Consider the following 57671-nt stretch of genomic DNA (forward strand, 5'->3'; position numbering starts at 1 on the left):
GTCGCAAGCCGCTGAAGCCGTTTCAGCGAAGCCTTCGATTATGCACCGTTTTTTCAAACTGCGTCAACTTTCGAAGACTTTCTTCACCGCCAACAATCAACGCCCCAGAAGAAGCATCAACTGCCTCGAACACCAGTGGCATTCATCAGCGAAGCCCACGAGTATATGACAGATCTGGGGCCGTGCAAGACCAGCCCAAAGAAACTTGAAAAGGGGCCTCTTCGAGCCCCTCCATACAGAGCCCATCTCCCTGCCGTCAAGCCCTGACATTGGCTCCTCCGATAATCCGCGCCACATGGCACTCATCACACTCCTCGACGCCCAACTGGCGTTCGGTCACGTCCCGCTGCTGGATCATGCGGACTTTTCTCTTCTCGAATCAGAGCGCATCGGCCTGATCGGCCGCAACGGCGCGGGCAAGTCTTCCCTGCTCAAGATACTGGGCGGCCTGGAGAAGACCGACGACGGCACCCTCCAGTTGCAGCAGAACCTCCGGGTGGCCTATGTGGCCCAGGAACCTCTTCTAGATATGGATGCGGATGTCTTCACCGCAGCCAGCCAGGGCCTAGCCCCCGTCATTGCCATTCGCGATCTCTATCTCTCCGGTGCGGACGGCCTTGACCTGGATGCCCTCCAGTCTCAAATCGAAGCCTTCGACGCCTGGAACTGGGAGCAGCGCGTGGAAGAAACGCTACACCGCCTGCACCTCGATCGCAACGCCCGCGTCGGCTCTCTCTCCGGCGGCACCCGCAAGCGCGTCGCCCTGGCGCAGGCCCTGGTGGCCGCGCCAGACGTCCTTCTGCTCGACGAGCCCACCAACCACCTGGACCTCGACTCCATCGAATGGCTTGAACAGCTGCTGATTGACTTCAAGGGCAGCGTCGTTACCGTCACCCATGACCGCAGCTTCCTGAACCGCGTCGCCACCCGCATCGTGGAGCTGGACCGAGGCAAGCTGGGCTCCTACCCCGGCAACTTCGAGCAATACCTGCTGCAGAAGGAAGAGCAGCTCGCCCAGGAGGCCGTCATCAGCGCCAAGGCCGACAAGCTCCTGGCCCAGGAAGAAATCTGGATCCGCAAGGGCGTGGAAGCCCGCCGCACCCGCAGCCAGAGCCGCATCACCCGCCTGCAGGAACTGCGCGCCAGCCGCGTCGCCCGCCGGGAAGTGCAAGGCAGCGTCAACATGGACGTCGCCTCCGGCCAGTCCAGCGGCAAGATCGTGGCCGAGCTCACCGAGGCCACCAAATCCTTCGGCGAAAAGACCGTCATCCGCAAGTTCAGCGGCACCATCCTGCGCGGCGACAAGGTCGGGCTGCTCGGCCCCAACGGCGCGGGCAAGACGACCCTGCTGAAGCTGATCCTGGGCGAGCTCGAGCCCGACAGCGGCAAGATCCGCCGCGGCACCAACCTGCAGGTGGCGTACTTCGACCAGATGCGCGACAAGCTCGACCTCGACGCCACCCTGGAAGACTTCATCAGCCCCGGCAGCGAGTGGATTGAGATCGGCTCGCAGAAGAAGCACGTCAAGAGCTACCTCTCGGACTTCCTCTTCTCCCCCGCGCGTGCCAACTCCCCCGTGCGTTCGCTCAGCGGCGGGGAGCGCAACCGCCTGCTGCTGGCGCGCCTGTTCGCGCGCCCGGCCAACGTGCTGGTGCTCGACGAGCCGACCAACGACCTCGACATCGACACCCTGGAGTTGCTCGAGAACCTGCTGCAGGACTACGACGGCACCGTGTTCCTCGTGAGCCACGACCGGACCTTCCTCGACAACGTGGTCACCAGCACCATCGCCTACGAAGGCGACGGCAACTGGCGCGAGTACGAAGGCAGCGTGCAGGACTGGCTGATCCAGTCCAAGCGCGCCCGCGAGATCGCCGAGCAGCGCGCGGCCGCGGCACCCGCCCCGGCACCAGCCCCCCCACCCGCCCCGGCTGCGGAAGCCACCGCCCCCAAGGCATCAGGCGCCCGCAAGAAACTCTCCTATAAAGAGCAGCGCGAACTCGACACCCTCCCCGCCCAGATCGCAGCCCTCGAAGCCGAGCAGACGCGCATCACCGAAATGCTCGAACTCGACGGCGGCGCCATCTACGCCAGCGACGCGTCGCGCGCCGCCGAACTGGCCGAGCGCCACGCCAGGATCGACGACGAACTGCTCTCCGCCCTGGAGCGCCAGGAAGAGCTCACCGCCGGACGCTGACACCCGTCGGCGCCGATCGTCCGCCCGTCCGACGCCGGGCGGGCGCCGACTAGGCTATATATGCGGCTCACCCTTCCAAGCCCCGGGAAAGCCGCATGCCTTCTTCCTTCCAGACGTTCTTGCGCCGATCCACTGCGCTTCTCGCGCTGCTGATCCTCGGTGCCTGCGCACAGCTGCCCCAGAACGTCGACCGGCCCGTCTCGACCGCTCTCGCCTCACCAGCCGCCGGCACCGCGATGGCCGACCTGGTGCAGCAGCGCCGGCAGACCGACAAGGCCCGCTACGAATCCGGCTTCCTGCTCCTGGGCGGTCCGCAGGCCGCCTACGGCAGCCGGCTCGCGCTGATCGAGGGTGCCCAGAAGACGCTGGACCTGCAGTACTACGCGATCCACGCCGATGCCAGCACCGGCCGCCTGCTGCGCGGCCTGCGCTCGGCGGCCGAGCGCGGCGTGCGGGTGCGCGTGCTGCTCGACGACTTCCACACCACCGGCCGCGACGCATTGGTGCTGGGCCTGGCCTTCATCCCGAACATCGAGATGCGCCTGTTCAACCCGCTGGCCGGCTCGCGCGACTCCACCTTCAGCCGCCTGCTCAATTCGATCGACGACGCCTCGCGCATCCAGCAGCGCATGCACAACAAGCTGTTCCTGGCCGACAACGTGCTCGGCGTCACGGGCGGGCGCAACCTCGGCGATGCGTATTTCGGCAACGCGACAAACGGCAACTTCGTCGATGTCGACGTGCTGGCGGCCGGACCCATCGTGCAAGACCTCTCGCGCAGCTTCGACAGCTACTGGAACAACGAGCGCGCCTATCCGGTGCAATCGCTGGTCACGCGCGAGGAACTGCAGGCCATGCGCGACCGCGCGCGCAAGGCCGACCAGGAGCTGGCCGAAGAATCTGCCAGCCAGCAGAAAGCCTCGGACAACGCCCCTCCCACCGCCGAACAGCGCGCCCGCGCATGGGACGAGAAGCCGCTGGACCTGCGCACCGCCACCTTCGTCTGGGCGCCAGCCGCGATGCTGGCGGACAAGCCCGGCAAGATCCCCGCCGATTCAGGCCCCGAAAGCGCGAAAGCACCGGGCCTCCTGGTCAGCCGGCCCGGCGACAAGGCCGGCACCTCGCCCGGTGCGGCCTCGCTGGAAGCCGCGTCCGATCTGGCCGCCAGCGGCGACACCGTGGTCGAAGGCCTGCTGCAGCTGATCGGCCAGGCGCGCGCCGACCTGCTCATCATCTCGCCCTACTTCGTGCCCGGAAAAGACATGCTGCAAGCCTTTTCCGCAGCCCGCACCCGGGGCGTGCGCATCCGCGTGCTGACCAACTCGCTGGCCTCGAACGACGCGCCAGTGGCGCACGTGGGCTACGCGCGCCACCGCGAGGAGTTGCTCGGAATGGGCATCGAGCTCTACGAACTGCGCAGCGAACAGGCGGGCTTCGGCAACGTCTTCGGCTCCTCGGGCGGCAGCAGCGCCACCGGCGAATCGCGCGCCATGCTGCACTCCAAGGTGCTGGTGATGGACGGCCGTCTGCTGGTGGTCGGCTCGATGAACCTCGACCTGCGATCGCAACTGCAGAACACCGAGATCGCGCTGCTGATCCGCAGCAACGAACTCTCGCGCGCCGCGTCCGAGCAGATCGAACGCGGCATGCGCGAGCGCTCGTGGCATGTCGAGCTGGTCGACGGCTCCCTGCTGTGGCGCGCGCCCGAGGGCAGCGGCCTGAAGGACACCACCACCGAGCCCGATGCCAGCGCCACGCTGCGGCTGCTGCTCAAGCTATTCGGGCCGCTGGCGCCCGACCAGCTTCTGTAGACGCCGTCAGTGCTTGTGCTGGTGCGCCGAACCGCCTGCATCGGCACCTTCGGGCGCCCCCACCGGCAGCGTCACGTCCAGCGCGGTCTTCACGCCCTTGGCGTCCTCGAACTTCAGCGTCATCGGCACGGTCGCGCCCTTGGCCAGCGCGCCCTTCAGGTCCATCATCATCACGTGATAGCCGCCGGGCTTGAGCTCGACGGTCTGGCCCGCGGGCAGGTCGAGGCCGCCGGTCAGTTCGCGCATCTTCATGGTGTCGCCTTCCATCTTCATCTCGTGCACTTCGGCAATGCCGGCGGCCGGGGTGGAGATGCTCACCAGCTTCGTGCCGGTGGGCGCAGTGAGCTTCATGAAGGCACCGGTGCCGCTCTGGCCCGGCACCGACTGGCGCACCCAGCCGTCGCGTACGTCGACCGTGGCCACGCCCTGCGCCACCACGTTCAACTTGGCGGCCGGGCTCTTCAGGCCGGCGGTCGAGTTGCCCGAGGCCGGCACCTCGGCCCAGTCGGCCACGCCGGTGTCGCAGGTCTGCAGCACCTTGAACCACAGCGTGCCGGGCGTCGCTGGCACCTTGCCGCGCAGCACGAACTCGGCGCGTTCGCTGCCGGGCAGCGCGTTCTCGGGCTTTTCTGCCGTCCAGCGCACTTCGCCATCACCGCTCTTCTGCACATCGAGCTTCCAGCCCTTGCGCTCCTGCGCATCGCTCAGCACGAAGCCCTTGGGCAGGCGCACGGCGAGGCCGGTGGTGGCCTTGGCGCCTTCGCAGGCGTGGCCGACACGGAAAGCGGCGTTGTAGTCGCTACCGACGGTGGCACCGCCCGGCGGCAGGGTGACGTGCGCCACGGCGGCGCCCATGCCCGCCAGCATGGCGCAGGCAGCAGCGGTCTTGAGGGCGGTCATCGAAGTCTTGTTCATATCGTGTCCTTGCAGTTGGAGTGAAAGAGTCAAAGGTCGAACTTGAGTTCGGCCACGTAGGTGCGCTGCGGGTACGGGTGGAAGGCCCAGTACTTGTTGTTGTTCAGGTTGTCGATGCCGAAGGACGCGCTCCATTGCTTGTCGATCCGGTAGCGTATGCGCGCGTCGACCACGAAGAACTTCGAGAAGCCCATGTACGCGAAGCCGTTGGGGTCGCTGTTGTCGAGCGTGCCGTACTGCTTGCCGCTGTAGCGCGCGCCGACGGTGTAGCTCCAGTTGGCGTCCGGCCGGTAGGTGGCGAGCAGCGTGGCGCGCACCTTCGGCACGCGCGGCTGGTCGTGGCCGACGCTGGCGGGAAAGCCGCTGTTGGCGGTGATCTTCGAGCGGGTCAGCGTGAGGCTGCCGCCGAGGTCGAGCCCCCGCACGCCCACGTCGACTGCATTCATCGCCACCTCGAGCCCGCGCGTGCGGATGGCGTCGACGTTCTGCACCGTGCTCACGAGGTTGGTGAGGGCCTGCGTGTAGAGCGCGTCCTTCGTGTTCTCGAAGAACAGCGTGGTGCGCAGCACGCCGTCGAGCCCCCAGCCCTTCAGGTCGCGCTCGGCGCTGAGCTCGGTGGTCCACGAGCGTTCGGGGCGCAGGTTCGGATTGGTGTTGATGATCTGGTTTCCGCTGATCGAGCCCTGGTAGAGCTCGCTCACCGTCGGCATGCGCACCGCGCGGCCGGTCGAGGCCTTGAGGAGCCAGTCGGACGTGGCCTGCCAGGCGATGGCGGCCTTGGGCGAGTCGTAGCTGTTCTTGCGCGGCGCAAAGTTCAGCAGCGTGGCCGCGCTGCCGAGCTGGCCGCCGTAGGCTTCCCAGCGCTCGTGGCGCAGGCCGAGCGTGGTCTTCCAGTCCTTCGCGAAGCGCCAGGTGTCCTGCACGTAGAGCGACTGCAGCCGGGTGTTGCCGTTGAAGGCCGAGAACGGCGTGACGGGCAATCCGCTGATCCAGTCGAGCGTGTTGCCGACGCTGGTGCGCAGGCGCGCCGTGTCCTGCTGGAAGCCGAAGTCGACCACGTGCGCGCCCACGCCCTCGGCCGAGCCGGTAGGCCGCCAGGTGCCGGCCGCCTTGAAGGTGTTCCAGCCGGAGCCGCCCATGTCGGTGGTGCGGCCCGGCCCGCCGCTGAAGGCGCCCGGCAGCGGTGTGGTGGGCGTGCGCGAGGTGTCGCTCGAATAGTCGAACAGGCTCGCCGCCACCTCCCAGTCGAACACGCCGCCGGTGTGGCTCTTCACCGAGAGGCCGTGCATGTAGTGCGTGAGCGCGGTCTCAGTCGGTGCGAGCGCGGCGCTCGGTGAATCGAGGTTGTAGGTGCGCCCGCCGATGTTCACGCTGCCGCCGTACACCGGCCGCCCGAGCGCATCGCGCAGCCAGGTGTCGACGCCGCCGTGCGTGGTGTTGTTCCACGCGCCCAGCGTGTAGGTGGCGCGCACGGTGGGCGAGAAGTCGTACGCCACCTTGAGCTTGGCCTGCTCCTGCGTGGTGTCGTAGATGGTGGAGCCGCCCACCAGCCACCAGGGCTGGTTCGACGGGCTCAGCCCCAGCACCGCGCCGGTCACGGGCGTGCCTGCGCTGCCGACCGTGCCCGCGCTCACCAGCCGGTTGCCGAACACCAGCGCCTGCCCCTTGCTGTGGGTGCGTGAGGCGCTGAGCCACCACGACCAGTCGCCGCTGCGGCTGCCCAGCGACAGGTCGAGCTGCTGGCCGGCCGGGGAGGAATGGCTGTTGTACAGATCGAAGTTCGACACGAAGCCGCTGAGCTTGACGTGCGCCTCCAGCTGCGTGGGCATGCGCGTCACGTAGTCGACCACCGCGCCCACCGAGTTGCCGGGGTAGGCAGCAGAGAACGGTCCGTAGAGCACGTCGACCCGCTCGATTTCTTCGGGCGACACCATGCCCCAGCGCGGCGCGTAGGTGGCGCCGTTGCCCAGCGGGTTCGACAGCATGATGCCGTCGGCGTAGACCAGCGAGCGCGCGCTGTTGCCCGTGCCCGAGGCGCGGGTGGCGAGCACGGCATGGTTGAAGTCGCCGATGTAGCGCTTGCGCACGACCAGGCTCGGCAGGTACTTGAGCGCGTCTTCGCTGTCGGTGGCGTTGACGGTTTCGACGATCTGGTCGTGCGTCACGCCTTCGATGGTGGTGGGGATCTGCGCCGGCAGCGAGGTCGGCCGGCCGCCGCTCACGGTGACGGTGCTGAGCGAACGGCCACCGGTGCCGCTTTCAGGCGCTTCGGCGGGCTGCTGCTGCGCCAGCGCAGGCGCGCCAAGAGGAAATGCCATGGCGATCGCCAGGGCGCGGGAATGCTTTTTCAAGAGGAACCTTCTCCACGAAACTTCAAGCCAGACAGGCCGCACACGCACTCGGTCGTGCGTATGCAGCTATGGTTTTGAGAGCGTCAGGAGAAAGTCGGGGGCCCGCGCGCCGGCAGCGGTGCCGCGGTGGCCGCGGCCAGGCGCGCGGCGGGAATGGACTGGACCACGCGGCCCAGCGGCAAGGGAAGATCGAAAACCGGAACCGCCATGGCCGGCGGCGGCGCGCCGGTCAGCACGCACAGCGGGCAGTCCATGTGCGAGGCGCCCATTTCCTGCGCGCCGTCTTCGGTGTGGACTACCACCTTGATCGAGCCGGCGCTGGAGCACACAAGCTCCATCGACTGCGGATTCACCAGCGGCGACGCCACCGCCACGCCCAGCGACATCACGAACCACAGCAGCACCCAGCGGCCGACGAGGCCGAGGAAGCGGGTGTGGGTTCGCAACGCGTGCATGGCGGGCAATTATCTGCGCACTTTGCCCTTGGCGGCAGGGGCCGCGGCCTTGGCTGGCGCTTTGGCGGGGGCCTTGGCGCCGCTGGCAGCGGGTGCCGCCTTCGTCGATTTGCCACCCTTCTGCACCGCCTGCCCGCGCTGGCCCTTCACGGCCTTGCCGCCGCGCACGGCCCTTGGCGCGGGCGATGGCGCCGCGAGCGCGGGCATCGGCTGCGCCGTCTGCGCCTGTGCGTTGGTCAGCACCGGCGTCACGGTGAAGCCACGCGCAGCCATCAGCGTGGGCAACCCCTGCGGGCCGATCATGTGCAACGCCCCGACCGCCGCGAAGACGCCCTTGCCGCCGGCGTGCAGGCGCTCGATGCCATCGGCCAGGTTCGGGTTGCGGTCGTCGAGCAGGCGCTTCATCAGACGCTGCTCGGCAGGCGTCTTGAGGCAGTCGCACCACTCGGGATAGCTAGCCAGTTTGGCCGCGTCGCTGCGCGCCCAGACATCGGCCAGTTCCTTGAGCTGGCCGCGCAGCTTGCCGGACTCCAGCTCGTCGAGTGCCGCATCGACCTGCTCGGCTTCTTCGGCTTCGGACTCGCCCGTCAGCACCTTGATCTGTTCAGCCGCGTTTTCGAGCGCGACGATCGGCTTGCTGCTGTTGCGGGCGGAGACCGCCAGCGTCTCGTCCACGCCGAATTCCGGGTACAGCCCATCGGCACGCCCCGCCAGGCCGGCCAGCGCCGTGACCTGCAGGATCGGCTGCAGCTTCGACAGCGTTCCCGGCGGCACGCAGGCTTCAGAGTTCTGGCGCTCCAGCCGGCGGGCGCGCTCGCCGCTGAGCATGCGCGCCAGCAGCTCCGGGTCGGCCGGCCGGGCCATGGCGCGGGCGGTGGCCTCGTCGCGCAGGTCGAGCTCCAGCGCGAGGGTGTCGCTCTGCGCCAGCGCCTTCTGGATGGTCGGGCCGGGCCGCACCCAGTCGCCGCGGCCGACGTGGATGGTGCCGTAGAGCCACGAAGTGCGTCCGTCGCGCTCGATGCGCCAGAGCACCCCGCGGTCGACGCCGTTGCGCACGCCCATGCCCGGCTTCTCGAGGCTGGCGATGGCCGATGGCGGGCAGGCGGCATGCGCCGCCGCGAAGCTGAACACACAGCACGCGCCAGTCAGGATCTGGCGTGGCATGCGCCGGAAATCCGGCGCGGAAGGAAGAAGAGAGAGGATGTCGCGCATCCGCGCGATGACATGCATGCCGCGCATCCGCGCGGCGAGGACCCGGAGTATCCGCAAGGCTTGCTCCACGATGAAAGAAAGTCCGGCATTCTCACAGCACCGCTGCCCATAATCCGAAACCATGCAGAGCATCTTCCACCTTGCCTTCAACGTTCGCGACCTCGACGGCGCCCGCCGCTTCTATGGCAGCGTGCTCGGCTGCGCCGAAGGCCGCAGCACCGACACCTGGGTCGACTTCGACTTCTTCGGCCACCAGATTTCCCTTCACCTCGGCGAGCCCTTCGCCACCGCCCGCACCGGCCGCGTCGGCGACGTGATGGTGCCGATGCCGCATTTCGGCCTCGCGCTGGCCCTGCCCGACTGGCAGGCGATGGCCGCGCGGCTCGAAGCCGCCGGCACCGAGTTCGTGCTGAAGCCGCAGGTGCGCTTCAAGGGCCAGCCGGGCGAGCAATGGACGATGTTCTTCTTCGACCCGTTCGGCAATCCGATCGAGATCAAGGGCTTGCGCTCCCTCGAAACGCTGTACGACAAGTGAAATGACCCCGCGCCGGATCGCCCCTCGCGGCGCCGCCGCACTCTTCGCACTCCTCTGTGCCACGGCGGCGCACGCGCAGCTCGACTGCGAGCTCAACGGCCGCAGCGTGAACCCGGCCAACGGCAGCAGCACAGCCGGCAAGACCGGCCTGCTGCGCTGCAAGGACCACGCAACCGGCGAGCTGCAGCGCGAAGAGCAGATCCAGAACGGCGTGTCGATGGGCCTGGTGCGCATCTACGAGAAGGGCAAGCTCGCCAAGGAGCACAGCCTCAACGCCAAGGGCAACCTGCACGGCCGCGCCCGCGAGTTCTCGCCCACGGGCCGCGTGCTGCGCGACGCCACCTACGACGACGGCCAGGAGCGCGGGCTGGTGCGCAACTTCTACCCCGACGGCAAGCTGCGGCGCGCCATCTTCTATCCCGACACCGGCAGCGGCAGCGAACGCGCGTCGGTCGAATTCACCGAGAACGGCCAGCTTTCGGCCCTGCGCTGCGCGGACGCGCCCACGCTCGCGCCGGTGGCGGACGACGCCAAGCTCTGCGGCTTCACAGGCACCGGCCCGTCGCAGGTCGACCTGTTCGACGCGCGCGGCAGCCTGCGTTCGCGGCTTTCTTTCGTGTCGGGCAAGCGGGTGCGCTCGCAGAGCTTCTACGACAACGGCAAGACCGCATCGCTGGACGAAACCGTGGGCAACCAGCGCACCGAGCAGAACTACTCGTCCGAAGGCGTGAAGCGCCGCGAGACGGTGTACCTGCTGGTCGAGCGCGCGAGCATCCGCGTGCGCGAGCAGGCCTTCTCCGAAAAGGGCGCGCTGGTGCGCGACCAGCGCTGGAACAGCGCGGGCGAGCCGATCGTCGACGACGGCTACTACCTCAACGGCCAGCCGCGCAGCAAGTCGGCATACAGCGGCAGCGGCGACGCGCGCGCGGTCGAGATCACCGAGTTCTACGACAGCGGCCAGCGCGCCGCGCAGGGCCGCTACGAGATCGCGGGCCGCAACCGGCAGATTCCGGTCGGCACCCACCAGCGCTTCAGCGAGAAGGGCACGCTGCTGGCCGAGTCGAGCTTCGACGCCAAGGGCCGCGTGACGCGCGAGCGCACCTGGGACGAAAGCGGCGAATTGCAGCGGGACGACGAAGTCTTCGAAGACGGCTCGCGAAAGGCGTTCACCCGCTAGGGGCAAACGCCCGCTGCCGGCATCAGTCCAGCTTGATGCCAGCCTGCTTGATGATCGGGCCCCAGCGCTTCGACTCCGCGCGCGACAGCGCCACGAACTGCGCCGGCGAGCCCGGCATCGCCTCCATGCCGAAGTCTTCGAAACGCTTCTGCACGGCGGGCGTGCCGAATGCCTTGTTCAGGTCGCCGTTGAGCTTGTTCACCACCGCGGGCGGCAGGCCGGCCGGGCCGAGGATGCCCTGGAACGCGAACACTTCGGTGTTGGGCACGCCCACTTCGGCCAGCGTCGGCACGTTGGGCAGCAGCTTGCTGCGCGCGCCCGAGCCGATGGCCAGCACCCGCACCTTGTTGCTCTGCATGATCGACAGGCCCGAGGCCAGGTCGAGGAACATGCAGGGCACCTGCCCGCCCATCACGTCGGCCATGGCCGGCGCCGCGCCGCGGTACGGAATGTGGGTGATGAAGGTGCCGGTGCGCACCTTGAACATTTCCATTGCCAGGTGGTGCGGCGAGCCGTTGCCGGGCGAGGCGTAGTTGACCTTGCCGGGATTGGCCTTCACGTAGGCCAGGAACTCCTTGAAGTTCTTCGCCGGGAAGTCCGGATGCACCACCAGCGCGAGCGGAAACTTGCCGATCGCACCGATGTAGGTGAAGTCTCTTTCGGGGTTGAACGGCAGCTTGCTGAACAGGTGCTCGTTGAAGGCCAGCACGGCGTTGTCGGCCGAGAGGATCGTGTAGCCGTCGGGCTTGCTCTTGGCGACGAGGTCGGCGCCGATGTTGGTCGAGGCACCAGGGCGGTTGTCGACCACGATCTGCTGGCCCAGCGTCTGGCGCATCGATTCGGCCAGCACGCGCGCGATCACGTCGGTGCCGCCGCCCGCCGGATAGGGCACGACCCACTTGATGAGCTGCGCGGGGTATTCCTGCGCATGGGCGAAAGGCGTGGCGGCCACTGCGGCGCCGGAAGCGAGCGTGGCGAGAAGGGTGCGGCGATCCATGGATCAGTCTCCAGTCGTTTGTAATTGGTTTGGAAATCAGGAAGCGGACAGCGATGGTACGGGCAGCGCGCGCAGCGCATCGGCCAGCGCGGCGCGGCACCGCGCCTCGTCTCCGACCTGCTCGAACAGCAGCAGCGCAAGCCGCGCCAGGAACAGCGATTCGCGCTCGGCGCCCGCCTCGGTGATGGCGCGTGCGCACTCGGCATAGAGGCGGTCGCGGGCGTCGGGGTTCAGCGGTGTCGTGGTCATGCGAGGGGCTCCTGGGCCGCGCGGGCCAGTGCAGGTTGCAGGGCACCGGGCGGCAGGCGATGCCAGCGCGCGGCCACGTGGCCATCGGGACGCAGCAGGTAGACCGCGCCGTCTTGCGCGCCGAGCGCTTCGAAGACGGCGGGAGATGCATGCGCGTCGGCGCCGTCGACGCCGTCGATGCCCGGGGCCGCGATGCTGCGCACGACGAAGGGCAGCGCGCCCTGCAGTGCCTGCGCAATGTCGGCTGCAGGCAGCGGGGCCACATCGGGCCGCAGCACCAGCAGCGTGAAGGTCGGCGCGATCCAGTCGGTGAGGTGGTCTTGCGCGAGTTGTTGCTCGGGCATCACCTCGCCCGGCAGCGGACCCCTCGGCAGTTCGTCACCCTCGCTAGACAGTGGCGAATCGGCATAGCGCACGGCCTGCGTCTGGCGCGGATTGATGAGCTGCGCAATGCCGCGATGCGCTTCCGACAGCGACAGCGCCGCCTCGCGCAGCAGGTCGAAGCCCCGCGACGGCGGCGACATGAACTCGGTGCTGCGCATCGCGTTCTCGGCGTTCACGTGGAAGGCCGCGATGCGCTCCTGCGAGTACGAGTCGAGCAGCGCCGCATCTGACAAGCCCCTTGCCACGAACGCCAGCTTCCACGCGAGGTTGTCCGCATCGTCGAAGCCCGAGTTGAGCCCGCGCACGCCGAAGATCGGCATTGCATGCGCCGCGTTGCCCGCGAACACGACGCGGCCGTGGCGATAGCTGTCGAGCGTCATCGCGCCGGCGCGGTAGACCGAGGTCCACACCGTCTTCCACGGCAGGTGGCCTTCGCCGATGGCGTCGAGGTGGCGCTGCACGAACTCGGCCACGGCCGGCGGCTGCAGCGCTTCTTCGGTGCTCTGGCCGGGGCGCAGCTGGTAGTCGATGCGCCAGATGTCGTCGGGCTGGCGATGCATCAGCACGGTCGAGCCGGGGTTCCACGGCGGGTCGAACCACGCGCGACGCTCGGTGGGGTGGCCGCTGTGCAGCTCGATGTCGATGATCACGTAGCGGCCTTCGTAGCCCGTGCCCTCGAGCGTGAGCCCCATCGCCTTGCGCACGAAGCTCTGGCCGCCGTCGCAGGCTGCGAGCCACTGTCCGTGCAGCCGGTAGGCGCCTTCGGCGTTGCGCACGTCGAGCGTCACGCCCTCATCGCTTTGCGCGAGACCGGTGAGCTCGGTGCCCCAGCGGATGTCGATGAGCCCCGGGGTCTGCTCGTTGCGGCGGAAGATTTCTTCCAGCAGATAGTGCTCGGCGTAGTACTGCTCGAGGTTGATCATCGGCGGCAGCTTTTGCTGCGCGTCGTGCGGCATCTCGAAGCGGAACACTTCGGCCGTCTTGTAGAAGCTGCGACCGCCAGTCCACGGCAGGCCCTTGGTCATGAAGCCGGGCAGTACGCCGAGCCGCTCCATGATTTCAAGGCTGCGCCGCGAGATGCAGGCCGCGCGGCTGCCCACGCACACCGTGTCGTCGGCTTCGAGGATCACGCTGCGCACGCCGTGGTTCGCGAGCCCCAGCGCGAGCGCCATGCCGACCGGCCCACCGCCCGCGATCACCACCGGATGGCGGCCGGGTTCGATACCGCCTTCTTCGAGCGGCGGCGTCCAGGGCTTGTAGCGCGTGTAGTGGAAGGCGCCGACCGACGGCGGCAGTTCAGTGGCGCTGGCCGGCGGAGGCACGGGGCCGCTGGCGGCATCGGGAGAGTTCGTCATCCGACGGGATTGTCCCGATGCGCGGGGGCCGTCAATGTCATAACTTCGTACGAGGTACTTACCCGAACTGCTCTTCTTTTTCTTCACGCATGAGACGCTGGCGCATCCACCCGACCGACACCGCGCTGGCCGCAGCCGTCGTCGGCGACGTGCTCTCCGGCGTGGGCACGCCGCACCTGGCGACCAGCTATCTCAAGGCGATGCAGCGCGTGATGCCGGTGACTTTCTGCACCGTGTTCGTGGTCGATGCCACCGGCCGCATCGAGGCGGTGTCTGCCGCCAGCAGCTACGGCAGCACGGCAGAGCGCACCACCGAACGCTATGTGGCGCAGCGCTTCGACCTGCTCGACCCGAACATGGCCTGGCTCGCTGCTCGCAAGCTGCCGAAGCGCGCGCAGCTATGGCTGGGCCACCAGCACGCCGACGAAGTGGCCGACCCGGCCTACCGCGCCGCCTGCTATGGCGACGTCGGCATCCGCGAGCGCGCGTCGGTGCTGTTGCTGCTGCCCACGGGGCAGCGCGTGGCGGTGAGCTTCTACCGCAGCCTCGCGCAGCCGGAGTTCGATGCATCGGACTTCGCGCGCATCGAGGCGCACGCCACGCTGCTGGCCGACGCCACCGCGGCGCATGGCCGCAGCGCTGTGGCCGTAAGGGAGGCGGTGGAGCCCACGCTGGCCTCGCGGCTGCTGAGGCTGAGCCTGCGCGAACGCGAGGTCATCGGCCACCTGATGGCTGGGAAGACGGCGAAAGAAGCGGCGCGCGAGATCGGCGTGGAGCTGACGACTGTGCGCACGCATCAGTACCGGGCGTTCCGGCGGTTGGGGATACGGTCGCAGAAAGAACTGCTGCGCGGTGCCGGTCCGGGCTGAAACGCGGCTTCAGTCTTCCGCGGTCTCTTCCTGCGCCGGGGCGGGCTTCACCAGCGACACCGGCGCCTCCTTCGGCCGCCCGGCCGTCGACACGATCTCCTGGTCGATCGCGCCGAACAGCGAACGCCCGTCCAGCCCCTTCATCTCGATGCGGATCGTGTCGCCGAACTTCATGAAGTCGGTATAGGGCTGGCCGGTCTGGATGGTCTCGATGCAGCGCTTCTCGGCGATGCACGAATAGCCCTTGGGCCAGTCCATGTGGCCGTTCTTCTCCACGCCCTTGTTGCTCACGGTACCGCTGCCCACGATGCTGCCGGCGCGCACGTTGCGTGTCTTGGCGATGTGGGCGATGAGCTGGCCGAAGTGGAAGGTCATCTCCGGGCCGGCGTCGCACATGCCGACCTTGCGGCCGTTCCAGCTGCTTTGCAGCGCCAGGTGCACGCGGCCGTCCTGCCAGGCCTCGCCGATCTCGTCGAGCGTCACGGCCACGGGGCTGAAGGCGGTGGCGGGCTTGCTCTGGAAGAAGCCGAAGCCCTTGGCCAGCTCGGCCGGAATCAGGTTGCGCAGGCTCACGTCGTTGGCCAGCATCACGAGGCGGATGCCGTCGAGTGCCTGGTCGGGCGTGGAGCCCATGCGCACGTCGCCGGTGATGACCGCAATCTCGGCCTCGAAGTCGATGCCCATGGCTTCGCTGGGCACGATCACGTCGTCGGTCGGGCCGAGGAAGTCGTCGCTGCCGCCCTGGTACATCAGCGGGTCGGAGTAGAAGCTCTCGGGCACTTCGGCGTTGCGCGCCTTGCGCACCAGCTCGACGTGGTTGATGTAGGCCGAGCCATCCGCCCACTGGTAGGCGCGCGGCAGCGGGGCCATGCACATCGACGGATCGAAGGGGAAGGCGTGGCGCGCGCGACCGGTGTTGAGGGAGTCGTACAGGTCCTGCAGCTGCGGGCTCATGAAGCCCCAGTCGTCCAGCACCTGCTGCAGCCGGCTCGCGATGCCGGTGGCGTAGTGGGCGAGCGTGAGGTCGCGCGAGACAACGACGAGCTGGCCGTCGCGCGAGCCGTCCTTCAGGGTGGCGAGTTTCATGATGCGGTGCGTGCGTGATGGCGCGGGACACGGCGCGTGCACGAGGCCGGGCGCCGCTCCCACTTAAACTGGTTGAACGGGCGGCAGTGTACCGAGGTGGTCTTCGTGAACCTCCGGGCCGGCGCCTCACTCCACACACTGATGTCGACGCTCGTCGCCCCTCCTTCTTCCTTGCTGCCTCCCGGCCTGCCCGGGCGTCCGTCGTGGCGGGTGCTGATCGGTCTGACGCTGCTGGTGGCGCTGATCCACCTGCTGGTGCTCGGGCTGGCGCCGGTGGCCATCGGGCCGGAACCCTCGCCACTGGCGAGCAAGTTCAGCACGCGGACGATCGTGATCGCGCCGCCGGCTTCTGAAAAGCCCGCTGCTCCGGCTGCCGCCCCGGCGGAAGCCAAGCCAGCACCGCCGCCCAAGCCGCGCCGGCCCCGCGAGCCGTCGGCGCCCCGTCCGAAGCCGGCTCCTGCGGCCGTTACGCCAGCGCCGGAGCCAGACACTTCCGTGCCCCCTGCTCCGGAAACACCCGACCTGACGGCCCAGGCTGCTCCCGATTCAGGAGCAGCACCGCCCGAAGCAGCCGCCAGCGCCCCGGCTGGTGCGTCTTCCCCTGCCGGTGGCACGGGCAGCGGCACCAAGACGGCCGGCGGCAGCGAAGCCTCGGGAACCATCGCCGGCACCCAGGCGCTGAGGATCCCCGGTTCGGTCACGCTCGATTTCGAAGCCACGGGCCAGGTGGGGGCCTCCCCGCAGCGGGGCGTGTTCGGTGAGCTCGTCTGGCTGCAGGATGGCTCCCGCTACGACGGGCGGCTGACGCTCAAGGCAGTGTTCTTCACCCTGCTCAACTGGCACAGCACCGGCCGCATCGGCCCCTCCGGCCTAGAGCCCGAGCGGTACTCCGAAAGCCGCAAGGCCGAGGTGGCGTCGCATTTCGTGCGCGATCAGGGGCAGATCGTGTTCAGCAACAACACGCCCCCCGTGCCCCTGCTGGCCGGCGCGCAGGACCGCATGAGCGTCATGATGCAGCTCGGCGGCCTGCTGGCGGCCAGCCCGGATCGCTATCCGGCGGGCACCCGGATCTCGGTCCAGACCGTGGGGCCGCGCGATGCCGACGTCTGGGTCTTCGTGGTCGGCGAAGAGGAAAAGATAGCCCTCCCGGCCGGCGAATACACCGCGCGCAAGCTCACCCGCAACCCGCGCCGGGATTTCGATAGAAAACTGGAGCTCTGGCTTGCGCCAGCGTACGGTTATCTGCCCGTGCGCATCAGGCAGACGGAAGCAAACGGCGACTTCGCTGACGCCCAATTGCGCAAACCCCTACCCGCAGGCCCCTCGAATTGAGGAGAAAGTCACACTATCGAAGCAAAAGGTCCTGGAGATATGCCGATTAGCCTGTTGGTTTTACAAATAGACAACCTATCTTGAAACTGGCGCGTTGATTGCTATCTAAACCCCATGAACGCCATCGACATACTCACAGGGCCCGCCATGAACATGCTTTATGACTCGGAGTCTTTCGTCGTCGTACACGTGCAGCCCAATGAAGGCGAGGAGCCCGCGCAGCCGAATGTGCCGGTTCTGGAGCGCCATGGCTTCGAGATCGTGGACAAGCGTTCGGGCAAGGAGGTGTACCTCGACGGCTCCTGGGCCGAACTGTTCCAGCAGCAGATCGCCGCCTGGCAGCTCAACACTCCCACCCAGGAAGAGGTCGAAGACACGCTCGAAGGCTACGCCGAGCTGGCCCACACCCCCGTGTTGGTGCACTGAGCCGAAAACCCCGGAAACAACAACTCAGTAGGTCACGGTCACCGTGATGGTGTCGGTATAGCTGCCCGGCGCAGCCGTGTACTGGCCGGCAGGCAGGCGACCGTAGACGGTGTGCGTGGTGCTTGCCGTCCTGGTCCCGAACCCACCTGAGGCGGACGCGCTGCCCGACACCGTGCTGGTCGCCCAGACCGTCCCGTAGGTCGAACTGGTGTACAGGTTGTAGTTCAGGGTGTAGCTGCCATAGCTCATGTAGCGGCTCGTGGTCGTTCCCGAATTCCCCGCACTAAGGCTGACCGTATAGCTCAAGGTGCTGGTTCCGAAGACACTTCCTGAAAACGTGGCCGCCACCGTGATGGTGCCGGTACTTGTGGTGGCACTCGTCGTGGACGCGCTGTAGTTTCCGAAGCTCAGGGCCGTCGCGCTGATGGTGGCAGAGCAGGTCGGCGTCCCGAGCCCCGTCGACGTGCATGACGCATGTGCCGACGTGGCAGCCAGCGCGCCAATCAGACCGGCAACCCAGATCAGCGCGCTGTAGTTGGAAGCATCGTTTCGCATGTGTAGGGCCCGATTTGTGGCAGCGTGCCGGTGGTCGGAATGGGGCCGACCGTGAAACTGCAATGGCCAGTGCGCCAATTCGCCTCGAAGCGTTCGCCCGCACGGGGGCGATCGAGCTGCAGCGTGCCGCCGTAGCCGGTGATCAATGGAAACGGACGGCCTTCGCCGACAACGTCGATGCCAGCCGGCAGCGGCGACCCGTCGGGCAGCCGGATCTGCATGGTGGCGCTCAGGTCGCGCGAGATGTCGAAGGTGGCCGCCGCAACGCCCTTGTACGACGGCACGACCTGCAGCACGTCGGAGTGCACCTGCGCCGAAATCGGCAGATCGCCGTTGTCCACGCTGATCTTGTTCAGCTCATAGGCACGCAGCCCGGTCACGAGGGCATGCCCCTCGCCGTCGGTCGTCGTCGCCAGGTTGTTCTCCCGGTAGATCTTGATGCCGGCCGTGCCAGGCACCGTCACCAGCGCAAAGCCGTCGCTGGACGATTGCGCCGCGAAGAACATGCCCGACGTATAGCCCAGTGAGCCCTCGGCAAGCACCCTGGCGCTGGTCTCCTTGTTGAGGTCGACGACCTGCGCGTTGAAGCTCGCATAGGGGGTCCGCCAGGTTGCCTCGGCCTGGGCGCGCTTTGTCTCGCCATTCGAGGCAACGACGCGCCAGCCCAGCCCCTCATCGCTCGGAGTCGCCTGGCTGACGTCGACCGTGGTGGTGGTCTTTCCGTTCTGCCGGTTGGTCGTGGCCGATGCGGTCTGCCGGTCGCCCAGCGGAAGGGTCAGGCTCAAGCCGACCGATGCGACGCGCTGGCGATTCGCCGTGGCGCCCGAGTCGGTGCGCGCCACATAGGTGTTCAGGAACACCGCGCCGAGCTGAATGGAATGGTTGAGCGAAAGCACCTTGGCCTCGTCGCCGCCGCTATAGCGCAATGCCGTGTAGGCCAGGCCCAGGCTGCCATAGCGGCGGCCAAGGGAGCGCCCCAGGAACAGTTGAGTCTGCCCGGTCGTGTGCGTCTGGCTGTCCAGCCATGCAACCTGCATGAAGCCTGCGCTGGCGGATTGCCGGCTTGCCGAGAAGCTCCACTCAGAAGCGATGTGCGCGAACGAGACGCGCCCGAGCGTTCCGCTGCCCGAGTCCTGCGAGCGACTGGCCGCGCCGTGCAGTCCGAACTCCCCCAGCGGCGCCCACACCCAGGTCAGGCCGGCGCCGGCAACCTGAACCTGCGCGCCGGCCTCGCCATGCAGCTCCATGGTGGCCGTCTCGCTGAGTCCGCGGCGCCAGTTGCCGGCAGCGAACGGGCTGCCGTAGTCATTGCTCTGAAGGCCATAGTTGAGGCGGCTCCACCCCACGTTGACCGAGTAGTCCGACAAGCCCGCGCGCAGCAGATTCGTGCTCACGTAGTAAGGCGTCGTGACGGTGCGCCGCACGCCCAGCGCGTCGGACACCGAGAAGCTCATCTCACCCGCGCCGCTGAGCACCGGCACGTTGCTCAACGAGAACGGGCCCGAATCGACCTGCCCCTGATAGTGCAGCGTGTTGTTCACATAGGCTTCGAGCGTCGACGCGACGGCCGATCCGCCCGTGAGCGACGGCACCGGATAGCTGATGTACCCGGGGCTCAGGCCGAACTGCGTGCCGAACTGCACCCCGGCAAAGCGCGACGGCGTGGACCACGCGGCGTTCTGCGTGATGGCGTCGCCGACTGTCAGCCGCGTCAGGCGATCCGGGTCGTCGTAGCGGTAGTAGCTGTCGAGCCGGACCATCTTGCTCAGCGACGAAAGGCCCGTCGCATTCTGATAGGCCGACTGGCCGACGAGCACGCTGTTCGCCAGCAATCCCCATTGGCCCGAAACCGTGCTGTCGAGCAGTCCCGATGCGGCAGTGCCGTTGCTGTCGTGCTGCAACGCCATGCTGTAGTTGACGAAGGCGGCATTGACGGAAGGCGTGAGCGACGGCCGGTTCGCGGCCTTGCCGGTGAGTGCACTGGCCACGAATGCCGTCACGGGCAAGCGCACTTGCGCCGTCTGCGTGCTTTCTTCCAGCGCCACGCTGCCATTGGGCAACGCGGCGGGGTCGTAGTAGTCGGCCCCCTCGACCACGGCCGTCGCCTGGGCGGGAACGATGACGCGCCACGCCTGCAAATCGGCACGGCTGAACAGGAGCTTGCCCCCGTGCCGGAGCGCAGAGCGTGCAGGCCCCTCTGCCGTGCCATTGACTTCGACGTCGATGATTACCGGGGTGAACGCTCGGTCGTCTGCAATCACTTGGGCCTGCGCCATGTGTGCCACCGGCAGCCAGCAAGCGAAAGCGACCAGGCTACTGAGCTGCTGCAGCCGTCGCACCGGGAACTTGCAGGAAAACGGGAGAGAGCGGCACTTCGGAGTCCGCCTGCGCCTCGAGCTGAAGTCTGGCGCCCGGCGGCAGCGAAGGCAGTGCGACCGGCAGCCTTGCGCTTTGCTGCGGCAGCACGTAGACCGACATCCGTTGACGCAGCAGCTCGCTGCCATCCGCATGGCGCACGGTGACTTGCGTGATCTGGATGTGCTCGCGCCCCAGGTTGTCGATGGTCAGCGCCGACGCGCTCAGATGCCACGCGACCGAAGGCGCTCCCGCAGGGGACGAAGGAGGCACGAAGATCGGCAGGACCAGTTGCAGCAGCGTCTGCAATTCAGCGCCCGCCCCCTCGGTCCCCGTTGGCAGCGCCTTGTCGCGCGGCAACTGCCTCAGGAAGATGCGGTAGCTGCGCTCATCGGCCAGCGCGGGCACCTGCAAGCCAAGGCGCACGATCTGCCGGCCATTGGCCGGAATCCGGAAGATCGCCGGATTGACCAGCACCTCACGCGTAGGCGCATAGACATCCTGCTGGTCCTTCTGCGCCCAGCTCATGACTTCGGCCTGCATCGAGATCTCGCTGGCACCGTCGTTGGTCACGACCAGCGAAGCGACCGGCCGGTTGGGCTGCAGCACGACGCGGACCGGCGCGATCTGGATGCTCGCGGCCCGAACGTCGACAGGAACGGCCGAGACGGCCATCGCCGCCGCCGAACCGAGGATGATCGCCGCGCGCGCCAGGAGCTGACGCATAGCCCAATCGAGCGACATGGACCGTGAACGCTCAGTAGGTGAGCGTCAGGGTGATCGTGTCGGTGTAGTCCGTTGCGGGCGCCACTGCGTACTGGGCGGCCGGGACCTTGCCGTAGACCGTATGGGTCACGGCCGAACCTGTGCCGGTGTAGTCCGACCCCGTCGTGCTGTTGCTCCAGTTGGTCGCATACGAGGAGTCCTTGTAGAGACCGTACGACAGGCTGTTGTAGCCGCTCGTCGCCGTGGCGCTCGTCATGGTCCGGGCCGTCACCGAGCCGCTGGTGCCTGCGCTCATGCCCAGCGAGTAGGTGGTGCCGTAGGTGCACTGCACGGTGAACGAGGTCGCGCCGGTGAGCGCAGTGCCCGGGGTGAAGCTTCCGAACGCGAGCGTGTCGGGCGTGGCCATGGCGCAGGAGCTGAGCACCGTGGCCGTCACCTTGAAGGTCGTGGTGGCCGTCGTGGCGTGTGCGGACTGGAGCGGCAGCACGGCAAGCGCCACCAGGGCAGTGGCAATGGCGCCACCGAGTCTCAAGTTATTCATATCTACCCCGTAAGTGTCGGAAATTGAACCTCCGGATAGATGGATATCCGGCCCGTATCGCGAGTCACATGTGGTCTTTGGTATGACTTGTTCGCGACGGGCCGAGTAAACCCAAAGACTTAGTAAAAAATTAGCAGGCTGTCAGTTAAAAGTTTCAGAAGTGTTCAGCGGTAAATCCACCGGAACTTCGGCGGCGGCTGCGTGGCCAGCGCGCGAACGAAAAAGCGGGAGGGCGCGGACGACAGGGACAGGGGGAAATGGACGGCACTGCGCGCGCGTGCCGAGGGCATACGATGGCGCGATGCCTCCTCCAAACTGGCCCACCCGGGCCTCCCGATTCCTGCTGTTCCCCCTGCTCGCCGTCACGGCGTTCACGGGCTGTTCGGCGCTGTCCTCTTCCGGCGCCGATGCGCCCGACGCGCCCATCGCACGCCGCGTCGCGGCGCTCCAGCCGATCGATGCCCTGCTGCTCGGCGAGCAGCACGACGCGCCCGAGCACCATGTCATCGAACGCGAAACCGTCGAGGCGCTGGTCGCGCGCGGCCACCTCGCCGCGCTGGCGCTCGAGATGGCCGAGGAAGGCCGCAGCACCGCGCAGCTCACGCCCACCGCCACCGAGGCCCAGGTGCAGGCCGCCCTCGACTGGAGCGACAAGGCCTGGCCCTGGGCCAGCTACGGCCCCGCCGTGATGGCCGCCGTGCGCGCGGGCGTGCCCGTGGTCGGCGCCAACCTGCCGCGCGTCCGCATGAAAGACGCCATGGCCGACGTCTCGCTCGACGTGCAGCTCAACGGCGAGGCCTACAGCGCGCAGCAGGACGCCGTGCGCGATGGCCACTGCAGGATGCTCCCCGAATCGCAGATCGTCCCGATGACGCGCATCCAGGTCGGCCGCGACCGCGCGATGGCGCAGGCCATCGTCAAGGCGAAACGCCCGGGCCAGACGGTGCTGCTGATCGCCGGAGCCGGCCACGTCGTGCGCACGCTCGGCGTACCGCAGCACCTGCCCGACGACGTCAAGGTCGCCACGGTGCGGCTGATGGCCGCGCCGGCGGCTCCCTCGCCCGAGGCAGTAGCGGGCGACTACGACCGCACATGGCGGACACCGCCCCTGCCCGAAAAAGACTACTGCGCAGAGTTCAAGCGGCAGGCAAGACCGCAACCGAAAGCCTGAGCGCCCCATCGACAAGAAAAAAGCCGCGAGCCCGAAGGCCCGCGGCTTTTTCTTTCAGTACGCAGCAGCTCAGCGCGAGGTAATCGCCGACACCGCCGAGTTGCCCGTGGCCGATGCCGTGATCTGGTTGCCCGTGGTGCGCAGCGTGCTGTTGCCCACCGCGCCCGACACGCCGACCCCGAAGTTCACGCTCGTCACCGTGGCCGTCACTGCGCCGGTGTTGACCTGGTAGTTGCCGATGGCCGCGCTCGGCGCGCCCGTGTTCAGCGCCGTCTGCGTCAAGCGGTTGGTCGCGCTGTTGCCGACGGCCTGCGCCGCCAGTGCGTTGCCCGTGACGCCGACCGAGCCGCTCGACACGCCAGCCCCGGTGCTGTTGAGCGCCACCTGGTAGCTCGTGCCCACGCTGGTTGCCGACACCGCGCCCGAGTTGCTTTGGCTGTTGAGGATGGCCGCGCTCGCACCGACGTTGAGCGCCAGCGGCGTACCCACCAGGCTCGACGAACCCACTGTCGCCGCGCCGCCGTAGCTGCTGCCGCCGCTGGACTCGAGCACGTTGGTCGCCGCATTGCCGCGCGCCAGGGCAACGGTGGTGTTGCCGTCGAGCGAGACGCTGCTGCCGTTGAGCGGCACCGCGCCCGCCAGCGTCGCATTCGCCACCGTGCTGGCCGTCGCCGTCACTCCGGCCGTGCTGCCCTGCACATTGACGATGCCGACGCTGGCCCCCTGCGTCGCGCTGCTCGCCACCGTGGCGGTGTTGGTCGCGCGGTTGGCCGAAGCCTCTGCAAAGGTGCTGTTGCCCAAGATGGTGAGCGCGCCGTTGATCAGCCCCGGCGTGGGTGCGGCGTTGTCGTCGTTGTGGATCGACGTATTGGCCGTGCTGCCGACCGTCGAGGCGGCCGACTGGCGGTTCGACAGCACATGGTCGCCGGTGGCCACCACGTTGTCGGCGCTGCCGGTCTCGTTCAGCGTGGCCGAACCCGTCGCGCCCGGCGGCAGGGTGTTGACCGCGCTCACGCTCAGCGTGTTGGTCGCGTCGTTCATCACGCCCAGCGCCGTGTTGCTGTTGCCCGAGAGGCGCACTGTCGAGGCGGTGGATGCGGCCGGTGCAAACAGCTCCTGCGTGGACGTTGCCGTCACCGCGGCGGTGCCCGACTGCGTCGACTGCAGCGCCGAGCGCGCGCCAACGTTGGAGCCCGCGAGCGTCACGCTGTTGAGCGCCGTGTTGGCCACGGCCTTCGCGCTCTGGCCGTTGTTCGTCACGCCCAGCGTCGAGGTACCGACGATGGATGCCGGTGCCGTGTCGATGCCCACGATGCCCGTCGCGGTGGCCGACACAGGCCCGGTGCCCATCTGCACGTTGGCCAGTGCGTGGTCTGCCGTCACTGTCACCAACAGCGCCGGACCGGCTGCGGCCACGGCCGGGAGCGGCGTGCTGCCGGCGATGGTGCTGCTCTTCACGTCGATGCTGTTGGTGGCAGCGCTGCCGGTGGCGGCTGCGCTGGTGATGTTGCCGTCGAGCGTGGCGCTGCTGCCGGTGAGCGCGTTGGGGCCGGTCAACGTGAGCCTGGTCACGTTGTTGGCGTTGGCTGCCACGGTTGCGTTGCTGTCCTGCGCGTTCAGCACCGCAGTCTTGGCCGACTGCGATGCGCCGCCGGTCAGCGAGGCAGCGTTGGTAGCGCGGTTGGCCGCTGCTTCCGAGGACGTCGAGTTGCCCGAGGCGGTGAAGCTGCTGTTGACCAGGCCTGCGTTGGCGGGCACCAGGCTGTCTTCGTTGTAGATCGCGGTGTCGGCGGTGCTGGTGGCCGAGGTTCCGGCCGACTGGCGGTTCACCAGCACCTGGTCGCCCAGCGCCGCGGTGTTGCCGGGCAGCGCACCCTGAAGAATGATCGCGGGAACGAAGGATGCGACAGACGAGCCGCCCGCAACGGCGACCTTGTTGTCCACGTCGTTGATCACGCTCAGCGCCGAGTTGCTGTTGTTCGAGAGCTTCACCGACGAGCCCGTCACCGAGGCCGGCGCAAAGGCCTGCATGAACGAGCGCGACTCCACCGCCGCCGTGCTGCCCTGTGCAGACAGCAGCGCGGAGCGGGCCGACACATCGGTGGCCGCGAGCGTGATGGCGTTGCTGCCCGTGTTGGCCACGGCCTTCGCGCTTTGCGTGTTGCCGGAGGCACTCAGCGTCGAGCCGGAGATCACCGCGCCGACCGCCGTGTCGACACCGAAGGCGGCCGCCACCTTGGAAGAGATCGTCGGGCTCGTCACCAGCTGGATGCTCGACAGCGCATGATCGCCGACCGCACCTGCCAGGCCCGCGAGGCTGGTCGCACCGGCAAGCGGCAAGCCGTCGCCCACGGCGATGGTGTTGCCCTTCACGTCGATGCGATTGACGGCAGCGTTGCCCGTGGCCGAGCCGCCGGCGGCGTTGCCGTCGACAGCGACCTGCGAGTTCTGGATGCTCGCGCCGCCCAGCACCACCTGCACGCCGTCTTTGTTGTTGAGCAGCGCGCCTTCCTGCCCGGTCAGCGAGCTGACCGCCGCACTGGTGAGCTGCAGGTTCTGCACTGCGGTGGTGGTCGAGACGCCGACTGCATCCACGCTCACGCCGTTGACGGCGCTGTTGCTGGTCGCGCCGGCCAGCGTGGTGTTGCCGCTGGCGTCCACCTTCGAGTTGCTGATGGCACCGGTGACGGTGGTCTGCACTTCAGGCCCGCCGCTGCGTTGCGCCGACACCGTGCCCTGGCCCGACTGCGCGTTCTGCACGCTGAAGGCGGCGGTGGTGGCGAGCACGTTGCCCGTCAGCGTCGCACCCGCCAGCGAGAGGCCGGAGGTGTCGATGTTGTTGCCCGTCACCTTCACCGTGTTGTCGGTGGCGCGGCTGCCGTAGGCCAGTGCCTGCGCCGCGTTGTCCGAGCTGGACACCGAGCCGTTGCTCAGCGTGCCCGTGACCGTGGTGCGCGCCACGATGCCGCCGGCCGCGATGGCGGAGATGACGGTGTTGGTGCCCGCCACAGCCTGCGTGTTGGTGACGTTGGCGATCGAGGCATTCGAGCCGCTCACGTTGTTCAGGCCCAGCGTCACGCCGCTGGCTGCGTCGTTGCCGTAGGTGGCTGCGACGAAGGCGTTGTCGCTGTTCGCGACGCTGGCGCCCGAGACATTGCCGTTGACGTTCGCCGCAAAGGTGTTGGAGCCGGTCGCCGAGCTGCCGATGTTCCCCTGCACCGACTGGTCGTTCAGGATGCCGTAGGCCGCAGTCACCGTCGGCAGGGCGCCGGCCGCGTTGCTGAACGGCAGTCCGCTGAGCACATCGACCGTGACGGTCGAGGCCGGTGCGCCCAGGAACGGGCCTGGCGCCGCGGCCAGGTTGCCCGCGCTCACGCCCAGCGTGTTCGTCGCCGAGTTGCCGTAGGCAATGGCGCGCTGCAGGTTGTCGGTGAGCGCGACCGAGCCGCCCGTGAGGTTGCCGTTCACCGTGATGCGCGCTTCAGGAGCGAACAGCGCCGCGCCGGCACCGGAGGTTGCATCCGACATCTGCACGCTCGCGATGCCCGCGCCCGTGCCGACCGAGTTGCCGCTGAGCGTGAGCGTGTTGGTGGCCCCGCTGCCGAGCGCCACGGCTTCCTGCCGGTTGTCGGTCAGCGCCAGCGTGTTGTTCGCGACCGGTGCGCCGCCGCCGCTGGCGGTCAGCAGGATCTGCGAGCCGAAGTTGAGCGCCGCGGGGCCGCTGCCGTTGTAGTTGCCCTGCAGGTTGGTGAGCGTCGCCGCGCCGCTGGCGGACACGCGCCCGTCGGAGTCGGTGCCGCCCGTGAGCACGGCGTTGCCGTTGCCCAGCGCTACAGTGGCTGCCTGGATCGCCAGGCTCTGCGTGATCTGGTTGCCCTGCGCGGTGGCCGCCGATGTGTTGCCGGACACGGTGACCGAACTGCCGCTGGTCTGCCCCGTGCCGGGCGACTCGCCCGTCTGCGCCGAGATGACCGACGGGAGCAGGAACGCCGTCAGCGGTGCCGCCGAGTTGGCCTGCTGGTTCGACACCGCCGCCGTGCCGGTGAACGAAGCCGCGTTCTTGCCGCTGGCGATCGCGCTCGACGCCGTGTTGCCGGTGGCGTCCGCCGTGATGCTGTTGTCCGCGAGCGTGACCTGGCTGTTCTTGCTCGACTGCACGCCGGCCAGGATTTGTGCGCCCGCGGTCTGGGCGAAGGTGGTCACGCCGATGTTGCCCTGGCTGTTGACGATGGCCAGGTCGCTGTTGACGTTGCTGGTCACGCCCACGCCGTTGTGGATGCTGTTGTTGGCCGCGGTGGCTGCCGTGCCGGTGCCCGCGATGGTCACGTCGTCGATCAGGATGCGGTTGCCCGCCGTGCCGGCGGTGGTGCCCAGCGCCTCGTTGCCCGTGGCCGCGCTGGAGATCGCATTGCCCTGCACCGACAGCGAGCCCTGCAGCACGTTGGAGCCGCCGGCAGGCACGCCGCTCACGAGACCCGTGATCACCGAGCCCGTATTGGTTGCGCTGTGCGTGGCGGCGAGGATGCCGTTGCCGTTCGCCTGCAGGTTCGCGACCACCGCCGAGCCCGCGAAGGCCGGCGCGCCGCCCGACTGGATTTCGGCCGTGCTGGTGGCGCTGTTGGCCTTGAGCACCGCGGAGATCGAATTGCGTTCGAGCACGGCTGCCGTCGTCAGCGTGATGCCCGGGCTCGCCGTCAGCATCAGGTCGACCGTGTTGCCCAGCACCTGCGCACTGGAGCTCGCGCCCGTGGCCGACTGCAGCGAGGTCACCACGATGTTGCCCTTGGCATCGAACAGCGGTGCGCCCGCCGGATAGGTCAGCACCGAGGTGCCGGCCTGCGGCGAGGCGCCGACCGCGGCGGCGCCCGAGACCGCCGAGCTGCCGCTGTTGAGCGTGGTGGTGGCCGAGATGGTGTTGTCCGCGTTGACCACGCTGCCGGTCTGCAGCGTGCTCGATTCCACTGCCAGCTTGCTGCTGCTCACTGCGCTGTTGATCACGCCGGTGTTGGTCGCCACGCCCAGCGTCGCGGCGTTGTTCACCGGCGTGCCGGGCGCCGGCTGGATGCTGTTGGCAAAGCTGTTGCCGGTGGCGCTCGCGCCGACCAGGTTGCCGCTGGTGCTCATCGCCACCGGGTTGGGATTCAGCGGCGTGCCGGTGGAGGTCGTGCCCACGGTGGCGCTGGTGATGGTGGCGTTGACGGCCCCGGTGTTGTTGATGTCCGAGTTCACCGTCGGCGTGCCGGTGGCGGTGCCGTTGTAGGCAGCGTCGACCGAGGTCTCCGCGGCTTGTGCGCCGGAGGCTGCTGCAATCAGCGCCATCGCGACGGCCGTGCCGATGGTGCTGCGGCTGAACATGGGCGCGCGTACGGCCCGGCTCTGGATCTTGCGTGCTTTCATGGCGTGACTCCTCGGATGTTGTGGAAGCGGTCTGGGTCGGAAAGTGGATGCGCGATGCGCGCGGAACGGCAGGTCAGTCGCCCTTGACTGCGCCGTCGGAAGAAGAGGTTGGCGCCGCGCCGCCGACCACCGCGCTGCCGATGCGCAGCTTGGCGATCTCCTGCAGGCCCGGGCCGTCGCGGTGGATCGACGTGTCGGCGGCATCGGGCCGCCACGTGAGGCTGATGGCGCCCGGTGCCACGCCGCGGTTGGCAAGGGCCGAGGTGACGGCAACGATGCGCTGGTCGGTGAGCTCGTCGCGCTTGCGGGCGTCCCAGTTCTCGGTGTCGCGCGCCACCAGCACGATGTCGGTCGAGCCCTTCTTGGCCAGGCCCGCGATCTGGTCGATCAGCGCAAGCGAGCTGCCGCCGAGCGTGGTCGCGCCGAAGTCGAAGGACACCTGCGTCGCCGTGCCCGTGAGGCGCGCGCCGCCCTGCCCCGCGGCATTGACGGCCACGCCGCTCTGCACCACGGGCGAAGTCACGGCTGCGCCGCCCACGGTGGCATCGCCCGGGTTGTCGACCTTGCGCAGGTCGGCCGCGGGCACGACAGGAATCTGCTCGCCGGCGCCCGGGCGCATCGTCATGCAAGGCCGGTGGTCGACCTGCGTGACGGCCGCCATGAGCCGCACCACTCCCTCTTCCAGCGCCGCGCGCACGCCCATCTGCACAGGCTCCTGGCCTTTGGCGCCGATGTCCACGTCGTACAGCTTGCTGCCGAAAAAGCGGAACACGTTCAGGCCCACTTCGTAGCCATTGAACTGCTTGGTGAGGCTCACCGTGCGCACCACCATCAGCGACTTGGTGTCGACGATGCGCAGGTCCACGCTCACCGACTGGCTGAAGGTGCGCGCCTTCACGCCCACCTGGTTCACCGCGAACTCCGCGCCGCCCGAGTTGATGTTGTAGTTGATCTCGGTGATGCCGCCAACGATGAAGTAATCAGACTTGTTGATCGTGCCGCCGAAGTACGGCAGCCACGGCACCGCCTGGCCGCCGTTGGGGCCGCCTACCTGGTGCGTGCGGCCGTCACCGAGCTGGCGGCGGTCGGCATACGCGAGCTCGCGCTCGGCGATCACCGGGTCGAAGCGCTCGGCGATGCTCACTGCGCCACCGAGCTTGCCGAGTGCCGAATACACCATCAGCGCGCCGCCCTGCGTGATCGCGTTGCCTTCGTTGATGCTGTACTTGCCGGTGTAGTCCTTCACGTCGCCCACGCCGATGACGATGGGCGGGCGCCGCGTGGCCGCGATGTGGTCGGCGTAGCAGGCGAGCACCGCCTCCATCGGCGTGATGTTGTCGCGCACCGAGGGGCCGAGCACCACGGGTGCCTCGTTGGGCGCAAAGCGTTGCTGCGGAGCGGAGACGCAACCGGCGAGCGCCACCGTGGCGATGGCTGCGAGAGCGAAGGTGCGGGTGATGGGGTATTGCATGTCGCGTGCCCCGTTCAATTGAGCACGCCGAACGCGCACGCCGAGCTGCCGCCGACGCTCGCGGTCTGCGCACCCGAGTTGCTCTGATTCGAGTTCAGAGCCTGGTTGGCCGCGCCCTGCACCTGCGTGCTGGTGCCGCCCACGATGGCCGAGCCGACCGCGCCGGAGTTGGCTTGCGTGGTGCCCACCGTCGCGCCGCCGAGGGTGCCTACCGCGGTGCGGCTGTCATTGCCCGAGGCATTCGAAGTCGCGCCCGAAGTGGAAGGCGAATTCGCGACCGTGCTGTTGTTGCCGTCGTTGCCCGTGGAGGTCGCGGAGACGTTGCAGTTGTACTGGCGACCGATGTTGTTGGTCGTGTTGTAGACCGGCGCCGAGTAGTAGCCGCTCTTCTGCTTGCGGATCATGTCCTGGATCGCGGCCTGGTTCACCTTGTCGGTGCTGGTCTGGAACTGCCATGCGGCGTTCTCGCCGACGTTGTTGGCGAGCGCAGCCAAAGGCGCACACACCAGTGCCATAAGAAATACGCGTTGCATGACGGTCCCTCTCTGGAAGACGCACTTGATGAACTCATAAGTGCTACGTTTCGGGAGGGGATGCTAGGGATCGACGGCCACGGCCGGTATCCCGGGAACCGGTAGGAGGTATCCCGGGAACCGGTAGAAATGAGGAGGGCAACCCAAGGGCTCGCGCAGGCCGCAGTGCTCGCAGGCGCGCACGCAGGTGTGCGCGTCAGCAGGTCAGGCTAGTCGCCGAACCAGAACAACAACCAGGCGGTGACAGAGCCGAGCGTCACCATCACGAGAGCGACCTGGCGACCCGCAGGAAGCGGCCGGCTCATCCATCGCTCGATGTTTTTCGACATCTTCGTCCCCCGTTCTTCTAGTGAGGACCGAAGCGTGAAGCGCTCGCCGAGTTCTGTCAAAGCAGAAGAAATGCTTCACCGACTTTCCCGACCGCAGCCGGCAGCGCGCCTTCGTGCTGCAGCAAATGCCGCTTGCGGAAGACGCCGCCGGCGTAGCCCTTGAGGTCTGCGTTCTTGCCGATCACACGGTGGCACGGCACGACGATGCTGATCGGATTCGACCCGTTGGCGGCACCGACATCGATGGCCGCGCGCGGATCGTCGAAGCCGAGCTGCCTCGCCAGTTCACCATAGCTGGTCGTGCGGCCTGCAGGAATGCGGCGAAGCGCCTCCCAGACCTGCTGCTGCAGCGCGTTGCCCAGCCTTGCAACGGGCAGCGTTTCGATGGCCCTGAGATCGCCGTCGAAGTAGCGGCCGAGGGCTTCGGCCACCGTTTGCGGCGCGGCGCCTTCGGTCAGCTCCACCTTGTCGTGAAGTTCCCGCAGGAGGCGATGCAGGCGGGCGCGATGGTCCGCGAAATCCAGCGCATGAATGGCACCGGCAGCGTCGGTGACCAGCAGAAGTTCGCCCATCGGCGAAGCCAGATGGCTCAGTTGCAGCTTCATGTTCGTGTCCTCACAAAAGAGAAGGCGGCAGGGCCGCGAACATTCACATGCTGCGCGTTCCCCGCCGCCTTCACTCGCCGTATCCGGACATCGATCTCCGGCTCACGCCGGCGCTGCCTTCCCGCTCAGGCGTGTGCCTTGATCGAATCCGCCAGCGTGTTCACCAGCGTGTCGATGTGCGACTTCTCCACGATGTACGGCGGCGCAATCACCAGCACGTCGCCCGCTGGCCGCACCAGCGCGCCCTTGTGGAAGCAGTCGAGGAAGATTTCATAGGCGCGCTTGCCCGGCGTGCCCGCGATGGGCGCAAGCTCCACCGCTGCGGCAAGGCCGAGGCTGCGGATGCTGATGACGTTGGGCAGGCCCTTGAAGGTGCTGTGGAAGGCATCGCCCAGCACCTTGCCCATTTCACCGGCGCGCGCGAACAGGTTTTCTTCCTTGAAGAGATCGAGCGTGGCAATGGCCGCTGCGCAGGCCACCGGGTGGCCCGAGTAGGTGTAGCCGTGGAAGAACTCGACCACGTGCTCGGGCGCGTCGGTCTTCATCATCGCGTCGTAGAGCTTGTCGCGGCAGATCACGCCGCCCAGCGGAATGACGCCGTTGGTCACGCACTTGGCGAAGTTCAGCATGTCGGGCACCACGCCGAAGTAATCGGACGCGAAGTTGGTGCCCATGCGGCCGAAGCCCGTGATGACCTCGTCGAAGATCAGCAGGATGCCGTGCTTGTCGCAGATCTCGCGCAGTCGCTTCAGGTAGCCCTTGGGCGGCAAGTACCAGCCGGCCGAACCGGCCACGGGCTCCACGATGATCGCGGCGATGTTGCTCGGGTCGTGCAGCGGCAGGATGCGGGTTTCGAGCTCGACCAGCGGGTCTTCGGCCCACACCGGCTCCTCGTTGTGGATGTAGGCGTGGTTCACCGGGTCATGGATGAAGCGCATGTGGTCCACGCGCGGCAAAAAGGCCGAGCCGAACACCTTGCGGTTGCCCGGAATGCCGCCCACCGACATGCCGCCGAAGCCCACGCCGTGGTAGCCCTTCTCGCGGCCGATGAACACGTTGCGGTGGCCTTCGCCGCGCGCGCGGTGATAGGCCAGAGCCACCTTCATCGAAGTGTCGGCAGCTTCGGAGCCCGAGTTGCAGAACAGCACCTTGTTGAGGTCACCGGGCGCAAGCGAGGCGATCATCTCGGCCGCCTTGAAGGCCTTGTCGTTGCTGACCTGGAAGGCGGTGGCGTAGTCGAGCGTGTCGAGCTGCTTCTTGATCGCCTCGTTGATGGGCTTGCGGTTATGGCCCGCACCCACGCACCACAGCGACGAGATGCCGTCGATCACCTTCTTGCCGTCGTGCGTGGTGAACTCCATGCCGTCGGCCGCGACGAACACCCGCGGGTCTTTCTTGAAGTGACGGTTGGGGGTGAAGGGCAACCACTGGTTGTCCATGTTGAAGTCCTGGAAGGCCATGCGTGTCTCCTGCGGTTATGTGGTCGAGGAAAATCGCGATTCTGGCACCCCTGCGACAATCACGCCCTGATGACGACCTCTACGCCTACCTCGCCCGCCTACATCCTGAACCTCTCCTGCCCCGACCGGACGGGCATCGTGCACGCCGTGTCGGGCTTCCTGCTCGAGCGCGGCGCCAACATCGAAGAGGCCGCCCAGTACAACGACCACGACACGGGTCTTTTCTTCATGCGGGTGCGCTTCGCCTGCGGCGACCACAGCGAAGCCACGCTGCGCGAAGAGCTGAAGACCTTCGCCGCCGGCTTCGGCATGACGCTGCAACTGCACGCCGCCGCCGAGCCGATGAAGACGGTCATCCTCGTCAGCAAGGAAGGCCACTGCCTCAACGACCTGCTGTTCCGCTGGAAGAGCGGCCTGCTCGCCATCGACGTGCGCGCCATCATCTCGAACCACCGCGACTTCTACCAGCTGGCCGCCAGCTACAACGTGCCCTTCCACCACATCCCGATGACGGCCGCGACCAAGGCACAGGCCGAGGCGAAGGAGCTTGAAATCATCGAGGCCGAAGGCGCCGAACTCGTGGTGCTCGCGCGCTACATGCAGATCCTGAGCGACAACCTGTGCCGCAACCTGGCCGGCCGCGCGATCAACATCCACCACTCGTTCCTGCCCAGCTTCAAGGGCGCCAAGCCCTACTACCAGGCACACGACCGCGGCGTGAAGCTGATCGGTGCCACCGCCCACTACGTGACGGCCGACCTCGACGAAGGCCCGATCATCGAGCAGGACGTGGCCCGCGCCGACCACACCGACACCGTGGAAGACCTCACGGCCCGCGGCCGCGACACCGAGAGCCAGGTGCTGGCGCGTGCGGTGAAGTGGCACAGCGAGCACCGGGTGCTGCTGAACGGGCACCGCACGGTGGTGTTCCGCTAGGCCTCCGAAAAAAGCATGCCTCCGCTTGGGAGGCATGCTTCCCGCTCAGCGTCAGTTGCGATTCGGGTTGTTCGGCCGACGGTCGTAGCGGTTCGGCACGCCATCGCCGTCACGGTCCCAGCGGCCTGCGTTGTACTGCCAGCGTCCGCCTTCCTCGCGCCACTCCGGCGCACGGTAGGCATAGCCCGGACGGGCACGCACCCAGACGCCGCGGGTCCATACATGGCGCCCACCGCGCCATTCATAGTGCCCCGGCGCCCACACATAGCCGCGGCGCGGCGGGGGCACGCGTTCGGAGCGCGGAGGGGGCGGCGCCACCTGTATGACCACGGGTTGCGCCTGCGCGACCGTGGGAACAGTCAATGCGCCCACCGACAGAAGCGATGCAGCGCCGACGGAAAGAGCCAATGCGAGTTTTTTCATGAAGGACTCCTCATGAGTTGTTGGAGGAGCCTTCATGCTGCCCAGTCCATGTGAACCGCCTGTAAGCAATGCACGGAGTCTTGTGTAAAGCTGTGACTCGCCTTTGAGCGCCTTCGAGCGCCCCGGCGAGCGCTCACTCCTGCAATTCGCGCAGATCGATGGCCGTGGCCATCGCCGCATGGCCGGCCTTGTTGGGGTGCAGGTGGTCGCCCGAATCGAACAGCGGATTCAGCGCCTTCGGGTCCGCAGGGTCGCGCAATGCCGCATCGAAATCGACGACGCCGTCGATGTCCTGCTGACCGCGGATCCAGCGGTTGACGGCTTCGCGCATGGCTTCGTTGCCCTCGCTCCAGTAAGGCGTGTTCCTGAATGGCGGCACGGTGCCGAGCAGCACCTTCACGCCCTTGGCGCGGGCCTGCTTGACCAGTTGCTCCAACCCCTCGGTGATGCGCTCGGCCGTCGGCATGTCGCGCGGCTTCAGCTCGGCGCCCGGCACCTTGGCGAACAGGGTGCGGCCGATGTCATTGGTACCCATAAGGATGATCGCGTGCGTCACGCTGCTCTGCCGCAGCGCATCGAGCTCGAACCGGGAGAGGCCGCTGGGCCCCAGTCCGTTGGCCAGCAGGCGATTGCCGCCAATACCGGCATTGAGCACCGCAACGTCTTGCCCTTCGCGCTGCGTATCACGCAAGCGAGTGGCCAACATGTCGGGGTAGGCCCCGAAGTTGCCCTCCGAGGTGCCCATCGTGATCGAGTCGCCGAAGGCCACGACGGTGCGCACGGACTTGGTGGTGAGCACGTCGAGCCCGGTCACGATCTGGTTCAGCACCAGTGGCGAGGGGTTCTTCAGCTTCGGTGCCATCACTGCGTTGCCGGGCGCTACCCATGTCGCGCCCGGCTCCAGCATGGAGACAGTGGCAAACGGCGTGGTGCGGTCGAAGAAGGCGCTCACGACCACCGTTTGGCCCGCCTGCACCGGCAGGTCGATGCCATCGCTCCAGGCGTCCGCGCCGGGCGCAACGGTCATGGTGGTGCGGCCGCCGAAGCGCAGCACGCGGAGCGTGGCCGGCGAGAACGCATCGGCGCCGGTGCCGCGTGCCGCGCTTGCGGCGGCAATGCGCAGCGGTGTCTTGCCGAAGCGGTTCGAGAAGCGGATGCGGATGCGCTCGCCGTCGAGCGACAGTTCAACCTTCTGGCGCAGTGTCTGCCCGCGCAGGTCATTGCCGGCAGGCGACGAATAGTTTGCACCGCCGGGGGCTGCGGCCATCTCCGTGAAATCGACCGGCGCCACGGCCCAGCTCGCAACCCAATGCGCCTCGGCGGGCTGCCGTGGATGGTCGTCGGGCGTCACAGCCTGCACGCCGACGGCCAGCACTGCGAGGCAAAGGGCTGCCACCCAGTGCGCGACGGTCACGTCGCGCAGGCGCTCTGCCCAAATGGAAACCAGTTTCATGCGCGCAAAGCGTCGCAGTGTACGGAGCCACTGTTCCCCCGCGCGTGACGAGGTCTAAGGCCGGGTTACCAAGTGTCTACGTAGGGAGCAGCAACGCTCGAGCCCTTCGTGGCAGAAGACAAGCCACGCACCAACCAGGTGCGCGTCTCGGCCGGATCGATCACCGCGTCGATTTCCAGCGTCTGCGCCATGTGGATCGCTTCGCCGTTCGCATACTGCTGCGCGACGAGTTTCTTGAACAGCGCATCGCGCTCCGCACCCTCGGGTGCAGCGGCCAGTTCCTTGCGAAAACCCAACCGCACAGCACCCTCCAGCCCCATCGCGCCGAATTCGCCGGTGGGCCAGGCCACGGTGAAAACCGGCGCGTCGAAGCCGCCCGCAGTCATCGCCTGCGCGCCCAGTCCGTAGCCCTTGCGAAGCACCACGGCGAAGAACGGCACGCGCAGATGCGAAGCCACCATGAACATGCGGCACACATGACGCACCTGTGCCTGCGCCTCGATTTCGGGCCCGACCATGAAGCCGGGCGTGTCGCACAACGAAACAATTGGAAGGCCGTGCGCATTGCAAAGCTGCATGAATCGCGCGGATTTGTCGGCCGCTTCCACATCGATCGCGCCGCCAAGGTGATGCGGGTTGTTGGCCATCAGCCCAACCGGCCGGCCCTCGATGCGCGCAAGCGCAGTGACGATGCCCGCGCCGAAACCCGCGCGCAGTTCGAGCAGCGAGCCTGTGTCGGCCACGCCGCGCATCGCGGCGCGCACGTCGTACACGCGCAGGCGGTTTTCGGGCACCACATGGCGCAGCGCGCGCGGGTCGGCGCATTGCCAGTCGGTGGTCGCGCCCTGGAAGTACGACAGGTATTGCTTGGCTGCAGCGACGGCTGCGGCTTCGTCTTCCACCAGGATGTCGATCACGCCGTTGCGCGACTGCACGCTGCTGGGCCCGATCTGCTCGGGCGCGAAGGTGCCGAGCCCGCCGCCCTCGATCATCGCGGGGCCGCTCATGCCGATGTTGCAGCCCTTGGTGGCGATGATCACGTCGGCGCACCCCAGCAGCGCCGCATTGCCCGCGAAGCAGCGCCCATGCACGATGCCCACCACGGGCACCTTGCCCGACAGCGCCGCGAACTGGCTGAAGGTGTGGTTGTTCAGGCCCGCGACGATCGGCATGTCCGTATCGCCGGGACGACCACCGCCGCCCTCGGCGAACAGCACGACAGGCAGCTTGAGCTGATGCGCCACCGCCAGCAGGCGGTCGGTCTTGTGGTGATTGCGCATGCCCTGCGTACCGGCCAGCACGGTGTAGTCGTAGGCCAGCACGGCGCAGCGCGACACCTCGGGGCCGAACTGCTTTGCGTTGATGCTGCCCAGGCCCGTGACCATGCCGTCCGCGGGCGTGTTGGCGATCAGGTCTTCGAGCGTGCGTCGCCGCGTCTGCGCGGCGATGGCGAGCGCGCCGTATTCGATGAAGTTGCCGGGGTCGGCTGCGGTGTCGCACAGGTCGGCGATGTTCTCGCGCGCGGTGCGGCCGCCTTGTGCGTGCCGCTTGTCGACGGCGGCCTTGCGATTCGCATCGAGCGTGGGCGCGTGGCGGTCGATGACCTTCTGCAGGTCAGGGCGGATCGCGTCCAAGTCGTGCTCGGCGCGCGCCTCGACCTCGACGGCCTGCGCATCGACGGCTTCCAGCTGCAGCAGCGACTGGCCTTCGACCAGGTAGTCGCCGGGCTCGGCCAGCAGCGCGACCACGCGGCCGGCTACCGGTGCGTGCAGCAGGTGTTCCATCTTCATGGCCTCGAGCACGCCGAGTTGCGCGCCAGCGGGCAGCACGTCGCCGACGGCAACTTCGAACTGCACGAGGCGGGCTGGCATCGGGGCCTTGACGGTCAGCTCGTCGGAGTCGCCATCGGTGACAACGGCTTGTGCTGCGGGCACTGCCACCGTCTTCTTTGAATGCTTTTCAAGCGCTGCCGCAACCGCCAGCAGATCGCCCAGATGCGCCTCCACGAAACGCGTATGCACCGCCTGCGTCGCAAACTCGGGCCGCGCCGCGATGGCGCGCAGCAGCGACAGGTTCGTGGCGATGCCGTCGATATGGCATTCGTCCAGCGCGCGCAGCGATCGGCGCAGTGCGTCTTCGAAACGCGGCGACGGCGAATGCACGATGAGCTTGGCGAGCAGCGTGTCGTAGTGCGGAGAGGGCGCAAGGCCCGTGTAGCCGTGCGTGTCCACGCGCACGCCGGGGCCTGCCGGCAGGTCGAAGCGCGCGAGCGTGCCGCCCGAAGGCCGCGCGTTGCCTTGCGCATCGAGCGTCTCCGCGTTGATGCGCCACTGCACCGCGAAGCCGCGCTGCGGTGCGGTGCGATCGGGTTCAACACCAAGTTCGTCCAGCGACTGCCCCGCTGCCACGGCGATCTGCAACTGCACGAGATCCAGCCCCGTCACTGCCTCCGTCACCGTGTGCTCGACCTGCAGGCGTGGGTTGGCCTCGATGAAGACGAAGGGCAGCGTCGTCGATGCCGCATCGACCAGAAATTCGAAGGTGCCGAGGCCGCGATAGCCCACCGTCTTCGCCATGCGCAGCGCAGCCTGCGTGACCTGCGCGCGCAAGGCCTCAGGCAGCGAAGGGCTCGGCGCGATCTCCACCAGCTTCTGAAAGCGCCGCTGCAGCGTGCACTCACGCTCGCCGAGGCTGGCCACGGCGAGGCCGTCGCCCAGCACCTGCACTTCGATGTGCCGCGCATTGCGCATCAGCCGCTCGACATACACGCCCTCGATGCCGAATGCGGCCTTGGCTTCGGACATGCAGCGCACATGCGCCTCGGGCAGTTCTTCAGCGTTCAGCACCGCGCGCATGCCGCGCCCGCCACCGCCGCCGATGGCCTTGACCATCACGCCCGCGCCCTGCGCATGCTGCTCGGCGAAGAAGGCCTGCGCCTGTGCGAGCGTCACTGCGCCGGCGCTACCAGGCATCACGGGCACGTCGCATTGCGTGGCCAGTGCGCGTGCGCGGGCCTTGTCGCCGAACAGGCCGAGCTGCTCCGGCGTGGGGCCGATGAAGACAAGGCCGGCGTCCGCGCAGGCCTGTGCGAAATCGGCACGCTCACTGAGAAAGCCATAGCCGGGGTGCACCGCATCGCAGCCCTGCGCCTTGGCCACCGCGATGAGCGCCGCGACATCGAGGTACGCCGAAGGCCCGGTCGCATCGAGCGCGACTGCTGTGTCGGCCAGCTGCACATGCAGCGCTGCCGTGTCGTCGCGCGCATGCACTGCCACGCTGGCAATGCCCAGGTCGCGCAGCGCGCGCACCAGACGCACGGCGATCTCGCCGCGGTTGGCAATCAGAACTTTGGAGAACAGCAAACGGAACCTCTCAGCTTTTGTCTTTGAGCAAGCGGCGCAGCACCTTGCCCGCGCCGGTCGTCGGCAATGCGTCAATGAAACTCACGGCGCGCGGCGCCTTGTAGCTCGCCATGTTGTCGCGCGCCCAGGCGATGAGGGCGTCGGCATCGAGCCCGGCACCTGGCTTGCGCACGATGAATGCCTTCACGACCTCGCCCTTCTCTGCATCGGGCTGCGCGATGACGGCCGCCTGCGCCACTGCCGGGTGCTTGATGAGGATGGTTTCGACCTCTTCGGGGAACACGCTGTAGCCCGAGACCTTGATCATTTCCTTGAAGCGGCCGATGAAGGTGAGATAGCCATCGGCATCGAGCTTGCCCATGTCGCCGGTGTGCACCCAGCCGTTGCGCAGCGTGGCAGCAGTGGCTTCGGGCTTGTTCCAGTAGCCCTTGAAGGTGCCTGGGCTGGTGAGCACGATCTCGCCGACTTCGCCCACCGGCATGTCGGCCTGCGCGTCCGTGTCGATGATGCGGATGGTCACGCCCGGCACCGCGATGCCCTGCGTGCCCCAGCGCGGCGCATGGTGCGGCGTGTAGGTGTCGCAGGTGTGGGTTTCGCTCAGTCCGTAGGCCGCCTCGAACGAAGTGCAGTTCGGTGCGTGCGTGCGCCATTGCCGCGCCAGCGGCTCGGTGAAGGTGATGCCGAAGCTCGTGACAGGATTCATCTTCAGGCTGCGCAGGTCGAAGCTGTCGATGTCGCTTACCTGCATGCAGGCCACGTTCATCGGCGCGATGCTGTACCACCAGCTCACCTTGTAGGCGGCAATGGCCTGCAGCACGGCGCGCGGGTCGAAGCGGTGCAAGAGCACCGATGCCGCACCGGTCAGCACCGGCACGTTGACACCCATCAGCATGCCCGCGATGTGATACAGCGGCGCGATGGACAGCAGCACGTCGCCCGGCCCCACGCCGTTGCAGTCGGCCGCGGCGCGCGTCTTGAAGAGCGCGTTGCCGTAGCTCAGCATCGCGCCCTTGGGCAGGCCCGTGGTGCCCGATGTGTAGGTCATGAGCGCCACGTCGTCCATGTCGATGACCACGGGCTGCGGCTTGGCGTTGCCGCGCATCACGGCCAGGAAGTCTTCGCAGTCTTCGGGCACGCTGCGTTCGGCCTTGCGCTCTGCGGCCAGTTCGGCCGGCAGGTCGAGCGACGACGGGTCGGGCAGCAGGTCGGCGTAGTGCACCACGAACACGTGTTCGAGCGCACTCTCCGGCTGCACCTTGCGCACCACCGGCAGCAGCGGCGCGGCCGCGACGATCACTCGCGCCTTCAGGTCGTTGACCTGGTAGGCCAGCTCGTGCTCCTTGTTGAGCGGGCCGCTCGGGCAGACGATGGCACCGATCTTCTGGATGCCGAAGTGCGCGACCAGGTACTGCGGACAGTTGTTGAGAAAGAGCACCACGGGCTCGCCCTTCTTCACGCCCAGCGCCTGCAGGCGCGCCGCGAAGGCGTCGCTGGCGCGGTCGAGTTCGGCCCAGCTCATCGCATGGCCGTACCAGAGGCAGGCGGTGCTGCCGCCACGCTCGCGTGCGTGGGTGCGCAGGTACTCGTGCAGCGGCTGCTGCGGGCGGTCGGGCAATGTCTCCATGGCGTCACTTTCTCAGGGTTATCGATAGCCGCCTGCACCGGGCAGGCGCTTGCCAATGGTGCATGGTGCACGAACAATCCTACCCATGGGTATAACTTCCGCGACACGGCACAAACCCTCTGGAGACCAGAGCGACACGACGGCGCAGCCGCATCTGCCCCAGGGCACTGGCCGCCAGCGCGCGGCCACGCAGGGCACCGACCTGCAGCGCGAGCGCATCCTGCAGGCGGCCGCGCAGCTCTTTGCGGCGCAGGGCTACGCCAACACGACCATGGCGCAGATCGTGCGCGCGCTGGGCGTGACCAAGCCCTTCGTGTACTACTACTTCCGCGACAAGCAGGAGATCTTCGAGACGCTGTCGTGGCGCCCGGCGGTCGACTGCTTCACCGCGCTCGACTTCGCGGCCACCGACCCGCGCCGCGCGAGCGAGAAGGTGCTCGAAGGCATCGAGCGGTTGATTCGCGCAACCATCACGCACCACCCCGTCGCCTTCTTCCCGTATCGCGAGCCGCAGGTGTACCGGCCGGAGTACATCGCGGCGCAGAAGAAGCTGGCGCACCACTTCTACGACCTGCTGTGCCCGCTGCTCGAAGAAGCGCGGCGCGACGGCGACCTCGACTTTGCGGAAACCAAGATCACCGCGCTCGCGGCCTGCAGCCTGCCCGGCTTCCTGTACAGCTGGTACCGCCCGGGTGGACGCCTGTCGCCCGACGAGGTGGTTGCCGAGCTCACGAAGCTCGCGAGCCGCGTGATCGGGCTGCAAGCGAAGAACTGACAAGACAACCACCCCGGAGACAAACCATGAAGTTCAAGAAGGCGCCATTGGCGCGGATCGCCCTTGCCTGCCTGCTGGCCGCTGCCGGCGCCGCGCACGCGCAAGCACAGCAGACCTACAAGATCGCCTACATCGATCCGCTCTCCGGCCCCTTTGCCAACGTCGGCGAGCTGATGCTGATGCACACGCAGTACGCCATCGAGGACATCAACGCCAAGGGCGGCGTGCTCGGCGGCACGAAGCTGCAGCTGCTGCAGTTCGACAGCAAGCTCTCGGCGCAGGAGAGCCAGAGCGCGCTGCAGGCGGCCATCGATCAGGGTGCGAAGGCGATCGTCACGGGCGGTTCGGGCTCGTCGGTGGTCACGGCGCTGGTGCAATCGGTGGCGCGCTGGAACCAGCGCAACCCGGGCAAGGAGCTGATCGTGCTGAATCACTCTTCCATCGACCCCGAGATGACGGGCAAGGGCTGCAGCTTCTGGCACTTCCAGACCGAGGCCAACACGGCGATGAAGATGAAGGCGCTGGCCAACTACATCAAGAAGACGCCGGATGTGAAGAAGGTCTACCTGCTGAACCAGGACTACGCGCACGGCAAGCAGTGGGCCAGCTACGGCCGCCAGCTGGTGGGCCTGGCGCGGCCCGACATCCAGTTCGTGGGCGAGGCGCTGCACCCCATCGGCCGCGTGAAGGACTTCGCGCCCTACATCGCCAACGTGAAGCAGAGCGGGGCCGACTCGGTCATCACCGGCAACTGGGGCCAGGACATGACGCTGCTGCTGAAGGCGGCGGGCGACGCGGGCTACAACCTGCGCTACTTCAACCACAGTGCGGGCTCGGTGCCGGGCACGGTCACTGCGGTGTCGCAGGCGAAGCTGGGGCAGTTGACCTGGGTGGCCGAATGGCACCCTGGCGAGGCCGACACGCCGAAGGTCGACGCTCTGGCCAAGGCCTACAAGGCCAAGACGGGCAAGGACTTTCTCGCGCCGCGCATCGACATGACGCCGCGCCTGCTGGCCGCGGCCATCAACAAGGCCGGCAGCGCCGACACCATCAAGGTGGCGCGGGCGCTCGAAGACCTGACGTTCGACTCTGTGGTGGGGCCGGTGCGCATGCGTGCCGAAGACCACCAGTTGTTGCTGCCGCAGGTGGTCAACACCATCGTGCCGGTGGACGGCAAGACCGTGAAGACGGGCTGGGAAGGTACTAACTACGGCTTTCGTACTGACGCGGTCTATACCGGGAACGAGCTGGCGCAGGGGACTGAGTGCAGGATGGTTCGGCCCTGACTCTCTGAGTTCCGGGGTGCGTGCGAATGACACCGGGTACTCCCCTTCGCGAATGTCCCCCGTCGGCGTGATCGCGCCCTGAATGAACTCCCCTGCCTAAGGGAAACCCCGTCCTGCCTGCCCCCCATGCCGTCGGGATACTCCGGTTGTTACATCCCGGATATCCGAAGCGGGTCCATTCCAAAGGCACAACAACCCATGGCAGGCAAAAACTCGCTCTACCCGATCCCGCATCCGGCGAAGAAACCCTTCGTCGGGAACCTGCTGTCGATCGGGTCCGACTCTCCCGTGCTCGACATGTGGAAGATCGCGCAAGACCTCGGCGGCATCTATTGGTTGGACATGCCGGGCATGCCGGTGATCGTGGTGTCGTCGCCCGCGCTGGTCGACGAGCTCTGCGAGGAGCCGCGCTTCGACAAGAGCACGCGCGGTGCATTGCGCCGGCTGCGGGCAGCCTCGCACGGGCTCTTCACCTCCGATACGCACGAGGAGACCTGGTCGAAGCCGCACAACATCCTGTTGGCCAACTTCAGCCAGCGCGCGATGCAGGCCTATCACCCGATGATGCTGGACATCGCGGGCCAGCTGGTCACCAAGTGGGAGCGCCTGAACTTCGACGAAGAGGTGGACGTGGTGCGCGACATGACAGCGCTCACGCTCGACACCATCGGCCTGTGCGGCTTCGGCTATCGCTTCAACTCGTTCTACCGCGAGGGCTTTCATCCCTTCGTCGACGCGATGGTGCGCACGCTGGAGACGGTGCAGAACCGCCGCGGCCTGCCGCTCGAAGAGCTGATGCTGAAGAAGGAGCTGGCCCAGCAGCGCAAGGACATCCGCTACATGCACAAGATGGTGGAAGACATCATCGAGGAGCGACGCACGAGCGGAGCCGACATCGCCACCAAGCCCGACCTGCTGAGCTACATGATCGCGGGCGTGGACAAGAAAAGCGGCGAGCAGCTCACCGACAAGATGATCCGCGACGAGTGCATCGAATTTCTCATCGCGGGGCATGAAACCACCAGCGGCCTGCTGTCCTTTGCCATCTACTTCCTGCTGAACAACCCCGAGGCCATGGCCAAGGCGCAGGCAGAGGTCGACAACGTGTTCGGCCCCGACACCACGCAGAAGCCCACTTACGCGCAGGTCAACCGCCTGCAGTACGTGATGCAGGTGCTGAAAGAGTCGCTGCGCCTGTACCCGACCGCGCCCGCGATCTCGATGCGCGCCAAGGAAGACACGAAGATCGGCGGCCAGTACACGATCAAGAAGAACAACATGATCATCATGCATGCGCTGGCGCTGCATCGTGACAAGGGCATCTGGGGCGAGGATGCCGATCAGTTCAACCCCGACAACTTCACGCGCGAAGCCGAGCGCGAGCGGCCAGTGAACGCATTCAAGCCCTTCGGCAATGGGCAGCGCGCCTGCATCGGGCGGCAGTTCGCCCTGCAGGAGGCGGTGCTCACGCTGGGCATGATCCTGCAGCGCTTCAACCTCGTGGACCACACGGGCTACAAGCTGAAGATCAAGGAAGCGCTGACGATCAAGCCGGAGAACTTCAAGATCAAGGCGCTGCTGCGCGACCCGGCCACGCGTCCGCGCGGCAACATGACCGACGCGGCCGCAGCCCCCGTGCAGCCCGTGCAAGCTGCCGCGCGCAAACCCCAGGCTGCACGCCATGGCACCTCGCTGCTGGTGCTGCAGGGTTCCAACCTCGGCACTGCCGAAGACCTTGCGCGCCAACTCGCCGAGGCCGGCGAGATGCGCGGCTTCTCCACGCAGCTGGCCTCGCTCGACGACTATGCCGAGCGGCTGCCGGCCAACGGCGCGGTGGCCATCGTCTGCGCCTCGTACAACGGCGTAGCACCTGACAACGCGGCCGAGTTCCATCGCTGGCTCGACAAGGCCGACGATTCGCTCAACGGCGTGCGCTTCAGCGTGTTCGGCTGCGGCAACACCGACTGGGCCGCCACCTACCAGGCCGTGCCGCGCCGCATCGACGAACGGCTCGAAGCGCTCGGCGCCACGCGCGTGCATTCGCGCGGCGAAGGCGATGCGCGCGAGGACATGGACGGCGCCTTCCAGGACTGGAGCGACGCGCTCTGGCCCGAGCTGGTGAAGGCCTTCGACATCAAGACCGGCGCCGACACGCCCGTGCAGAGCGAACCGCTCTACACGCTCGAAGAACTGCCGCCGCCGCAGAAGAACGCGATCGTCGATGCGCTGGGCGCAGTGGCGCTGCGAGTGATCGAGAACCGCGAGTTGCAAAGCGGAGGCAACGGGGAAGCCGGCCGCTCCACCCGCCACGTCGAGCTGATGCTGCCCGAGGGCCTGATCTACCGCGCCGGCGACCACCTGAGCGTGGTGCCGCGCAACAGCCCGGCGCAGGTCGAACGCGCGATGGCACGCTTCGGCTTCGACCGCACGGCCCATGTGCGCCTGCATGCAGGCGCGGGCCGCAAGGCAGCGCTGCCGGTGGAGCAGGTGATCGCGGTCGACCGCCTGCTGGGCGACTACGTCGAGCTGCAGGACGTGGCCACGCGCAAGCAGATCGCCACGCTCGCGGCATATACCGAGTGCCCGTTCACCAAGCCCAGGCTCGCGGCGCTGTCGGGCAGCGACGAGGCTTCGCAGGCGGCATACAAGGCCGACGTGCTCCACAAGCGCAAATCGCTGCTCGACCTGCTGGAAGAGCACCGCGCCTGCCAGGTGCCGTTCGCGGTGTTTCTCGAAATGCTGTCGCCGCTGTCGCCGCGCTACTACTCGATCTCTTCGTCGCCGACGATGACACCGGGCAAGTGCAGCGTGACGGTGGGTGTGGTGAGCGGCCCGGCCAAGTCGGGCATCGGCACCTTCGAGGGCGTGTGCTCCAACTTCCTGGCGCGCGCGGAGGCCGGCGACACGGTGCACGGCGTGGTGCGCGAAACCACGGCCGAGGGCTTCCGGCTACCGGACGATGCGAGCCGGCCGATCATCATGGTCGGCCCCGGCACTGGCCTCGCGCCGTTCCGTGGCTTCCTGCAGGAGCGCGCGGCACAGGTCGAGGCGGGCAATGCGCTCGGTGAGGCGCTGCTGTTCTTCGGCTGCCGCCATCCCGAGCAGGACTTCATCTATGCCGACGAACTCCAGGCCTGGGCGCACCGCGGCGTGATGAAGCTGCACACCGCGTTCTCGCGCGCGGGCGAGCGCAAGGTCTATGTGCAGGACCTGATCCGCGAGCAGGCGGCCGAAGTGTGGAAGCTTCTTGAAGCGGGCGCAGTGGTTTATGTGTGCGGCGACGGCTCGCGCATGGAGCCCGACGTGCGCCGCACGCTGAGCGACCTTGCGCGCGAGCATGGGCAAGACAGCACGGCGTGGATGGACAAGATGATTGCCGACCAGCGCTACGTGCTGGACGTGTGGGCCGGCAGCTGAAAGGAAGACTGCGCAGGCCTCGTCAGGCCTCCAGTGCCGACGCGTGGTCCTCGAAGGTGCCGCGAACGTGCCAGCCGTCCGGGGTCAGCGCCATCACCTTGTCCGAGAGGCCGTGCGGCCCCGCCTCGGCCTTGACCTCGGCGGCAGCTGAACACATGAGGCCCAGCATGGTCTCGGCCGTGATCGACTTCCCCCGGGCCTCGAAGCTCGCCCCGCTGTCCATGAAGTAGATGACGCTGCGGCTCGGCACCACGGCTATCAACTCGCCCTTGAACCCTTGTGACAACTGCTCCCAGAGGTCAGGCAGCAGCAGCATGCAGGCCTCGAAGCCGTCGCCCGTCACCAGCGCCTTGTACATGACGAGGTCCTGCGTATCGAGGTTGTGCGCCACCTGCCGGAGCATGTTGTCGATCGCCAGTTCGTACAGCGACTGCGGGTCGAGCCCCGTTTCCTCCATGCCCTCCTGGGTCAGTGTGACGAACTGCGTGGGCGTGTCGACCGCGAAGGTCATCAGCAGGTCGGATTCGCCGGCGAAGGGATAGGCCACGGGCGTCTGCGCCTCGCGGTTGCCGCCCCGCGCCTCGATCTGGTCGAGCATCGGCTGCACGGCTTCGAGGAAGTCGATGTGCTTGATGCGGGGATAGACGGGCGGCAGGTCGGGGTACATGGCGCCGCTATTGTTTTGGGCGGGGCCGCTGCGGCACAAGTGACGGAAGTCATGGTCGCGCGAGCCGGCTTTGCAAAACGCCCGCCCGGTCCCACCAGATTGTTGGGGCGATAGCAATCTATCGTGCTACTGGCGTTTCAGGCTCGAATTGCTACGATTTGCTTCGTCAGTCAGAACACCAGGGAGATTTCATGCCAATAGGCACCGCGCAGCTTGCGCGTGTTCTCACCGCTTCCTCGTCTGCAATGCCTGCGTTCGGCAACGAGCCGGCACTGGAGCCCATCGCGATTGAAGGCGAAGAGGGTTTGAGCCGTCTTTTTCGCTATACCCTGACCCTCGCCACCCCCGAACAGCAGGGCTACAACGAGCGTCAGGCGGCCAATGTCGCCATCAAGCAGTTGATCGGCGAGACGCTCACCACGCACATCGTTCTGGATGGCAGGCCCGGCTCAGGTCCGGAGCAGCGCCACATCTCAGGGCTGGTCACGCGCGTGCGCTTCCTGCGGCTGGAAAATCGCCGCGCGCTGTACGAAGCCGTCGTCGAGCCTTGGCTCACTCTGGCAACGCGCACGAGCGACTACCGCATCTTCCAGAACGAAGACGTGCTGGGCATCGTCAAGACTGTTCTCGGCAAGTACGGCTTGCCCTTCGAGATACGGGCCACGCGAAGCTATCCGGCTCGTGAGTTCCAGGTCCAGTACGGGGAAACCGACTACGACTTCATTGCCCGGCTGCTGCACGAGTGGGGCCTGTACTACTGCTTCGTGCACGAAGAAAACAACCACAAGCTGGTGATCGTGGACGACATGGCCTCTCACCAGCCCTTCGCGCACGCGGGCTATCAGACCATTCCTTTCCATGCCGCCGACGCGACCGCACGCGAAGAACGCTGCGACCGCTTCAATGCGCATGAGGAATTGCAAAGCGGCCGCTGGGTCACCGACGACTTCGACTTCAAGCGCCCCAAGGCCGAGTTGCAGCAAGTCAGTGCCATGCCGCGCAAGACCGCGCAAAACACATGGGAGCACTACAGATGGCCGGGCGACTACGTCGTCGAATCCGAAGGCGAGCAATTGGTGCGCACGCGCATGGAGGAGGTCGGCAGTCAGGGCGAGCGTGCCAGCGGCTCGGGCAACCTGCGTGCGGTGGTGCCGGGCTGTCTGCTCACGCTGGAGCGCCATCCTCAGAACGAAGCGAATCGGCAGTACCTCGTGACGAACACACACCTGCGACTGCAGGACGTGGGCGATGCAAGCTCGCAGCAGGAGTTCGAATGCCGGGTGGACTTCGAGGTCATCCCGACGAGCAAGGTTTTTCGTGCGCCAGTGCCGCCGGAGCCAAGGCCGCGCACCACAGGTCCGCAGACCGCCATCGTCACGGGCCCGGCGGGCCGCGAGATCTGGACCGACGAATACGGCCGCGTGAAACTGAGCTTTCACTGGAACCGCTATTGCACCAAGGACGAGAACAGTTCGTGCTGGATTCGTGTTTCCTCGCCTTGGGCAGGTACCAACTTCGGCGGCATCCAGATCCCGCGCATCGGGCAAGAGGTGATCGTCGACTTCGAGAATGGCGACCCCGACCGGCCTATCGTGACGGGCCGCGTCTACAACGCCGACAACATGCCGCCGTGGAGCTTGCCCGACAACGCCACGCAGAGCGGCCTGCTCACACGCAGCTCCGAGGGCGGCAGCGGTGCCAACGCCAATGCCTTGCGCTTCGAGGACAGGAAAGGCCAGGAACAGGTGTGGCTGCACGCCGAGCGCAACCAGGACATCGAGGTCGAGCATGACGAAACCCACTCGGTGGGCCGCGACCGCAGCAAGAAAGTGGGCCGCAACCAGATGGCCACGATCGGCATGGCCTACATGCACAACGTGGGCCTCGCCAAGATGGTGAATATCGGCCTGGCCTACTCCTTCAACGTCGGCATGCTGCGCAACACCGTCGTCGGCATGATGGACAACACCATGGTCGGCAAGACCCAGACCACCAAGGTCGGCGAGAAGTACCTGCTGTCCGTGGGCGGAGACAAGGGTAGCCACATCGAGATGGACGGCAAGACCATCTCGTTGCGGGTGGGCGCGTCGGTGGTGCAGCTCAAGGCCGACGGCTCGATTGCCGTCACGGGCAAGAAGATCAATATCACGGCGCAAGGCGACGACGTGACCGTCAACGGCGAGCACATCTGGCTCAACCCCATGGGCGGTGGCGCCGCTCTGCAACCCAACGCGGTGCCGACCCCACCGCCGGCCGAGCCGCCGGGCAGCCCGCTGGCGAGCCTGGGCGCACTGATGAGCGGCAACCCCGCCGACCTGCTTGGCAAGGCGGGGCAGCTCGCCTCGATCGCCCAGCAGGTGGCCGGGGGCGGCGGTGGAGGCGGCGAAGCTGCAGGCCATGCGACACAAGTGCTCGGCACTGTCTCGGCCGCGGTCTCCGCCGGCGTCGGAATGCTGGCGGCGGACAAGGGCAACGCCCATGGCTGAGCCCGCGCCGCCGATCCCCGCGCCGCGCCTGAGGCAATTGCGCAACGGCACCCCCTTTCCACACTTCCAGTTCGACAAGATGGGCAAGGGGCGGCGCTTCCACGACGTGGTGGTGGTGTGCGCGAGCTTCGTGCTCGCGCCCGGCCGGCTCGAACCGGCGGCGTTTCATCGCGGCCCGGTCTTCGCCGACGAGCCCTGGGATGCCGCGCACGCCACGCTGTCGAGCTTGCGCATGGCGACCGACGTGCTGCTGCTCAAGCCCGACGCCGATGTCTACGTGACGGGCACCGCGCACGCCCTCGACTGGACGCCAAGGCGCGATTGGCGCGCGGAGCTGCAGGTGCACAGGCACCATGACGCACCGCTGCTGCACAAGGCGCTGCGTCTGACCGGGCCGCGCCACTGGGACTGGCAGCCGGACGCCGCGCAGCGCAGCCTGTCCGACGCGCAGCCCACGCTCGCCGTGCCGCTGCGCTACGAGCTCGCCTACGGCGGATGGGGATTCGACCAGGGCGACGACGAATCGGCCCCGCCCCGCACCCACTCGGCCAACCCCTGCGGCACCGGATGGTTCGGTAGCGCAGCCCGCGAGGATCATCCCGGGGCGCGCCATGCCGCCGGACAGCCGTTCCCCGGCCCGCAGATCGAGCACACCGATGCACCGCTGCAGCACGCCAACCACAAGGACGCCCAGCCCGTCGGCTTCGGGCCGGTCGCGCGCTTCTGGCAGCCGCGTGTCGCGCTGGCGGGAACCTACGACGACGCCTGGCGCGAACGCCACGCTGGACAGCCCTACATGGACTACGCCGACGATTTCGACGAACGCTTCTTCCAGTACGCCCCCGCCGACCAGGTCGTGGCCGGTGGCCTGCGGGGCGACGAATCCCTTCGCATGAGCGGCTTCTTCGCCTCGACGCCCTGCACCGAGACCCAGCTCCCGCACCTGTGGATCGAGGCGCTGTGCAGGAACGGGGACGGCATCGAGCGCAGCGAAGCCATGAAGCTCGACACCGTGCACATCGACCTCGACGAGATGCTCGTGCACCTGACCTGGCGGCTCACGCTCGACCAGGCGCTCGACACGGTGGCGGTCGACCTCTTCGAGCGGCCAATCACCGAAGCCATCGCGGCCGGTGGCGCCGCGCGTCAAGGGATACCGGCATGAGCGCCGAAAAGCACATCGCAGATGCGGAGTCGCGGTTCATGGTGGTCAACGTGGCGCCGGACTTCTGCATCGTCGGCAACCAGGTCGTTCCCTTCGACATCGTGTCGATCCTTCCGCCCGAGAAAGCGGCCTACTCGCACACCGTGTTCGCGCGCAGCGAGAAGGTGCTGATGGTCGACAGCATCGTCAAGGGCGTGGCGGGCAACGCGGGCAGCGGCGTGCGCTCGGGGGTCTCGCTCGGCGCGGGCAACGTGAAGATCATCTCCGGCTCGCAGACGGTCTTCGTCGAGAGCCGCCCCGTGGCCCGCCACGGCGATCTCTGCGAGATGAACGGGGCCGCCTGATGAGCTCGATTCCCGACGACAAGAAGACGCTGGGGCAGGTGCTGTCCACGTCTTCCTCGTCGTCGCCCTCTTCCTCCTTCTCGCCCCCCTCTTTCAACAGCAACGGCACGCTCGGCAGGGTGCTGACCTTCGAGGTGCCCAAGGGGCCGATGGTGCGGCGCCGGCCCGGCATCTGCAGCGAGCGGTACGAGCGGGAAAAGGCAGACTTCGAAAAGATACCGTGGTACGAGCGGATGTGGATCGGCACTGGTCGCGACGCGCGCCTTGAGCCCACGGATGCGCTGCAGGCCGCGAAGACATTTCAGCAGGCATGCGAAAAGATGCCAGATGAAATCCCCAAGTCGGCGCTGGACGACAAGCTCCAGCAGCTGAACGACCACTACACCGGCAAGAACCCCTTGCCGCCCGAACAGTCCTTGGAGCTCAAGAGAAGAGTCTCTTTCCTGCAGGACGTCTATACGCCGGGGCCACGCTGGGAGAACGGGCTTTCCGGCAGCGAAAGTGCCTGGCTGAGTGCGCAGAACCTGCGCTTCGGCAACACGCTGGGCATCGCCTTGCTGGGTCCGATCTTCGGCGCCCCCGGTGCGGCCACGCGTGTACTCGGAGGAAGCGAGGAGCAAGTAGCGGCGGCCAATCAAGTCGGCGCGGCCGCATTCGACATGGCCGCTGCGCATGTGGGTCTTGGCGGAAAGAAGAATGCCCCCGAGCCTCTGCCAAGACCCGGGGAGAACGCTCGCGGCGCCCCCCTCGAACCGGTCGGCCGGCCCGTCGGAGGAAAGTCTTCGACGCAGAATCCGCCACCGGAGCCCCCGGCACAAGGCACTGTCGTTCGACGCCTCCCGCCTCCCCCTCCAGCACCACCGCCAAGGCCTACGGTTCAGTACGACAAGAAACAACTACAGGCCAAGTACAAGCACGCCAAGGACTTCGGCGTGAACGATCCTTGGGGCAAGAATGCGGCCGCAAACTATCAATCAGCCTTGGAAGCGCACGTGCAGGATCCGGGCACACAGATGTTCAACGGAACGTATCGTGGCGACCCTGTCATCCACTACCTCAATCCCTCCACGGGCCTGAATGTCATGACGGATACTTCTCACAACTTTCTTTCCGGGTGGCGGCTCAATCCGGCCCAGATCAACAACGTCCAAACACGAGGCAGCCTGTGACGAACGACAAGTACGACTTCGACAAGGAAGTGAACATCACTCTGCCTCAAGCCAAGATGGCCATCCTGATGGAAATCTGTACCAAGATTGCCCAGTTTGGTCTCTCGCCGGAAGAAGAGCATGTCCTGAGAGAGATCGAATCCGCAGCCGAGTCAGAAATCGATTTCATCTTCGACCCGGACTACAAATCGGTGATGGAGAGCATCAGGAGAAAGCTCAGAGCCGAGCTTGACCTTTAGGCGTAGCCGCTCGGCTGCGCTTCCCGGATCTGACGAAGACCGACAGACAACCTCCTTCAGCTCTCTCGATCAGGGTCCGGATAAACCAGCGGCCCCAGCACCCCGCGATTGAAGGGCTTCCACTCGCCCTCCGGCTGCGCCAGCCGGTCGGCCACCGCATAGAGCACTGCCGGGTGCGCACCCAGCCCCAGGTGGCTGGCAATGACTTCGATGTTCTCCGACTGCGGGCCGGTCTTCTCGATGCTGCAGCGCCATGCGACGACACCGTCGGTACGGCTGAAGATCGAAGTGGTCGGCACGGGTGGCGTGGGCTGCACGAACTTCATGCGGCGCGGGTCGTGCGAGCTCTGGCCGCTCACGCCTTCGTACACGCGCCATGCGTTGGTGGCGCGCGGGCTGCCGGAGAATGGGCTGCCCAGCGTGATGACGTTGCGGATCATGGGCGCATAGGAAGACGCCAGCAGCCGCGCATACACGCCGCCCAGGCTCCAGCCGATCACGCTGACCTTCTGGCCGCTGTTGTCGTGCAGGGTCTTCAGCAGCTCGACCATGCCGTCTTCCACGCCTTCGCGCGGACCGAAGTTGCGGCCCAGGCCCCAGCCGTGCGCGTCGTAGCCGCGGCTGCACAGGTAGCGGCGCAGCAGCAGCGTGGAGCCGTCGCCCGCCACGAGGCCCGGCAGCACGAGCACCGGGTGTCCGTCGCCGCGCGGCGTGAGCTGCAGCAGCGGCCACATGGCGATGCCGGCGCCGGTTTCCCAGAGTGCGCGGGCTTCGGCCAGCAGCAGCAGGCGCGACGGTGGCGCGACAGGTTCCTTGGCGTGGGTGGCGGTGGTCATGATGATGGATGGATCCTTTTTGGTTTTTATCTTCTTCAAGACGAACATGAGGCCGAAAGAATCAATGCCCCGTCGGACAACAACGTCATTTATCCGAGGTATTTGCCCCTCAGGTAATCAAGGTAAGCCCTCGATTCGCTGGAAACATACGGGGAAACCAGCGTGAGCGTGTAGAAAGCCGCCAGACCGGGGTCGGCCTGCGCCAGCGCGTCGCGCCCCGGCACGAGCCGCTCGAACGACAGCCAGCAGGTGGTGGTGAAGACCATCTGCAGCGCCAGGATGCGCGCCTGCTCCGCACTGGTCTCGATCACGCCCGAGGCCACCAGGCCTTCGCACAGCGTTTGCGCGGCCAGCAGGTTCTGCGCGGTGAGGGCCTGCGCACGCTGGCCCAGCGCCGGGTATTCGCTGGCCAGGAAGGCCATGTCGCGGTAGATGAAGCGGTATTCGTCGATGGCCTCGAAGCGCAGGTGCAGCGCGAGCCAGAGGTCGTCGATGGCCGCGATCGATGCCGACGAGCCGTTCAGGGCCTCGAGCCGCTGCTCAAAGCGCCGGAACAGCCATTCGACGATCAGCTGCTTGGCCTTGAAGTGGTAGTGCAGGTTGCCCGGGCTGATGCCGAGCTCGGCTGCGATCTTGTGGGTCGACACGGCCGCGAGGCCTTGCGCGTTGAACAGCGCGAGGCTGGCCTGCAGGATGCGGTCGCGTGTGGTGTTGGAACTGGCCACAACCGGCTTGTCGGGTTGTCGCTCAGCGTTTGGCGCTGCGGCCACGGGAGGTGGCGGCACCGGTGCCTTCGCCTTCGAGTTGCGCCACGCGTTCGCGCAGTTGCGCGACCTCGTCGCGCAGGGCCTGCACTTCGGCGGGGCCGGGCATGCCCAGGCGTTGCATGGCAGTGGCGACGCGCTGGTCGAACACGTCCTCGAACTTGCGGATGCCGAAGCTGTCGAGGCTGGGGACCTTGCCCTGCCCGATGCCGAGCAGGCCTTCGATCACGTTGGCCTGGCGCTTGGCGACGTCGTTGCGCACGTTGTCCAGCGCCTTGAGGCCGGCGCGCAGCAGGACTTCGGCCTTGCCGGGCTCCGCGGGCTTCCTGGTTGCCGCGGGCGCCTTCTTCGCGGCCGGCGTCTTCTTCTTCGCAGGCGCCGCCCTCTTCTTCAACTTTGCAGTTTCGTCAGGACGGGTCGCCATGCAGTGCTCCAGATGCCGGAAAAAAGAAAAGAGGCGCAAAGCGCCCCGGGGGTCAGGCCGCCTTGCGGGCAGCAGCGCGGCGAACCGGCTTCTTGGCGGCGGCAGCCTTGGCCTTCACCGTGCGAACCGGCTTGGCTTCTTCGGCGCCGCTCACGCGGGCTTCGATCTGCTTGGTGCCGGCGACGATCTTGTCGGCGATCTGCACCGAGACAGTGGCGATCGGCTGGTTCAGCGCGCCCAGGGCGTTGATCACCGAGGTGGCGACCGGCGACTCGACGCGAGCCACGCGGCTGGCGACCGATTCGATACCGCTGGTGGTGCCGGCGGCAACGCGGTCCATCACGTTCACGATGCGGCTGGTGTCGATATCCAGGCGGTTGGCCAGGAAACCGTTGATCTTTTCTTGCGCGCCGATCAGGTTGGCCTTGACCTGCTCGCTCACCAGCGGAATCTGGCGGCTGCCGAGGAAGTTGCTGTAGCGCGAAGCGGCGCCGCCCAGGAGACGATGCACGCCGGCGCGGTAAGCGCCGACCAGGGTCTTGCCAGCGTCGTTGTATTGACCGACGACGTGAACAGCTGCGGAAGCGATGGTGGTTTGCGTGGACATGGTGATTTCCTTGAAGTTGAAAGGTTCGCGAAGGAAACGGTGTGTCTTTCGCGATGGGCCTATCTTCTTCTGTGGGGCCTAGGCCTGAAAAACTAGAACGGTCGGAAAACTAGTCCAACTGCCCCAATTTTCTTTCAGCAGGCCGGGGCCCGTGCGCCGATCATGCCGCAGCGGCCCTGGGGCTGCCGGAGCGCTTGGCCGGCGCGGCCTTGCGGGCCGGCGGCTTGGGAGCGGCCTTCTTTGCCGCGGTCCTGACTGGTGCCTTTGCAACTGCTTTCACGGGCGCCTTCTTCGCTGCGACCTTGACTGGAGCCTTCTTGCGCGCCGCAGGCTTCTTCTTTGCAGCGGCGACGGGCGCGTGCCCGGCCTCGTCCGACGGCTCCTCGATCGTCTTCGCAGGCACCGGCGCGGGCGCCGCACCGGCTGCGGCCGGGTGCTTCTGCGTCAGCTCCATCAGCAGCTTGTGCTCGGCCAGCAGGTAGTCGCCGATCTCGGTGATGTCGGGCACGGCGCGGCGGCAGGCGATCAGGCCGTAGTCCATGCGGCCGTTGTAGCTCTGCACCGTGACGTTGAGCGCCGTGCCGTGGCTGGCGATCGACACCGGGTAGTAGCAGGTGACGAGCGCCCCCGCGAAGTACATCGGGAACGGCGCGCCGGCCACGTTCGAGATAGCCACGTTGGCCGCAGGCGGCAGCAGGTTGACGATGCCAGAGCGCCCCACCATCGACGCGATGCCCGACACCAGCCAGGGCGCGGCGAAGGTCGGGAAGTCGTCGAGGATCACGGCCTTGAAGCGGTTCATGGTCGACTTCGACGAGGTCGACGACGCGTTGATCGCCTTCAGCCGCTGCACCGGGTCGGTGATGTCGGTGGCCAGGCTCACGAGGATCATGCTGGCCTGGTTGTTGGCTGTCTGGTCGCCCGCTTCGCGCAGACTCACCGGTACGCCGGCCACCAGCGGCTTGGCCGGCAGCTCGTTGTTGTCGGCCAGGTAGTGGCGCAGCGCGCCGGCCACCGTGGCCATGACCACGTCGTTGAGCGACACGCCGAAGTGCTTGGCGATGTACTTGGTCTCGGCCAGCGAGATGGTGCGGCCGGCAAAGGTGCGCTGGTTGGTGATCGACACGTTGAGCGAGGTGCGCGGCGCGAAGAGGTTGAACTTCTTCGGTGCGGCGGCCGTGTCCTTCTCGGCCGCCTTCTCGTCGGGCTTGGCGAGGCCGCCGATGGCACGCGCGATGGCGGGCGCCATCTTGAAGAGCTTCACGTACTGCTGCGCGGTGTTGCGCAACGCAGCGGTGGCGAGTTCGGCCATGCCCAGCTGGTAGCCGCTGCTGCGCGGACGCGAACGCGGTGGCTTCACCACGCGGCCGGTGGCCTCGAGGTCGAAGATTGCCTTGCCCACTTCCACGCCGGCCTGTCCATCGATGCCCGCATGGTGCACCTTGGTGTAGAGCGCCGCCTGGCCGCTCTTGAGGCCGTCGATGATGTAGAACTCCCACATCGGCCGGCTGCGGTCGATCAGCGAGGAATGCAGCCGGGCCACGTATTGCTGCAACTGCCGGTTGGTTCCGGGCTTGGGCAGCGTGATGTGGCGCACGTGATAGTCGAGGTCGATGTCGTCGTCCTCGACCCACACCGGGTTGGTCATGTCGAAGGGCATCAGCGCGAGCTTGCGCGTGAACACGTCGGCCAGGTGGATGCGGCTGGCCATGAAGTTCTTGGCGTCTTCGTAGAAGTCGCCCTTGTAGCCCTTGGGCAGGTCGAGCACGTTCAGGGAGCCCACGTGCATCGGCATTTCCGGCGTTTCCAAGTGCAGGAAGGTGGCATCAAGACCGCTCAGGTGTTTCATGTGTTGTGTCTCCTTGGTGGGGCATGCGCCGCTAGGCAGGATAGCGCGGGCATCGCGTTCGTGGGCCTCTGGTTCTTCAGTGTTTCCACCGGGGGAAGGCACCAGCGAGACAGGGGTTTGCCCGAAGTAGCGAAAAAGTGCCAGGTGCCCGGCGGGCAGGGCAACAACTGCTGACATCGCCCGTTTCACACAGGCTCCGTACACTGCGGCCATGACATCCAGCCCCTCCCCGCAGCAGCATCAGGACGACAACCTCTGGCTCGAAGACATCGACGGCGAGAAGCAGCTCGACTGGGCGCGCGCGCAGAACGCGCTCACCGTGCAGGCCTATGCGCAGTCGCCCGCGTTCGAGGCGCTCCAGCAGGGCATCCTCGAGGTGCTCGACTCGGACGACCGCATTCCGATGGTCCGCAAGATCGGCCCGCGCTTCTATTACAACTTCTGGCGCGACAAGGATCACACCAAGGGCCTGTGGCGCCGCACCACGCTGGATGAATACCGCAAGCCGCAGCCCGTGTGGGAGACGGTGATCGACCTCGACGCGCTGGCCGCGGCCGACAAGGAGAACTGGGTCTGGCACGGCGCCGACTGCCTGGAGCCCGACTACAGGCGCTGCCTGATCTCGCTGTCGCGCGGCGGCGCCGATGCCGACGTGGTGCGCGAGTTCGACCTCGAAACCAAGCAGTTCGTCGCAGGCGGCTTCTCGCTGCCCGAGGCCAAGAACCACGTGGGCTGGAAAGACATCGATCACCTCTATGTGGCCACCGACTTCGGCCCCGGCTCGATGACCAGCTCCAGCTATCCACGCATCGTGAAGGAATGGAAGCGCGGCATGCCGCTGGCCAGCGCGGTGACGGTGTACGAAGGCGCGCACGAGGACATGTCCGTCAGCGCCTACCGCGACAACACGCCCGGCTTCGAACGCGACTTCGTCTCGCGCCAGATCGACTTCTACGAAAGCGAAACCTGGCTGCGCGGCGCCGACGGCAAGCTCGCCAAGATCGACGTGCCCGACGATTCGCTGGCCGAGATCACGCGCGAGTGGATGCTGATCGAGCCGCGCACCGACTGGACCGTGGGCGGCACCACCTTCAAGTCGGGCTCGCTACTGGCCGCGAAGTTCGACGACTACATGGCGGGCCGGCGCGAGCTCACCGTGCTGTTCGAGCCCGACGACACGACCGCACTCGACAGCCACTCGTGGACGCGCAACCACCTGATCGTCAACGTGATGCACGACGTGGTGAACCGCCTCGAAGTGCTCACGCCGCCATCGAACGGCAAAGGTGCGTGGACGGGTGAAAGCCTCGGCGGCGCGCCCGCGCTCTCCACCATCGCGGCGGGCGGCATC

Annotated in this window: 45 protein-coding genes (1 of these 45 running past the window's edge); 18 read left to right on the forward strand and 27 right to left on the reverse strand. The window is 67.2% G+C overall.

What is annotated here, in order from left to right:
- Positions 1–295 precede the first annotated feature (295 nt).
- Both ACZYSP_RS34250 and ACZYSP_RS34255 read left to right on the forward strand, forming a co-directional pair.
- Positions 296–2197, forward strand: a complete 1902-nt coding sequence (locus ACZYSP_RS34250; RefSeq protein WP_093078918.1) for an ATP-binding cassette domain-containing protein — start codon at positions 296–298, stop codon at positions 2195–2197.
- A gap of 95 nt (positions 2198–2292) precedes the next feature.
- Positions 2293–4008 (forward strand): phospholipase D family protein, encoded by a 1716-nt coding sequence (locus tag ACZYSP_RS34255; RefSeq protein WP_093078920.1) that lies wholly within the window; start codon positions 2293–2295, stop codon positions 4006–4008.
- A 6-nt stretch (positions 4009–4014) separates the two neighbouring features.
- On the opposite strand, the gene ACZYSP_RS34260 is transcribed toward ACZYSP_RS34255, so the two are convergent.
- The 4 genes from ACZYSP_RS34260 to ACZYSP_RS34275 all read right to left on the reverse strand — a co-directional run bounded on the left by ACZYSP_RS34260 (position 4015) and on the right by ACZYSP_RS34275 (position 8893).
- Entirely contained in the window at positions 4015–4923 is a 909-nt protein-coding gene (locus ACZYSP_RS34260) for a copper chaperone PCu(A)C domain-containing protein (RefSeq protein ID WP_256216881.1), read from the reverse strand.
- A gap of 29 nt (positions 4924–4952) precedes the next feature.
- Positions 4953–7241, reverse strand: coding sequence for a TonB-dependent receptor (locus tag ACZYSP_RS34265; protein WP_489019013.1), 2289 nt, complete (start codon positions 7239–7241; stop codon positions 4953–4955).
- Between the two features lie 116 nt (positions 7242–7357).
- A complete protein-coding gene (locus ACZYSP_RS34270) occupies positions 7358–7729 on the reverse strand; it encodes a DUF2946 family protein (RefSeq protein WP_093079084.1) in 372 nt (123 codons plus the stop codon).
- A gap of 9 nt (positions 7730–7738) precedes the next feature.
- Positions 7739–8893 carry a TraB/GumN family protein gene (locus ACZYSP_RS34275; RefSeq protein WP_354339411.1) on the reverse strand — a complete coding sequence of 385 codons (1155 nt, stop codon included), beginning with the start codon at positions 8891–8893 and terminating at the stop codon, positions 7739–7741.
- 169 nt (positions 8894–9062) lie between these two features.
- On the opposite strand from ACZYSP_RS34275, the gene ACZYSP_RS34280 reads away from it, so the two are divergent.
- Together ACZYSP_RS34280 and ACZYSP_RS34285 are read left to right on the forward strand one after the other, a co-directional pair.
- The gene (locus tag ACZYSP_RS34280) at positions 9063–9476 is read left to right on the forward strand and encodes a VOC family protein (RefSeq protein WP_489019016.1); all 414 of its coding nucleotides are present in this window, start codon (positions 9063–9065) and stop codon (positions 9474–9476) included.
- 1 nt (position 9477) lies between these two features.
- Positions 9478–10653: a toxin-antitoxin system YwqK family antitoxin gene (locus ACZYSP_RS34285; RefSeq protein WP_489019018.1), complete on the forward strand. Its 1176-nt coding sequence runs from the start codon at positions 9478–9480 to the stop codon at positions 10651–10653.
- A gap of 22 nt (positions 10654–10675) precedes the next feature.
- Here the strand turns inward: ACZYSP_RS34285 and ACZYSP_RS34290 are convergent, their stop codons facing one another.
- Genes ACZYSP_RS34290 through ACZYSP_RS34300 form a run of 3 tightly spaced genes read right to left on the reverse strand, consistent with a single transcriptional unit; the run spans position 10676 to position 13638 of the window.
- Positions 10676–11650, reverse strand: coding sequence for a Bug family tripartite tricarboxylate transporter substrate binding protein (locus tag ACZYSP_RS34290; RefSeq protein WP_489019020.1), 975 nt, complete (start codon positions 11648–11650; stop codon positions 10676–10678).
- A gap of 36 nt (positions 11651–11686) precedes the next feature.
- Complete coding sequence (locus ACZYSP_RS34295) at positions 11687–11899, reverse strand: DUF2783 domain-containing protein (RefSeq protein ID WP_093178406.1); 213 nt, start codon at positions 11897–11899, stop codon at positions 11687–11689.
- Positions 11896–13638, reverse strand: a complete 1743-nt coding sequence (locus ACZYSP_RS34300) for an FAD-dependent monooxygenase (RefSeq protein WP_354339406.1) — start codon at positions 13636–13638, stop codon at positions 11896–11898. Before ACZYSP_RS34300 ends, ACZYSP_RS34295 begins: the two co-directional genes overlap by 4 nt.
- Positions 13639–13727: 89 nt before the next feature.
- Here ACZYSP_RS34300 and ACZYSP_RS34305 point away from each other — a divergent pair, with 89 nt between their 5' ends.
- The gene (locus ACZYSP_RS34305; RefSeq protein ID WP_093078927.1) at positions 13728–14507 is read left to right on the forward strand and encodes a helix-turn-helix transcriptional regulator; all 780 of its coding nucleotides are present in this window, start codon (positions 13728–13730) and stop codon (positions 14505–14507) included.
- Between the two features lie 9 nt (positions 14508–14516).
- Here the strand turns inward: ACZYSP_RS34305 and ACZYSP_RS34310 are convergent, their stop codons facing one another.
- Positions 14517–15593, reverse strand: a complete 1077-nt coding sequence (locus ACZYSP_RS34310) for a fumarylacetoacetate hydrolase family protein (protein WP_489019023.1) — start codon at positions 15591–15593, stop codon at positions 14517–14519.
- A 141-nt stretch (positions 15594–15734) separates the two neighbouring features.
- On the opposite strand from ACZYSP_RS34310, the gene ACZYSP_RS34315 reads away from it, so the two are divergent.
- The gene (locus ACZYSP_RS34315) at positions 15735–16925 is read left to right on the forward strand and encodes a DUF3108 domain-containing protein (RefSeq protein ID WP_489019024.1); all 1191 of its coding nucleotides are present in this window, start codon (positions 15735–15737) and stop codon (positions 16923–16925) included.
- Between the two features lie 147 nt (positions 16926–17072).
- Positions 17073–17351 carry a BTH_I0359 family protein gene (locus ACZYSP_RS34320; RefSeq protein ID WP_176929076.1) on the forward strand — a complete coding sequence of 93 codons (279 nt, stop codon included), beginning with the start codon at positions 17073–17075 and terminating at the stop codon, positions 17349–17351.
- Between the two features lie 24 nt (positions 17352–17375).
- On the opposite strand, the gene ACZYSP_RS34325 is transcribed toward ACZYSP_RS34320, so the two are convergent.
- The 4 genes from ACZYSP_RS34325 to ACZYSP_RS34340 are packed head-to-tail and all read right to left on the reverse strand — an operon-like array spanning position 17376 to position 21528.
- Positions 17376–17906, reverse strand: coding sequence for a spore coat protein U domain-containing protein (locus ACZYSP_RS34325; protein WP_354339404.1), 531 nt, complete (start codon positions 17904–17906; stop codon positions 17376–17378).
- The gene (locus tag ACZYSP_RS34330) at positions 17873–20182 is read right to left on the reverse strand and encodes a fimbria/pilus outer membrane usher protein (RefSeq protein ID WP_489019027.1); all 2310 of its coding nucleotides are present in this window, start codon (positions 20180–20182) and stop codon (positions 17873–17875) included. The genes ACZYSP_RS34325 and ACZYSP_RS34330 overlap by 34 nt, the downstream gene beginning before the upstream one ends.
- 37 nt (positions 20183–20219) lie before the next feature.
- Positions 20220–20987: a fimbrial biogenesis chaperone gene (locus ACZYSP_RS34335; RefSeq protein WP_354339402.1), complete on the reverse strand. Its 768-nt coding sequence runs from the start codon at positions 20985–20987 to the stop codon at positions 20220–20222.
- Between the two features lie 31 nt (positions 20988–21018).
- Complete coding sequence (locus tag ACZYSP_RS34340; RefSeq protein WP_093059963.1) at positions 21019–21528, reverse strand: Csu type fimbrial protein; 510 nt, start codon at positions 21526–21528, stop codon at positions 21019–21021.
- A gap of 301 nt (positions 21529–21829) precedes the next feature.
- On the opposite strand from ACZYSP_RS34340, the gene ACZYSP_RS34345 reads away from it, so the two are divergent.
- Positions 21830–22699 carry a ChaN family lipoprotein gene (locus ACZYSP_RS34345; protein ID WP_489019030.1) on the forward strand — a complete coding sequence of 290 codons (870 nt, stop codon included), beginning with the start codon at positions 21830–21832 and terminating at the stop codon, positions 22697–22699.
- A gap of 69 nt (positions 22700–22768) precedes the next feature.
- Here ACZYSP_RS34345 and ACZYSP_RS34350 read toward each other — a convergent pair whose 3' ends face one another.
- The 5 genes from ACZYSP_RS34350 to aptA form a co-directional block, all read right to left on the reverse strand.
- Positions 22769–28096 carry a beta strand repeat-containing protein gene (locus ACZYSP_RS34350; RefSeq protein WP_489019032.1) on the reverse strand — a complete coding sequence of 1776 codons (5328 nt, stop codon included), beginning with the start codon at positions 28094–28096 and terminating at the stop codon, positions 22769–22771.
- 73 nt (positions 28097–28169) lie between these two features.
- The gene (locus tag ACZYSP_RS34355) at positions 28170–29567 is read right to left on the reverse strand and encodes a CsgG/HfaB family protein (RefSeq protein WP_489019034.1); all 1398 of its coding nucleotides are present in this window, start codon (positions 29565–29567) and stop codon (positions 28170–28172) included.
- 14 nt (positions 29568–29581) lie between these two features.
- Entirely contained in the window at positions 29582–30100 is a 519-nt protein-coding gene (locus ACZYSP_RS34360) for a hypothetical protein (protein ID WP_256216883.1), read from the reverse strand.
- 385 nt (positions 30101–30485) lie between these two features.
- Positions 30486–31034 carry a methylated-DNA--[protein]-cysteine S-methyltransferase gene (locus ACZYSP_RS34365; protein WP_354339399.1) on the reverse strand — a complete coding sequence of 183 codons (549 nt, stop codon included), beginning with the start codon at positions 31032–31034 and terminating at the stop codon, positions 30486–30488.
- 125 nt (positions 31035–31159) lie between these two features.
- Complete coding sequence (gene aptA / locus ACZYSP_RS34370) at positions 31160–32494, reverse strand: omega-aminotransferase AptA (protein WP_093057655.1); 1335 nt, start codon at positions 32492–32494, stop codon at positions 31160–31162.
- Positions 32495–32563: 69 nt separating this feature from the next.
- Between aptA and purU the strand changes: the two genes are divergently transcribed.
- Positions 32564–33430 carry a formyltetrahydrofolate deformylase gene (gene purU, locus ACZYSP_RS34375; protein ID WP_093057656.1) on the forward strand — a complete coding sequence of 289 codons (867 nt, stop codon included), beginning with the start codon at positions 32564–32566 and terminating at the stop codon, positions 33428–33430.
- 51 nt (positions 33431–33481) lie between these two features.
- On the opposite strand, the gene ACZYSP_RS34380 is transcribed toward purU, so the two are convergent.
- The 4 genes from ACZYSP_RS34380 to ACZYSP_RS34395 form a co-directional block, all read right to left on the reverse strand.
- Complete coding sequence (locus ACZYSP_RS34380; protein ID WP_354339398.1) at positions 33482–33853, reverse strand: YXWGXW repeat-containing protein; 372 nt, start codon at positions 33851–33853, stop codon at positions 33482–33484.
- A gap of 133 nt (positions 33854–33986) precedes the next feature.
- Entirely contained in the window at positions 33987–35306 is a 1320-nt protein-coding gene (locus tag ACZYSP_RS34385) for an SGNH/GDSL hydrolase family protein (RefSeq protein WP_354339396.1), read from the reverse strand.
- 65 nt (positions 35307–35371) lie between these two features.
- Positions 35372–38665, reverse strand: a complete 3294-nt coding sequence (locus ACZYSP_RS34390; protein ID WP_093079089.1) for a carboxyl transferase domain-containing protein — start codon at positions 38663–38665, stop codon at positions 35372–35374.
- A 13-nt stretch (positions 38666–38678) separates the two neighbouring features.
- Positions 38679–40292: an AMP-binding protein gene (locus tag ACZYSP_RS34395; protein ID WP_489019038.1), complete on the reverse strand. Its 1614-nt coding sequence runs from the start codon at positions 40290–40292 to the stop codon at positions 38679–38681.
- An 85-nt stretch (positions 40293–40377) separates the two neighbouring features.
- Between ACZYSP_RS34395 and ACZYSP_RS34400 the strand changes: the two genes are divergently transcribed.
- The 3 genes from ACZYSP_RS34400 to ACZYSP_RS34410 all read left to right on the forward strand — a co-directional run bounded on the left by ACZYSP_RS34400 (position 40378) and on the right by ACZYSP_RS34410 (position 45770).
- A complete protein-coding gene (locus ACZYSP_RS34400) occupies positions 40378–41067 on the forward strand; it encodes a TetR/AcrR family transcriptional regulator (RefSeq protein ID WP_093078947.1) in 690 nt (229 codons plus the stop codon).
- Positions 41068–41093: 26 nt separating this feature from the next.
- Positions 41094–42353, forward strand: coding sequence for a branched-chain amino acid ABC transporter substrate-binding protein (locus ACZYSP_RS34405; protein ID WP_093078949.1), 1260 nt, complete (start codon positions 41094–41096; stop codon positions 42351–42353).
- A 198-nt stretch (positions 42354–42551) separates the two neighbouring features.
- Positions 42552–45770 (forward strand): bifunctional cytochrome P450/NADPH--P450 reductase, encoded by a 3219-nt coding sequence (locus ACZYSP_RS34410; RefSeq protein WP_489019041.1) that lies wholly within the window; start codon positions 42552–42554, stop codon positions 45768–45770.
- Positions 45771–45792: 22 nt separating this feature from the next.
- Here the strand turns inward: ACZYSP_RS34410 and ACZYSP_RS34415 are convergent, their stop codons facing one another.
- Positions 45793–46437, reverse strand: coding sequence for a DUF1444 domain-containing protein (locus ACZYSP_RS34415; RefSeq protein WP_354339389.1), 645 nt, complete (start codon positions 46435–46437; stop codon positions 45793–45795).
- A gap of 191 nt (positions 46438–46628) precedes the next feature.
- Here ACZYSP_RS34415 and ACZYSP_RS34420 point away from each other — a divergent pair, with 191 nt between their 5' ends.
- Genes ACZYSP_RS34420 through ACZYSP_RS34440 form a run of 5 tightly spaced genes read left to right on the forward strand, consistent with a single transcriptional unit; the run spans position 46629 to position 51840 of the window.
- The gene (locus ACZYSP_RS34420) at positions 46629–48923 is read left to right on the forward strand and encodes a type VI secretion system Vgr family protein (protein ID WP_489019043.1); all 2295 of its coding nucleotides are present in this window, start codon (positions 46629–46631) and stop codon (positions 48921–48923) included.
- Positions 48916–50088, forward strand: a complete 1173-nt coding sequence (locus ACZYSP_RS34425; RefSeq protein ID WP_177192831.1) for a DUF2169 family type VI secretion system accessory protein — start codon at positions 48916–48918, stop codon at positions 50086–50088. Before ACZYSP_RS34420 ends, ACZYSP_RS34425 begins: the two co-directional genes overlap by 8 nt.
- A complete protein-coding gene (locus ACZYSP_RS34430; RefSeq protein ID WP_093078957.1) occupies positions 50085–50432 on the forward strand; it encodes a PAAR-like domain-containing protein in 348 nt (115 codons plus the stop codon). The genes ACZYSP_RS34425 and ACZYSP_RS34430 overlap by 4 nt, the downstream gene beginning before the upstream one ends.
- Complete coding sequence (locus tag ACZYSP_RS34435) at positions 50432–51601, forward strand: colicin D domain-containing protein (RefSeq protein WP_218137524.1); 1170 nt, start codon at positions 50432–50434, stop codon at positions 51599–51601. The genes ACZYSP_RS34430 and ACZYSP_RS34435 overlap by 1 nt, the downstream gene beginning before the upstream one ends.
- Positions 51598–51840, forward strand: coding sequence for a hypothetical protein (locus ACZYSP_RS34440; RefSeq protein WP_093078958.1), 243 nt, complete (start codon positions 51598–51600; stop codon positions 51838–51840). Before ACZYSP_RS34435 ends, ACZYSP_RS34440 begins: the two co-directional genes overlap by 4 nt.
- Positions 51841–51896: 56 nt before the next feature.
- On the opposite strand, the gene ACZYSP_RS34445 is transcribed toward ACZYSP_RS34440, so the two are convergent.
- From ACZYSP_RS34445 to ACZYSP_RS34465, 5 genes are all read right to left on the reverse strand, one after another.
- Positions 51897–52676 carry an esterase/lipase family protein gene (locus ACZYSP_RS34445; protein WP_093178436.1) on the reverse strand — a complete coding sequence of 260 codons (780 nt, stop codon included), beginning with the start codon at positions 52674–52676 and terminating at the stop codon, positions 51897–51899.
- Positions 52677–52765: 89 nt separating this feature from the next.
- Positions 52766–53401, reverse strand: coding sequence for a TetR/AcrR family transcriptional regulator (locus ACZYSP_RS34450; protein ID WP_093057664.1), 636 nt, complete (start codon positions 53399–53401; stop codon positions 52766–52768).
- 22 nt (positions 53402–53423) lie between these two features.
- The gene (locus tag ACZYSP_RS34455) at positions 53424–53864 is read right to left on the reverse strand and encodes a phasin family protein (RefSeq protein ID WP_093057665.1); all 441 of its coding nucleotides are present in this window, start codon (positions 53862–53864) and stop codon (positions 53424–53426) included.
- Positions 53865–53916: 52 nt separating this feature from the next.
- The gene (locus tag ACZYSP_RS34460) at positions 53917–54471 is read right to left on the reverse strand and encodes a hypothetical protein (RefSeq protein ID WP_489019049.1); all 555 of its coding nucleotides are present in this window, start codon (positions 54469–54471) and stop codon (positions 53917–53919) included.
- Between the two features lie 160 nt (positions 54472–54631).
- On the reverse strand, positions 54632–56320 hold the full coding sequence (locus ACZYSP_RS34465; RefSeq protein ID WP_489019051.1) for a WS/DGAT/MGAT family O-acyltransferase: 1689 nt from the start codon (positions 56318–56320) through the stop codon (positions 54632–54634).
- A 211-nt stretch (positions 56321–56531) separates the two neighbouring features.
- Between ACZYSP_RS34465 and ACZYSP_RS34470 the strand changes: the two genes are divergently transcribed.
- On the forward strand, positions 56532–57671 hold the 5' portion of the coding sequence (locus tag ACZYSP_RS34470) for a prolyl oligopeptidase family serine peptidase (RefSeq protein ID WP_489019053.1). 924 nt of this gene lie beyond the right edge of the window; the window shows 1140 of its 2064 coding nt (coding positions 1–1140); its start codon is at positions 56532–56534; the stop codon falls past the right edge of the window.

Source organism: Variovorax sp. F042 (assembly GCF_057814215.1).

Coding starts and splice junctions, on each gene's coding strand:
- ACZYSP_RS34250 (WP_093078918.1), top strand. CDS start 296: ATGGCACTCATCACACTCCTCGACGCCCAACTGGCGTTCGGTCACGTC.
- ACZYSP_RS34255 (WP_093078920.1), top strand. CDS start 2,293: ATGCCTTCTTCCTTCCAGACGTTCTTGCGCCGATCCACTGCGCTTCTC.
- ACZYSP_RS34260 (WP_256216881.1), bottom strand. CDS start 4,923: ATGAACAAGACTTCGATGACCGCCCTCAAGACCGCTGCTGCCTGCGCC.
- ACZYSP_RS34265 (WP_489019013.1), bottom strand. CDS start 7,241: ATGGCATTTCCTCTTGGCGCGCCTGCGCTGGCGCAGCAGCAGCCCGCC.
- ACZYSP_RS34270 (WP_093079084.1), bottom strand. CDS start 7,729: ATGCACGCGTTGCGAACCCACACCCGCTTCCTCGGCCTCGTCGGCCGC.
- ACZYSP_RS34275 (WP_354339411.1), bottom strand. CDS start 8,893: ATGCCACGCCAGATCCTGACTGGCGCGTGCTGTGTGTTCAGCTTCGCG.
- ACZYSP_RS34280 (WP_489019016.1), top strand. CDS start 9,063: ATGCAGAGCATCTTCCACCTTGCCTTCAACGTTCGCGACCTCGACGGC.
- ACZYSP_RS34285 (WP_489019018.1), top strand. CDS start 9,478: ATGACCCCGCGCCGGATCGCCCCTCGCGGCGCCGCCGCACTCTTCGCA.
- ACZYSP_RS34290 (WP_489019020.1), bottom strand. CDS start 11,650: ATGGATCGCCGCACCCTTCTCGCCACGCTCGCTTCCGGCGCCGCAGTG.
- ACZYSP_RS34295 (WP_093178406.1), bottom strand. CDS start 11,899: ATGACCACGACACCGCTGAACCCCGACGCCCGCGACCGCCTCTATGCC.
- ACZYSP_RS34300 (WP_354339406.1), bottom strand. CDS start 13,638: ATGACGAACTCTCCCGATGCCGCCAGCGGCCCCGTGCCTCCGCCGGCC.
- ACZYSP_RS34305 (WP_093078927.1), top strand. CDS start 13,728: ATGAGACGCTGGCGCATCCACCCGACCGACACCGCGCTGGCCGCAGCC.
- ACZYSP_RS34310 (WP_489019023.1), bottom strand. CDS start 15,593: ATGAAACTCGCCACCCTGAAGGACGGCTCGCGCGACGGCCAGCTCGTC.
- ACZYSP_RS34315 (WP_489019024.1), top strand. CDS start 15,735: ATGTCGACGCTCGTCGCCCCTCCTTCTTCCTTGCTGCCTCCCGGCCTG.
- ACZYSP_RS34320 (WP_176929076.1), top strand. CDS start 17,073: ATGAACATGCTTTATGACTCGGAGTCTTTCGTCGTCGTACACGTGCAG.
- ACZYSP_RS34325 (WP_354339404.1), bottom strand. CDS start 17,906: ATGCGAAACGATGCTTCCAACTACAGCGCGCTGATCTGGGTTGCCGGT.
- ACZYSP_RS34330 (WP_489019027.1), bottom strand. CDS start 20,182: ATGGCGCAGGCCCAAGTGATTGCAGACGACCGAGCGTTCACCCCGGTA.
- ACZYSP_RS34335 (WP_354339402.1), bottom strand. CDS start 20,987: ATGCGTCAGCTCCTGGCGCGCGCGGCGATCATCCTCGGTTCGGCGGCG.
- ACZYSP_RS34340 (WP_093059963.1), bottom strand. CDS start 21,528: ATGAATAACTTGAGACTCGGTGGCGCCATTGCCACTGCCCTGGTGGCG.
- ACZYSP_RS34345 (WP_489019030.1), top strand. CDS start 21,830: ATGCCTCCTCCAAACTGGCCCACCCGGGCCTCCCGATTCCTGCTGTTC.
- ACZYSP_RS34350 (WP_489019032.1), bottom strand. CDS start 28,096: ATGAAAGCACGCAAGATCCAGAGCCGGGCCGTACGCGCGCCCATGTTC.
- ACZYSP_RS34355 (WP_489019034.1), bottom strand. CDS start 29,567: ATGCAATACCCCATCACCCGCACCTTCGCTCTCGCAGCCATCGCCACG.
- ACZYSP_RS34360 (WP_256216883.1), bottom strand. CDS start 30,100: ATGCAACGCGTATTTCTTATGGCACTGGTGTGTGCGCCTTTGGCTGCG.
- ACZYSP_RS34365 (WP_354339399.1), bottom strand. CDS start 31,034: ATGAAGCTGCAACTGAGCCATCTGGCTTCGCCGATGGGCGAACTTCTG.
- aptA (WP_093057655.1), bottom strand. CDS start 32,494: ATGGCCTTCCAGGACTTCAACATGGACAACCAGTGGTTGCCCTTCACC.
- purU (WP_093057656.1), top strand. CDS start 32,564: ATGACGACCTCTACGCCTACCTCGCCCGCCTACATCCTGAACCTCTCC.
- ACZYSP_RS34380 (WP_354339398.1), bottom strand. CDS start 33,853: ATGAAAAAACTCGCATTGGCTCTTTCCGTCGGCGCTGCATCGCTTCTG.
- ACZYSP_RS34385 (WP_354339396.1), bottom strand. CDS start 35,306: ATGAAACTGGTTTCCATTTGGGCAGAGCGCCTGCGCGACGTGACCGTC.
- ACZYSP_RS34395 (WP_489019038.1), bottom strand. CDS start 40,292: ATGGAGACATTGCCCGACCGCCCGCAGCAGCCGCTGCACGAGTACCTG.
- ACZYSP_RS34400 (WP_093078947.1), top strand. CDS start 40,378: ATGGGTATAACTTCCGCGACACGGCACAAACCCTCTGGAGACCAGAGC.
- ACZYSP_RS34405 (WP_093078949.1), top strand. CDS start 41,094: ATGAAGTTCAAGAAGGCGCCATTGGCGCGGATCGCCCTTGCCTGCCTG.
- ACZYSP_RS34410 (WP_489019041.1), top strand. CDS start 42,552: ATGGCAGGCAAAAACTCGCTCTACCCGATCCCGCATCCGGCGAAGAAA.
- ACZYSP_RS34415 (WP_354339389.1), bottom strand. CDS start 46,437: ATGTACCCCGACCTGCCGCCCGTCTATCCCCGCATCAAGCACATCGAC.
- ACZYSP_RS34420 (WP_489019043.1), top strand. CDS start 46,629: ATGCCAATAGGCACCGCGCAGCTTGCGCGTGTTCTCACCGCTTCCTCG.
- ACZYSP_RS34425 (WP_177192831.1), top strand. CDS start 48,916: ATGGCTGAGCCCGCGCCGCCGATCCCCGCGCCGCGCCTGAGGCAATTG.
- ACZYSP_RS34430 (WP_093078957.1), top strand. CDS start 50,085: ATGAGCGCCGAAAAGCACATCGCAGATGCGGAGTCGCGGTTCATGGTG.
- ACZYSP_RS34435 (WP_218137524.1), top strand. CDS start 50,432: ATGAGCTCGATTCCCGACGACAAGAAGACGCTGGGGCAGGTGCTGTCC.
- ACZYSP_RS34445 (WP_093178436.1), bottom strand. CDS start 52,676: ATGACCACCGCCACCCACGCCAAGGAACCTGTCGCGCCACCGTCGCGC.
- ACZYSP_RS34455 (WP_093057665.1), bottom strand. CDS start 53,864: ATGGCGACCCGTCCTGACGAAACTGCAAAGTTGAAGAAGAGGGCGGCG.
- ACZYSP_RS34460 (WP_489019049.1), bottom strand. CDS start 54,471: ATGTCCACGCAAACCACCATCGCTTCCGCAGCTGTTCACGTCGTCGGT.
- ACZYSP_RS34465 (WP_489019051.1), bottom strand. CDS start 56,320: ATGAAACACCTGAGCGGTCTTGATGCCACCTTCCTGCACTTGGAAACG.